The following is a 55,539-nucleotide window of genomic DNA, read 5'->3' as shown; positions in this document are numbered from 1 at the left end:
CCCGGGAGCCGGGTCCTGGACGTGGGCAGCGGCACCGGCCGGCCCACCGCGTCGACGCTGGTGGCCGCGGGTCACGAGGTGCTGGGGGTGGACGTCTCCCCCGTCATGGTCGGCCTCGCCGTGCGGCAGGTTCCGCAGGCCATGTTCCATCACGCAGACATCCGTGAACTGCCCCTGGAGCAGGCTTCGTTCGACGCGGTCTGCGTGTACTTCTCGCTGCTCCAGATGACCCGCGCCGAGCAGTCGGAGGTGCTGGGACGGCTGACCCGGGCCCTGCGGCCGGGCGGCTCCCTGGTCCTCGCCACCGTGCCGGCCGACGTGGAGGACCTGGCGGTCGAGTTCATGGGCCGGCCCGTCCGGGCGACCAGTTTCGCCGCCGAGGACGTGGTGGCCGTGGTGCGCGACGCGGGTCTGACGGTGGAGTCCGAATCCTTCGTGGAGTTCACCCCGGACCACCCCGACGCGGCCCCCGAACCCCACCTGTTCCTGTATGGCACTCTTCCCCAGTGACACGCGTGATTCATCCCAGGTCGGTCAGCCCACGGCCACCTGCACATGCGGCGGGGGTCGCCACCTCGACCTCGATGGTGTTCTCACCGCACCAAGCGGAACGTGTCGCTGACCTGTCCCAGCTCCAACTCGGCGCCGTGGGAAGGCGTCCAGCCGGCCCCCAATAGTCACCGTGCAGCGGTACCGGCCGATGCCCGCGGAGTCGGCCATTCAATCGCGGTGAACGCCCGAACGCTGAGCCTCCGGCTCGACCGAGGTCAAGATGCGTGCACGGTGAACGCGGAGGCCAGTGCGTCCAGATGGTCCGCGACCGGACCCGCGGTGAGCAGTCCGCTCGCGGCGTCCGCGAGTTCGCCCCGGGCGGGTTCGAGTGCGCTCCGGGCGCGCCGCATCAGCGCACGGTCGCCCACCTGGATCGCCGCGCGGGCGAGCAGGCACCACAGCGCCTCGCACACCAGGTCACCGGGCGGGGAGGGGACGTCGGCCAACAGGCGCACGGCGTCCCGGTCGCGTCCTTCGGCGAGCAGCAACAGGGGGCGCACCCACGATTCGTAGGGGCCCCAGTCGGTGTGCGGGTCGGCGGTGACGGGGAGGCCGTGGTGCAGCCTGAGGCACAGCAGGGCAAGGGGCAGCAGTCCGCGTTCCAGACCCGGCATGCCCGCGCCGTCGAGGGACTTGGCGGCCTCCCGGTACGCGGACTCGCCGACGTGCGGGGGCTCTGTCGCCGCGGTGCGCAGGGCGCGGTACCACGTGGTGAAGACGGCGACGAGAGGCAGTTCGTGGCGTTCCGCGAGCGCGTCGGCGGCCGCCGCGTGCCGGTCGGCGGCCGCGAAGTCGGCGGCGGCGCAGTGGGCTTGCAGCCGAATCAGCCGGCCGAGGACCTCGTAGGTGAACAGGCCGTGCCGTACGGCCACTTCGGTGATCTCCGCGCCGATCCCGTCCCGTCGGGCGGCGAGGCCGGTCCGCTCGAAGCTCTGCATGAACAGGCCGTTGAGGGTGAAGACGAGCAGGTCGGCGTCCTCGAGTCGGCGTGCGCTCTCCACTGCCTGGTGGGCCGCGTGGAGGGCGCGCCTCCCGTCGGGAAGCGTGCCGCGGGACTCCACCGCCACGGTGGCCAGGAGCCGTGCCCTGGCCGCCTCGTGCGCGCCCGGCGCCAGGAGGCGCAGGGTGCGTTCCGCGGTGCCCACCAGCCGGTCGGCCCGCGCCGGGTCGTCGCAGCGGGTCCAGACGGCGGGGACGTCGTAGACGCCGATGACGCGGGCCGTGAGCTCCGGGTCGCCCAGCTGCTCGGCCGCCGCCACGGCCGCCGCGCGGTGCCGTCGTGCCGCCTCCAGTCCGCCGCCCCCGGTGACGGCGAGGTCCCGCATGAGCACCGCGGTCGACTCCAGACGGGTGCGTGCGCGCGGGGGGACCATGCTCTCGTACGCCGCGGAGGCCTCGGCCCACACCTGTGCGGCCGGGTCCGAGGGGCCCGGGTCCAGGTGCTCGGCGTGCCGCAGGATGTCCTGCTCGGTGCGGTTCAGCCGCGGGCCCGGCTCCACGCCGAGGTGCTCGCGCAGCAGTCCTCGGGCGCGCCGCAGGACGGACAGGGCGTCGGCCTGGCGTCCGGAGCGGTACAGGGCGAGGGCGAGCAGTTGCCAGCCGTCCTCCCGCCAGGGGTGCTCGGCCACGTGGGCGTCGAGGTCCGCCGCCGCGTCGGCGGCGGCGCCGAGGGCGAGCCGGCCCTCGGCACGGCGTTCCACGGCGGTCAGGCGGAGCCCGGTGAGCCGGGAGCGTTCCGCACGGGCCCAGGGTTCCTCGGCGACGTCGGCGTAGGCGGGGCCGCGCCACAGCTCCAGAGCCTCGGTGAGCCGCGGCACCGCCTGCGCGGGAGGCAGGTCGGCCGCGGCGGCGACGGTGTGCTCGAACCGCCAGGCGTCGACGTGGGCGGGTTCGGCGCGCAGTGCGTAGCCGGGACCCTCGGTGACGAGGAGGCGGGAGGGCGTCCGGCGGGGCCGCTCGGGCTCCAGCGCGCGTCGCAGCCCGGCGACGAAGGTCCGGAGGGTGCCCACCGCGTCCGCCGGCGGGTTCCCGGCCCACAGGTCCTCCACCAGGCGGGGAACGGGCACGACCCTGCGGCGGGCGACGAGGAGGCGGGCCAGCACGGCGCGATGCCTCGGGCCCTTCAGGGCGATCGGCTCCCCGGTCTCGTCCCAGGCGGCAACGGCCCCCAGGACTCCGAACTCGACCACGCGCACACACCTCAACGTACACGCGTTCATCCGTTGCTCATTCGCTCCCCGGATCCTGAGGACATCGGCGACTCCGGGTCCGGACGCCTCCCCTGAACCGCCCGATCTGAGAGAGCCCTACCGTGAAACCCACCATTCCCGGTTTCGAGTACCAGCGCGTTCCCGTCGCCGAGGACGTGTCCCTCCAGGTGGCCGTAGGAGGGACCGGCACGCCCGTCGTCCTGCTGCACGGCTTCCCGCAGACCCATCTGATGTGGCGCCATGTCGCGGCGGACCTCGCGGCCGACCACACCGTGATCTGCCCCGACCTGCGCGGTTACGGCGACAGCGACAAGCCGCGCGAGGACGGCCCCCACACGTACTCCAAGCGCACCATGGCGGCCGACGTCGTCACCCTCGCCCACCGGCTCGGGCACCCCCGGTTCGCGCTGGCCGGGCACGACCGGGGCGCGCTGGTGGCCTTCCGCGCGGGCCTCGACCACCCGGACGCGGTCTCCCACCTGGCCTGTCTGGACGTCCTGCCGACGCTCGACATGTGGGGCGCCCTGCACGGCACGTCGGCGACGGTCGCCTTCCACCTCTACCTCATGGCCCAGCCACCCGGTCTCTCCGAGCGGATGATCTCCGCGAGCGCGGACGCGTTCTTCGGCCACTTCCTCGACGTCTGGGCGAAGCGGCCCGACGCGATCCCGCCCCGGATCCGTGCCGAGTATCTGCGGGCCTGCCGCGAGGCGGTGCCGTCGATCGTCGCCGACTACCGCGCCTCCGCCGGCATCGACGTCGAGCACGACGAGGCCGACCGGGCCGCGGAGAACCGTCTGGGCATGCCGGTGACCGTGCTCCAGCAGGACTGGGGGGCCGCGCTCGGCTACGAGGCCACCGCGCTGTGGGAGGCATGGACCGACGACCTTCGCCATGCGACCGTCTCCTGCGGCCACTTCATGGCGGAGGAGGCACCGGCGGATGTGGCGAAGGCCCTGCGGGAGCTCATGCTTCGGGGCGACTGACCCGCGGGCGTCTCGATCCGGCGTGACGACCGTGACGTCGTCCGGCTGAACGCCGGCCGGTCCGACGCCGGTCGCAGCCGGCCGAGGCCCGGCGACACCCTTGTCGGGGACGAGCTCACCTTGGTGGGCGAGGACCGAGCGGCAGCTCGGCCATCCGCAGATTCCAGCGGCCAGCGCGGCCGGTGAGTTCCACGGTGGACAGCGGCGGGACGTCGATTCTCCAGAACGCCTGGTGAGGCGCTCCGAGCGCGTGGACGACGGCGGCCCGCGCCGCCGCCTGTTCCACCACCGCCAGCACGCGCCCCGCGTCGGACGGCAGCGCGTCCAGCCATACGGCCACCCGGTCGCACATCCGCGCCACGCTCTCCCCGCCGTGCGGCGCCGCGGCCGGGTCGGTGAGCCAACTGGCCAGTCCCGACGGGTCGGTTGCCGCGACCTCGTCGAGGGTGCGGCCGTACCAGGACCCCATGTCGAGGTCCCGCAAAGCCGGTTGCGGTGTGACGGGCTCCCACCCGAGGGTGCGGGCCGTCTCCGTGCAGCGCCGGGAGGGCGCCGAGCAGCGGGTGGCGGCCCGCGGGAGGGTTCCGGTGACGGCCCGCACCCGGTGCAGTGCCCGCTCGTCGAGGGGCGCGTCGCCGAAGCGGACGTCGCGTTCCGTACGGGCGGCCGCGCACAGCAGGGTGAGCCGGACGGTCATGCGGGCCCTTTCGTCGAGTCGCCGGGGGTGGTTCATCGTAGGTGGCGTACGCCATGTTGGCCGACGCCCGCATTGCCCCTACCATCTGGGACGACAAGGACGACGGCGCCACGGAAGTCCGGTGCAAGCCCGGCACGGTCGCGCCACTGTGTGCCACACCTCGGCGACGAGGTGGTGGTGAGTCAGACCCCACGCCGTCGTCGAGTGCTCCACACGATGCGGGACGCGTTGTTCCCGAGGAGGTCTCGCCATGGCGCAGTCCACTGCCGCCCCCACGCCCACCACCCCTGTCCTCACACCGTTGCCGGTGCGCGCGCTCGTCCCCTGGGCCGTCTTCTTCGGCGTCCTGATGCTGGTCCTGCTGTACTTCGTCGGCGCCGAGCAGGGCGCCACCGCACTCGTCTCCGGCGAGGGCGTCCACGAGTGGGTGCACGACGCACGCCACCTGCTCGGTTTCCCCTGCCACTGAGGCGGGGCGGACCATCATGAACTCCACAGTCGTACGCGCCCTGTTGGCGCGCGGCATGCTCGCCGGGCTCGGCGCGGGTGTCCTGGCCTTCGTCTTCGCCTACCTGGTCGGCGAGGGTCCGGTGGACGCGGCCATCGCCTTCGAGGAGGCCGGCTCCCACGAGCACGGTGAGGAACTCGTCAGCCGTTCCGTGCAGTCGACGGCCGGACTGGCCACCGGTGTCCTCGTCTTCGGGGTCGCCATCGGCGGCATCATGGCGCTGGCGTGCTGCTTCGCGCTGGGCCGGATCGGCCGGTTCGGCGCACGGGCGACGGCGGGTCTGGCGGCGCTCGGCGGATTCCTCACCGTCTACCTCGTGCCGATCCTCAAGTACCCGGCGAACCCGCCCGCGGTGGGTGACCCGGACACCATCGACCAGCGCACCGCCCTGTTCGTCCTGATGATCGCGCTCAGCGTGCTCCTCGGGATCGGCGCGGTCCTGCTGGGCCGCGGGCTGGCCCCGGCCTGGGGCAACTGGAACGCCTCCACGGCGGCCGCCGTGGCCTTCACCGCCGCGGTGGCGGTGGCGATGGTCGTCCTGCCCGCCGGGGACAACGCCCCGAAGGGCTTCCCGGCCACCGACCTGTGGGAGTTCCGCCTGGCCTCCCTCGGCGTCCAGGCCGTCCTGTGGGCGGCGTTCGGGCTGCTGTTCGGCTACCTGGCCGAGCGGGTCCTCGAACCGGGGCCCGCCCGGCCCGAGGTCTCCGCGCTCGTCGGCTGACGCTGTGGGTTCCGCCGGGGGCGCGCCCGGCGGAACCTACGACACGCTCTTCAGCTGCCGTACGGTCCCGCCGGGCCTGTTCCTGGCCTGTTCCAGGTGTTCCGCCCTGGCGCTGACCACCCAACGCGGGCCGCCGAGGTACGTGCCCCCGCAGACGCCGGCCGCGTCGAGCCACGCCTCGTTGTACTTCTCCGCGGAGAAGGTGGTGATGCGGTAGTCCGCCTGCTCCGAGTGGCACAGCCCCTCGCGCAGCTCGTCCCCTCGATACGGATCTCGGCCTTGCAACCCGCCGGCCCGGCGATCACCTCGATCCCGGCGGGGGCCATGATGCCGACGGCGGGCGCTGCGGAGCCCTTCGACGGCCGCGGGGTCCCAGCGGTGTCTGACTACGCCCCGGGGTACGGAAGACCGGTTGCGGCTGTTCAGCCGCTGATCGCACCGAGGGCGGGGCGTCGCCGTCCGACCCGAACCACACCTGCGCCGGTCAACCGGGGCGGCGTCCGGCCGCGCAGACCGAGGCGGGCGTGCATGACGGAAGGGCCGGACACCCGTCTGTCCGGCCCTTCCGCACCTACCGGTCAGCCGCCGTTCAGGCGGGCGCGGAGGAGCTTCTTGCCGATCTCGGCGCCCTTGCGGCTGTCCGCCTGGGCCTTGCGGAACAGGTCGGCGACCTCGGTGTCCTTGCCGCGTTCCGCGTCCTGGATGTAGCTCTCCAGTCGCAGGGCGTTGCTCAGGCACGCCTCCACATACCAGAGCAGGTTGTAGTCCTTGTCCGGCGTGCCGGTCGCGCTGCCGGTCTCCGTGCTGCTGGTCATTCCGGCCTCCTCCAGCGGTAGTCGTTCCGGAGCCGGACGAGTACCCGCCGTCCGCAGGTCAGTCCCCACCCGGGCGGAAAATCAGCCAGGAGATCGACGTCCCGGGCCGTCCGGGGACGCTCATGCGGAGAGACGTCCCAGGGCGCGCGACCGGTCCCCGTCCCGGTCGTTCCCCCGCGGTGCGTCGAACCTACGTGACCTGCGCACCCCGTGCATCGCGTCGATGCCCGCTGATCGCGGCACAGGGCTCACCCGTGCACCGGTGCGTCCGGATGGCCCGGATCGTCCCGGAGCAGGACGGGGTGGTCGAGCCCGCCGGCCGCCAGAGTCCAGCGGCCCAGCAACTCCCGTGCCCGCGTCTCCAGCGCGGGTCCGGCCAGCAGGTCGCCCAGCCGGACGCGGGACTGCCGGGGCCGCCGTGCTCTCCCTGTACGTCCGCGAGACTGACCTGGGTGCTCAGGGCCAGGTGAACGGTCGCGCGGACGGTCAGATCGGTGAAGTCGGTGCGCGGCAGGGACTCGACGCCTTCCCTCCGGGCGCGGACGGTGTTGCGGCTGACGCCGAGGACCTTGGCGGCGCTCACGGCGGTGAAGTCCAGGCCGAGGGCGGGTGGTGGCGAGCAGTTCGGCGCGGGTGTGGTGCCGCAGGCCGTCCAGCGGACGCGGCAGCCGGGCGGTCCACTCACGCAGCGCCGCCGGGTCCATCAGGCGTTCGGGGCGGTTGCGTTCGGAGCACAGCGCCGCCTTGTCCGGCCGAACACGGGCCACGGCGAGGGCGCTGACCGCCCGCCCGTAGGCGCCGGCGGTCGGTCCGCGAGGCATCCCGCTCCGCCCGACCCCCACCCGCCTGACCTGCCACGTCACCCTTCGCTCGCCTCTCGCGTCCTTCCTGGCGCACCGCTCGGGACGCCACCTCACGTGCGGTCGGCGGGCGCTCGGTCGGACGCGGTCTGGTGTGGAGGGGGTGGGTGAGGAGGGTGCGAGTGGGGGGGTGCGCGTGGGGAGGGTTAGGTCGAGGGTGGGCTGCCGGGTGCCGCCGCACCCGGACCCGCGCACTACGCCGTCCGCACCCGCAGTGCGGTCGTGGACCAGACGAGGGCCGGGGTGAGGCGGGTCGGCGGGGGCCATCCGTTGATGAGGGCGAGGAGTTCCAAATAGCGGTCCCTGCGCGGATCGTGGGCGGACTCCAGACGGGTCAGCAGATGGTGGCGCAGGGCCATGTCGTCGAGGCGGTCCAGGGTGCGGGCGCAGTGGGCGGTAAGTGCCGTGACGACGGGGTCGGCCTCAGGCGAATCCGGCGCGATCCCCGCGTCGAGGGCGGGTTCCGCGTGGTCCCGGGCCAGGGCCACGACGTCGGGGCGCGGCGGCATGGCAGCGTCGGAGCGGTAGGCCTGAGCGGCGCGCCGCAGGCCCGCGCGGAAGTCCGGGTCGTGGGTGAGTTCGGCCAGCTCGATCCACGCCTCCAGCTGTTCTTCCGTAGGCCGGTCGGGGAGTTCCGGGGTCATGGAGCGGCGGGCGGCCGCACTGCCGGGGTCCGGGAACACGGCGTCGAGGAAGTCGTCGACCAGGCGTCGGCGTTCGGCTTCGGACAGTCGGGCCAGTTCGTGCATGCGGTGGGTCTCCTCGGGTGTGGGCCTGCGTCGCGCCACGGCGGTCAGTACGGCCCGCCTCAGCCGCAGGATGCCGATCTGGGCGTCCAGCGCCGCGGCGTGCTGAGCGGCGACCTCGTCGAGGGCCAGTTCACGGTCGAGGATCTGCCGGATCGCGGCGAGACCGAGGCCGAGTTCGCGCAGCGTCCGTACGAAGGCGAGCCGGGCGACGGCCTCGGGGCCGTAGCGGCGGTAGCCGGCGTGGGTGCGGTCTGCGGGGGTCACGATGCCCTCGTCGGAGTAGAAACGGATCGTCTTCACCGTCAGCCCGGTCTGCCGGGCCAGGTCACCGATCGAGTGGAAGGTGCCGCCGTCGTCCATGACCTCATCCTGCGGTCTCCCCTTGCGGGAGACTCAACTCGGCGCACGCGAAAGAAGGGGCAGGGGGTGCGAGTCACCCGTCACCGGTCGGCGCCACCCGGGCCTGCGCCGCCGCCGCGTGCCGACGGCATAAGCTCGACGGATGGCGAAGTACTTCGACGTGCACCCCGACAACCCGCAGCCCCGCACCATCTCCCAGATCGCCGAGAGCATCCGGTCGGACGCGCTGATCGCGTATCCGACGGACTCCTGTTACGCGCTCGGGTGCCGGCTGGGCAGCCGTGACGGCATCGACCGGATCCGGACCATCCGTCATCTGGACGACCGGCACCACTTCACTCTCGTCTGCCAGGACTTCGCGCAGCTCGGCCAGTTCGTACGGGTCGACAAGGACGTGTTCCGCGCGATCAAGGCGTCGACGCCCGGCAGTTACACCTTCATCCTCCCGGCGACGAAGGAGGTGCCGCGCATGCTCCAGCACCCGAAGAAGAAGACGGTCGGCGTGCGCATCCCCGACCATGTCGTCACCCAGGCGCTGCTCGCCGAGCTCGGGGAACCGCTGCTGTCGAGCACCCTGCTCCTGCCCGACGAGGAGGAGCCGATGACCCAGGGCTGGGAGATCAAGGACCGTCTCGACCACGTCCTGGACGGCGTCGTCGACTCCGGCGACTGCGGCACCGAACCGACGACGGTGATCGACTTCTCGGGCGGCGAGGCGGAGATCGTGCGACACGGTGCGGGTGACACCAGCAGGTTCGAGTAAAGCGGCTCTCAAGTAGGAGGGGGCCACGGAGGCCAGTTGGATGGTGCGTGCAACGATGTCGCCGGCCCGGTTCCGCCACCGGGTCGGCGACCTGCTCGCCGTCGCACGCGCAGAGAGGCACCCCCCCATGACCTCCGTACAGGGAACCGCCGTCGACATCCCCACCGAGGACGGTGTCGCCGACGCCTACCTGGCCCACCCGGGCGACGGTGTGCCCCGGCCGGCCGTTCTGCTCTTCCAGGACGCCTTCGGGCTGCGCCCCCAGCTGCGGACCATGGCCGACCGGCTCGCCGAGGCCGGCTACACGGTCCTCGTCCCCAACGTCTTCTACCGCCACGGGCGCGCGCCGGTCTTCGAGCTGCCGGAGTTCATCGACCCCGGCGCGCGGCCGGAGATCTTCGAGAAGATCGCACCGGTCATCCAGGCGCTGACGCCCGAGCTCGCCATGCGGGACGCCGGGGCGTATCTGCGCTGGCTGGCCGACCGCCCCGAGGCCACCGACGGTCCGGTCGCTGTCACCGGCTACTGCATGGGCGCACGGCTGTCCCTGCTCACCGCGGGCACGTACCCGGACCGGGTGGCCGCGGCGGCCGGTTTCCACGGTGGGCGCCTGGCGACCGACGCTCCGGACAGCCCGCACCTGGTGGCCGGGCGCATCACCGCCGAGCTGTACTTCGGTCACGCCGACGGCGACCCGTCGCTGCCTCCCGAGCAGATCGAGCGGCTCGCCAACGCGCTCACCGAGGCCGGGGTCCGCCACCGGTGCGAGGTCTACGACGGCGCCCCGCACGGTTTCACCCAGGCGGACACCGCCGCGTACCACCGCGAGGGCGACGAGCGGCACTGGGCCGCGCTGCTCGACCTGCTCAAGCGCACGTTCCAGTAACGCTTCGGTGCGGCCCCAGTCCGTCGGCTGTCGACCAGGGCCGCACCTTCGCCGCACCTGGACCCACCATCACTTTGTGTTACCGTCTAACGTTTGCGCGCTCATGACTTCCTGCCGGGCCTTCCTCGGTACGTCTCCTCTGCGGAAGGCTCTCCATGGACCACCCCGACCACCGTGACGCAGCGGCCCCTGCCATTTCCTTCGCCGACCTGGCACTTCCGGCCGAGGTGCTGCGCACCCTCACCGAACACGGGGTGCGCGAGCCCTTCCCGATCCAGGCGGCCACGCTGCCCGACGCCCTCGCGGGACGCGACGTCCTGGGGCGCGGGCGCACCGGATCGGGCAAGACGCTCGCGTTCGGCCTGCCACTGCTCGTGCGGACGGCCGGGCAGCGCGCGGAGGCGAAGCAGCCCCTCGCACTGATCCTGGTGCCCACCCGGGAGCTCGCCCAGCAGGTCGGCGAGGCACTGGCCCCGTACGCCGAAGCGCTCCGGCTGCGGATGGCGGCGGTCGTCGGCGGCATGTCCATCGGCCGGCAGATCGCCGCGCTGCGGGACGGGGCCGAGGTCGTCGTCGCCACCCCCGGCCGACTGCACGACCTCGTCGAGCGCAAGGCCTGCCGCCTGGGGCGGGTGCGGATCACCGTCCTCGACGAGGCCGACCAGATGTGCGACCTGGGCTTCCTGCCGCAGGTCACGGAGGTCCTCGACCAGGTGCGGCCCGAGGGCCAGCGGATGCTGTTCTCGGCGACCCTGGACCGCGATGTGGACCAGTTGGTCAGCCGCTACCTCCACGACCCCGTCGTCCACTCGGTCGACCCGTCCGCGGGCGCCGTCACGACGATGGATCACCATGTCCTGGTCGTCCACGGCCCCGACCGGTACGCCGTCACGACAGAGATCGCCGCCCGCGACGGCCGCGTACTGCTGTTCCTGGACACCAAGCACGGTGTCGACCAGCTCACCCGGCATCTGCGGGGCAGCGGAGTGCACGCCGCGGCCCTGCACAGCGGCAAGTCCCAGCCGCAGCGCACCCGCACTCTCGCCCAGTTCAAGACCGGGCAGGTCACCGTCCTGGTCGCCACCAACGTCGCCGCGCGTGGCCTGCACGTCGACGACCTGGACCTCGTGGTGAACGTCGATCCGCCCACCGACGCCAAGGACTACCTGCACCGCGCGGGCCGAACCGCCCGGGCGGGTGAGTCGGGACGGGTCGTCACCCTGGTGCTGTCGGGCCAGCGCCGCGAGACGAGCCGCGTGATGGCCGAGGCCGGCATCGAGCCGACCGTGACCAAGGTGCGCTCGGGCGAGGCGGAGCTGAGCCGGATCACCGGGGCCAAGGCTCCCTCCGGCACCGCGCTCGACGGCGGGCCCGCCGTGCCCCGGCCCAAGAACACCAACGCCCCCTTCCGCGGGCTGGGCACCAGCAAGGACGCCTCCCGCGGCACCGGCGGCAAGTCCCGCAAGTCCGGTGAGGCCCGCAAGCTCGCCGAGGCCCGGAGGGCGGCCCAGGTACGTCGCGGCGGCTGACACCCGTCGCCCCGCGTCGGTGCTTCCTGGCTGCGCCGGGCCATGTCCCGGCCCGCTGGAATGCCCCACAGGAATTCTCGAACGGGCAGGCGAGCGGCGGGAGTTCGGACATAAGTTGGGGCGTGCACGATCGACGCCCCGGCTGAAGGACGGACCCGACTCATGCCCGAACCGGTGACGACGCCCGAGCCGACAGACCATCCGGAGATCGACACCTCGGTGCCGCACTCCGCACGCATCTGGAACTACTGGCTCGGCGGGACGGACAACTACCCCGTCGACCAAGCGGCCGGCGACGCCTACACCGCCGTCTTCCCAGGCATCGTCACGATCGCCCGCGGCAGCCGCGCCTTCCTGCGTCGCACCATCACCTATCTGGTCTCCGAGGCGGGCATACGGCAGTTCCTCGACGTCGGCACCGGTCTGCCGACCGCTCAGAACACCCACGAGGTCGCGCAGGGGATCGCCCCCGACGCCCGAATCGTCCACGTCGACAACGACCCGATGGTCCTGGCCCACGCCCGCGCCCTGCTCACCTCCACCCCCGAGGGCGCCACCGCCTACATCGAGGCCGACGCGACGGACCCGGACCGTATCCTCGCGGCCTCCGCCGAGACCCTGGACCTGGGCCGACCGGTCGCGCTCATCCTGAGCAACATCCTGGGCCACGTCGCCGACCACGAGCAGGCCCGCTCGATCGTCACCCGGCTGATGGGCGCGCTGCCCCCGGGCAGTCACCTCTGCCTCAACGACGGCTCGCTCGGCGTCGACCCGGTCTTCGAGCAGGCCCAGGACGCCTACAACAACAGCGGCGCCGTCCCGTACGTCCTGCGCACCGTCGGCGACATCACCCGCTTCTTCGACGGCCTGGAACTCGTCGACCCCGGCGTCGTCCCGGTCACGCGGTGGCGTCCGGATCCCGGCTCACCCACCCCGGAAGTGGCCGAGCACGGCGGGCTGGCCCGCAAGCCGTGACGGGAGGACACGGCGACCGGAGCCCGTGACGAGGCCCGGCTCGGCGTGGCGAAAATCCCCGACGAGCACGGCCGGGCTGGGGCACCATGTGCCGGATGCGCTCTCGCTTCCTCGGCATACCGGAGGTGACGCGGACTCCCGCCGTCGCCGTCGTCATCGATGTCCTCCGCGCGTTCTCGGTGGCCGCATGGGCCTTCGCCGGGGGCGCCGAGAAGATCGTCCTGGCCTCCTCGGAGGACGAGGCCCTTGAGCTGACGGCACGTCACCCGGGCTGGCTGGCCCTCAAGGACGGTGCGCCCGCACCCGGCTTCGACGCGTTCAACTCCCCGGCCGCACTGGCGAGACACGACCTCCCCGGCCGCACGATCGTGCAGAAGACGACCTCGGGGACCGTGGGCGCCCTGGCGGTGGCCGACGCCCGGCTGCTGCTGTGCGCGAGTTTCCTCGTGGCCGGCGCGACCGCGCGGCTTCTGCGTGAGCACGGCGCGCAGGAGGTGACGTTCGTCGTCACCGGCGAGGAGGGACGGGCCGAGGAGGATCGCGCGTGCGCCGAGTACATCGGGCGGCGCGTGGACTCCGCCGAGGTGGACGCGGCACCGTATCTCCGTCGTGCGCGGGACTCCCGCTGGGCGGCCGAGCTGGCGCAGGGGGCGCGGCGCGGGCTGCCGGGGATCCACCCGGACGACGTCCGCCTCTGCCTGGAGGCCGACCGGTTTCCGTTCGCCATGGTCGCGCGTCGCGAAGGCGCCCTGATGGCGCTGCGGCCGGTGCCCGCCCCGCCCGGTTGACACCGGACCGATGACTTCGGCGCCCGTTCAGGGTCTTCCTCGCATACGACTTCCGCAGAACGGATGTGATGACCGTGCCGACCAGTTCCGCATGCGCCAAGGTCAACGGCCTGGAGATGTACTACGAGACCCACGGCGCCGCTTTCGGGCAAGGCCGCCCGCTGGTGCTGCTGCACGGCGGTGCCCTCACCGTTCCTCTGACCTTCTCCGCCGTACTGCCCACGCTGGCCGCCGACCGGGCCGTCGTGGCTCCCGAACTGCAGGGGCACGGCCACACCGCCGACACCGCCCGGGAGATGACGGTGCCGTATCTGGCCTCGGACGTCGTGGCCCTGCTCGACGAACTCGGCATTCGGCAGGCCGACTTCCTGGGGTTCAGCCTCGGCGGCCTGACCGCGCTGGAGATCGCGGTCCGGCACCCGGAGCGCGTGGGACGGCTCGCGCTCGCCGCCACCATGTACACCCAGGACGGGGTGCACGACGAGGTCCGCGTCCCGGACTACGGCTCGTCCCGGCTGCCCAGCCAGGACGACTTCCAGGAGATGGCCGACGCCTACGCGGTCACCGCACCCCACCCCGAGCACTTCCAGGACTTCCTCGCCAAGGTCTCGGCCGCCGCGCACGCCCCGCTGCCCTGGACCGCCGACGACCTGCGCGGGCTGCGGGTGCCCACACTGCTGATCGTCGGCGACAGCGACTTCGTACGCGTGGAGCACGCGGCGGAGATGCAACAGCTGATGCCGGAGGCGCAGTTGGCCGTCCTTCCGGCCACCACCCACATGACCCTCATGCAGCGGACGTCCCTGTTGCTGCCCCTGCTGGGCGAGTTCTTCGCGTGCCGCACCGGCAGATAGGTCGGCAGAACGGCCTTACGCCAAGACGCCGTTGCTCATCAGCAGCTGCCCGTTGACCCACTGCCCCTCCCGTGAGCAGTCGCTGGCGAGGCCGACGATCCGCCCGGTACCGCGCTGCGCGGTGACGGGGCCCAGCCGTCGCTCCACCTCGATGGAGGCGCCGGCCGCGCCCCGCTCGGACGGACTCGCCTCGATCGTCCCGGTCGCGCCGGACTCGGCGCCCCAAGGCATGCGGGCTTCGTACGGGTTCAGGTAGGTGAACGCGATGTCCCGCCCCGAGGCCCCCAGCCGCCGCGCGATCCCGGCGCCGATGTCGAGCGGGATCACCCGCACCGCGGTAATGCTGAAAGGCGCTCAACTCTGGCACACCCGCGAGCTCCTGGAGCGCACTTGGCCGGAACTCGCCCCCATATGACTAAAGTTCAACATCGCTCTACAGGAGTTCACCGCTTACCCTCGGTAATGCCTTGCTTTACCCGATTCCCAGCCGTCACTCTTCCTCCACAACCGGCCAGAACTCTGGGGGGAGTTGGCTTATGGAAGGCACGGTCGACGGGTTCCGCTACGGTGCGGTGACCCCGGTCGCCGCCTATCTCATGGCGTGCCTCGGAGGGGCCCTGGGACTGCGCTGCATCGTGCGCACCCTGCTCAGCGCCCAGTCGTGGAAGGCGGGCTGGCTGGCGCTCGGCGCCGCCTCCATCGGCTGCGGCATCTGGACGATGCACTTCATCGCCATGATCGGTTTCCAGGTCGTGGAGACCCGGATCCGCTACGACGCCGGGCTCACGGTCCTCAGCCTCGCCGTGGCCGTCGTCGTCGTGGGCATCGGCGTGTTCATCGTCGGCTATCGCGGCGCCAGCCCCCTGAACCTGTCCTTCGCGGGCGCGGTCACCGGCCTCGGCGTGGCGGCGATGCACTACCTGGGCATGGCGGCACTGCACCTCAACGGGACGATCCGGTACGACGCGGCCGTCGTCGCGCTCTCCGTGGTCATCGCGATCGTCGCGGCGACCGCGGCACTGTGGGCGGCCGTCACGATCCGCGGTTTCCTGACGAGCCTCGGGGCCAGCCTGATCATGGGCGTGGCCGTGACGGGGATGCACTACACGGGCATGGCCGCGGTCAGCGTCCATGTGCACGACGGGACCGGCGGCTCGTGGGCCGGTGGTTCACCCTCCTCGCTGCTGCTGCCCATGCTCCTGGGACCGGCGATCTTTCTGCTGCTGGCCGGAGTGGTGGTCATGTTCGACCCGCTTCTGGTGCTCGGTGACGGCGACTGGAACCGGACCTCCGCCTCGACCGCGCACACCGCACCGCCGTCAGACCCGCCCTTCGAGGATCAGGAGCCCAGGGTGATCCACGCCCGCGCACCGCAGGATCCGCACTGGGCCGCACCGCACGGCCGGCAGCGGTGAGGGGACTGCCGTAGGCCCTCCCCCTTCCTGGCCGGTTCTAGATCGTTGTTACGGTGCACCGGTGTCTGACTCCTCACGCGATACCGCCGAAGGCGCCGGCTGGGGCTCCACCCGACTCGGCGAGTACAAGCGGCTGATGCCGCCCAAGGTCGAGAAGATCTCGTGGCTGAACCCAAGGACCCTGTGGGCCGCCCGCAACGGCGTGCTCGCCTCCTGGTTCGGGGACCCCACGGGCCGTACCCGAAGCCGCTGGGTCGCCCAGCGCGCGGCGGCCGGCGCCCCCGCCGACAAGGTGATCCGGAGGGCGGATCCGGAGCGGTTCTCCTTCATGGTCATCGGCGACACCGGCGAGGGCGACGATCCCCAATACGCCGTCGTGCCGGGGTTTCTGAGAATGAGTCAGGAAACCCGGTTCGCGGTCGTCGCCAGTGACGTGATCTACCCGGTGGGCAGCGCGGACGACTACGGCACGAAGTTCTTCGGGCCCTACCAGGACTATCCGGCGCCGATCTACGCGATACCCGGCAACCACGACTGGTACGAAGATCTCGGCGCCTTCATGCGCGTCTTCTGCGACGACGCCCCGCCCCTGGACCCCGAGCCGGCGCCCAGCCCCCTGACCCGCGCCTGGTTGCGTTCCGTGCTGTGGCACCGACCGCACGCGAACGACGGCCAACACCTCGACGAGGCACGCCGGTTGCGCGCGGAAACCACCCAACAGGCCGTCCAGCCGGGCCCGTACTGGGCCGTCGACTCCGGACCGTTGCGGATCATCGGCATAGACACCGGGCTGCTCGGCTCCCTCGACGCGGAACAGGGCGCCTGGCTGCGCGAGGTCTCCCGGGGCCCGCGCCCGAAGATCCTCATCACGGGTTCGCCCCTGTACGTGGACGGCGAGCACCACCCGTGCGCCATCGAGGGCGGCGGCACGGTCGACGACATCGTGCGCGACCCGGAGCACCACTACGTCGCGGCGATAGGCGGCGACATCCACAACTACCAGCGCTATCCGGTCGACGTGGACGGCCGCACCATCCAGTACGTCGTCTCGGGCGGCGGTGGCGCGTTCATGCACGCCACGCACACCATCCCGCACGTCTCCGTCGCGAACGTCACCGAGAAGGACTTCCGCTGCTATCCGCTGCGCGGCGACTCCCTGGCCTTCTACAGCAGGCTCTACGGCCGCCGGCTGCACCTGCGCCGCTTCTTCACCCTCACCGAGGCCGAGGCCACCGCGGTGATCGCCGAGCGCCTCGGTATCCCGCCCACGCGTGTTCCGGGCGAGGCGGCGCGCATCACCTTCCGCACGCGTCTGGTCGCCAGTCTCCTGGGCGCAGGCGGCCGGCCCGACCGCACCTCGCGGTTCCGCCTCCCGGTGCGCAAGATCTACACACAGCTGTTCTCACCGAGCTCGGCGACGTACAGCCCGCCGTTCTTCAAGTGCTTCCTGCGGCTCGACGTCACCCCCGAGGCGGTACGTCTGCGCTGCTTCGCGGCCACCGGCAACCTGGCCCAGGAGATCGACCCGCCGGTCGAGGACGAGGTGACCATTCCCCTTACCCGATCTTGACCCGAGGGGCCCGGCGATCGGGAACATCACGTGAGAGGGCCGAGTTGGCACTTCCGTACTACTTGATACGTCAAACAACCCGGAGGAGCCCGTGCCGTCGACCCCCCGCCCCCTGCGCAAGCTGGGCTTCCTGACCATCGGCCTGTTCGACGAGGCGGATCCGCGGCGCGGCCACGAGTCCACACTGGAGATCATCGAGCTGGGCGAGCGGCTCGGCTTCGACAGCGCGTGGCTGCGCCACCGGCATCTCCAGTACGGCATCTCCTCCCCCGTCGCGGTCATGGCGGCGGCCTCCCAGCGCACCAGCCGGATCGAGCTCGGCACGGCGGTGATCCCGCTCGGCTGGGAGAACCCGCTGCGGCTGGCCGAGGACCTGGCGACCGTGGACATCCTGTCCGGAGGCCGGATCAACCCCGGCGTGAGCGTGGGGCCGCCGATGCACTTCGACGAGGTCAAGGGGGCGCTGTACCCGGACACGGCCGACGTCGAGGACTTCTCGTACGAGCGGGTGCGGCGACTGCTGGACCTCGTGCGGGGCGAGCCTGCCAGCGACTTCAGCGGGGTGCAGGGCTTCGAGGTCTTCTCGGACCGGGTGCAGCCGCACTCCCCCGGCCTCGGCCGACGTCTCTGGTACGGCGGCGGCAGTCTGAGCTCCGCGCGCTGGGCCGGCGAGCACGGCATGAACTTCCTGACCAGCAGCGTGGTCAAGGCGGAGGATCGGGAGGGACCGTACGACTTCGCGGAGATCCAGCTGTCGCACATCCGCGCCTTCCGTGCCGCCCACCCGGACGGTGAGGAGGCCCGCGTGTCCCAGGGGCTCGTCGTCATCCCCACCGACTCGGCCTCGCCGGAGCAGCGCGCCAAGTACGAGGAGTACGCGGCCCGGCGCACCCCCCGTACCGCGTCACCGCAGGGACCCGCACGGTTGATGTTCGCGCCGGACATCGTCGGCACGTCGGCGGAGATCGCCGAACAGCTGCACGCGCACGCCGCGTTCCGTGAGGTGGACGAGGTGGCGTTCGCCCTGCCGTTCACCTTCGACCACGAGGACTACGTCCAGATCCTCACCGACATGGCGGCCAAGCTGGGTCCGGCACTGGGATGGCGACCGGGGGCGTAACTCTGCGTGCCGCCGGAGACGGCAGCCGCTCCGTCCGGGGCTTGCGTGTCACACGCCTGCACTCCGGCCGCACGACACGCGGCCCTGCACGGCCCCGGCGTGGATGAGCTCGCCATGCCACGCGGTGCACGCCGTCACCGCCCACGGGGTCGGGCCGTGACGGCCCGGGTCTCCAGAACACCGACAGCGGTGGCGGGCCACGATGTGGTCACCAGGCCGAATCCACGTGCGCCGCACACACCGTCACCGCGCACACGGCCGGGGCGACAACCCGGATGTCCAGAACACCGACCGCAGCGGCGGGCCACGATGTGGTCACCAGGCCGAATCCACGTGCGCCGCACACGCCGTCACCGCGCACACGGCCGGGGCGACGACCCGGATGTCCAGAACGCCGGCCGCAGCGGCGGGCCACGGCGAGGCCACCAGGCCCGATCCACCGACCGGCCACCGCACCCGCCGGCACCGCAAACCGGCCCAGAGCGACGGCCCGCGCAGCCCAAACATCGACCGCAAAGGCCGGCGGCGGGGCTGGTGCCCCGGACGGGCCGGAGACCAGCAACCGACGCGGCCGCAACTCCAGCAGCTGAGGAAGCCGTACCTTCAGCCGTCCGAGCACACCAGGCCGTCGGCACCCCGCCCTGGACTGACCAGCACCCTTCCCGAGCCCCTTCTCCGTCCCGGTCCGCCGCCCCACCGACCCACCAGGGCCACATCCCCGACACCCCGCAGACCGCAGACTCGGGGCCCCACCCACGCCACCCCCTCAGCAGCTCGACCGCTCCAAGCCATCGCCTCCCCTCGCACGGCCCACCCCACCTCACCAGCGCCCCACCCCACTCCCAGTGATCCCCTCCGACCGCTCCCCGTCCACCCCCACCGGCACATCCCCCGCCAGCATCACCCGGTGCATGGTCCGAGGAAATCCGAGGTGGGCGTTGTCGGCGGGGGCCAAGTGAATGGTTGCGCGGTTGTCCCAGAAGGCCACGCTGCCCGGCTCCCAGCGGAAGCGGACCGTGTACTCGGGCCTGACCGCCTGTTCGAGGAGCATGTCCAGGATCGCCCGGCTCTCGGCGCGGGAGAGGCCCGCGATCTGCTCGACGTAGTAGCCGTTGACGTAGAGGATCCGCTCCCCGGTCTCGGGATGGACCCGCACCAGCGGGTGCAGGGAGGCCACCTGGTGCTCCAGGAGGTGGCGGACGTAGGCGTCGTCGCCCGGCCGGGACTGGTAGCCGACGCCGAGCCGGTGCTCCACGCGCAGGCCGTCGACGAACTCCCGCACCGGGGCGGACAGCCCGGCGTAGGCGGCCGCGAGGTTGGACCAGGTGGTGTCGCCGCCGTACGGAGGGACGGTCTCGGCGCGCAGAATCGTCGCCGCGGGCGGGTCGACGCGGGCGCCGTGGTCGCAGTGCCAGCCGCGCAGCAGGGTGTGCCGTCGGCGTTGCAGCCACTCCTCGTGCTCCATGCCGAACTTCTCGCCCAGTTCGAGCCGGTCCGCGGTCGTCTCGACCTCCGGGAACTCCGCGGGCGAGGCGCTGCCGCGCTTGCGCAGGACGACGGGCTCGCCGAACCTCCGGGCGAACGCGACGTGCCCGGCGTGGTCGAGCTTCTGTCCCCGGAAGAACACCACCTTCCAGCGCAGCACCGCGGCGCGGATCGCGGCGACCACCCGGTCGTCGAGGTCGCCGGCCAGGTCGACACCGGTGATCTCGGCTCCGATGTGCCCGGCCACCGGGTTCACCTCGATGCCCGCGCCCTGCTCCGCCGTGCTGTCGTCCGTCGTCATGCGTGCTCCGTTGATCGCCGAAACCCGTTCCGAAGTCCGTGCCCCTACGGGCACGTCACCCATGGTTGACTGCCCAGCCTGGCCGTTCCGTCAACTCCCGAGGAACCGGGTGGCCGGCTGAGAGACCTTCCCCTCGCGTGCGACGGCGACTGCGAGGGTGGGGGCGGGGACGACCTCCGGGTCAGGCCCCTGCTGCCACCGGTGCTCCCCGAGCCCGTCCGCTCCGGCGAGGACGTACCCGAGGGATGCCACACCTGCCCAAAGCGGTGACAGAGACTCTCTGGGCCGACGACCACCGGCGGCTCGACGCGGTCGGCACCGAGTCCTGACCGACGGCGGTCGCAAAGCTGCAGCCCCGCGGCCACTACGACCTCCGCGACCTGCACGCCGAGCAGTCGGCCGAGTTCGGCCCCCCCTGCAGCGGGTGGAGCGGGCGGCCCTCGGCCTCGACGGCGTCGCCCGCGTACACGTCAACCGCTGGGGCGACGGCGCCGCCCACCTCCGCTTCTGGTTCCTCGCCCGCCCCGCGGGGCTGCCGCAGCTCCGCCGTTCACCTTCCTCCCGGTGTGGGAGGAACTCCTGCCGCCCGTCCCCGACGAGGAGCGGCTAGAGCCCATCGGCGGTCGCCGCCGCCCTCGCCGCCGAGGGCGGTACGGCCCACACCCTCTGACCTAACTCGTTAAAGGTCAAGGCGTGCACCACTCTTGACACGGCTGCGACGGCCTCCCCATCATCTGGGCGTCAACCTTGAGCTAACACGAGTTAGGCACACTGGATGACCGACTCGCACCTCACCCGTCGCACCCTGCTGCGGTACGGCGCCTACGGCACGGGCGCCGCCGCGCTCGCCGGTACCGCCGCGAGCTGGGACCGGCTCACCGGAGCCGACGTCCCCGGCCGCGACGACGGCTCCCTCGTCGTCGCCACCCTCGGCCCCGCCTACGGCCCGGAGGCGATCCGCACGCTCACCGAGGGCTTCAAGAAGGTCCACCCCGACATCAAGCTGCGGATCAACGCGGTGCAGGCCACGGACTGGTCGGACTTCTTCGCGAAGATCCTCACCCAGATCGCGGCGGGCACCGCCCCCGACCTCGTCTATGTCGCGACCGAGGGCGTCCAGCTCTTCGCCCAGCGCCTCGGCGTCGCCCTCGACAAGTGGGTGCGGCGGGACGCGGCCGAGCTGCGCGAGTACTTCGCCGACGTCCACCCCTCGCTGGTGGAGTCGATGATGTACGAGGGCAGCCTCTACCAGCTGCCGGTCGAGTTCAACGCGGCCGACATGTACCTGAACAGCCAGGTGCTGAAGCGAGCGGGCGCGGGTTTCCCGGCGGCCGACTGGACCCGCGACGACTTCACCGAACTCCTGCGGGACATGAAGAAGTCCAGCGGCTCGCAGTTCACGCCGTACTTCTGGACCAACCGCCTGTGGGGCGGGGTCGTCCCGTGGCTGTTCGCCAACGGCACCAACCTGCTCGCCGAGTCCAAGGCGCCGGGCGGCGCGTGGCTGTGGGACGGCTTCTACCCCCGCGCCGAGCGCCAGGGGCGCGGGGGCGGCTTCCGGTGGACGACCCCGCAGGCCACGGACGCTCGGGTCGAGGAGTCGTACGACTATCTCGCCTCCCTGATCCAGGAGGACCTGTGCACCCGCCCCGAGGGCGGCAACGGCCAGAACCTCATCGGGGTGTTCTCCACCGGCCGGGTCGGCGTGACCCCCGCCGGCGGCTTCTGGGCGGGCGGTCTCCACCTCGCCGGGATGCAGCCGGGCAGCTTCGACGTGCGGTACTTCCCCCGCTGGCGCACCCAGCGCATGCAGTTCGGCGCCGCCGGCTATGCGCTCCTGCGCACCTCGAAGAGGCAGGACGAGGCGTGGGAGTTCATCAAGTTCGCGGCCCGCAGGGACACCCTGATGCGGCTGTTCGAGACCAACCAGACGACCCCGGCCCGCCGTTCGATGCTGACCGCGGACCGCTACCGGGAGACCGGCCCCCGCCACTGGCAGGTCTTCTACGACACCCTCGACAAGTTTCCCGACACCGGGCCGATCCCGGCGCCGCCGCAGGTGGCCGAAGTCGAGCAGGTGCTGCTGAAGCACACCGGGACCGCTCTGGCCTCCCGGCGTTCGGTGGGCCCCGCGCTGCGCCGGATGCAGAGCGATCTGGAGAAGGCCATGGAGCGTGTCGTATGACGAACACTCAGATCCCCGCGGTACGACCGTCCCGGCCCGCGGCCGCGTCCGCCGCCCGAGCCGCGCAGCCCTCGGCCCGTGACCGCGGCACCCGGTTGCTGGCCACCCTGTTCCTGGCGCCCACCGTCGTCGGCATCGTGATCTTCACGGTGGTCCCGATCGTCGGCTCGGTCGTGCTGAGCCTCTTCCACTGGAACGTGATCGACTCCCCGAACTGGGCCGGGGCCGCCAACTACCGTGAGGTCTTCACCGATTCGACCGTCCTCGTCTCCTTCCGCAACACGCTCGTCTTCATGGTGGTCGCGGTGGCGCTCCAACTGCTGATCGCGCTGACCCTGGCGCTCGCGGTGAACGGGCGGATGCCGCTGTGGCTGCGCTCGGTGTTCCGGTCGGCGTTCTTCTTCCCACTGGTGCTGTCGGCGGCGTCGATCTCGGTGGTGATGAAGTACCTGTTCAACCAGGACTTCGGGGTCGTGAACTGGGTGCTCGGGCAGGTCGGGATCGCCCCGGTGCCCTGGCTGACGTCGGAGAACTCCGCGATGGCGGCGGTGATCCTGGTCTACGTCTGGCAGCAGTTCGGATTCTCGTTCCTGCTGTTCGTGGGCGGGTTGAACAACATCCCGAAGGAGATCCACGAGGCCGCCTCCCTGGACGGGGCGACCGGGCTGCGCAAGCACCTGCACGTGACGCTGCCGCTGCTGTCGCCGACCCTGCTGGTGGCGACCGTGGTCGGGGTCATCAACGCGCTCCAGGTCTTCGAGCAGCCGTACGTCCTCACCGACGGCGGGCCAGGCGACTCCACCCGCACCGTCGTGATGGTCATCTACGAGTCGGCCTTCGAGCAGCTGCGCTTCGGTGAGGCGTCCGCGGTGGGCGTGCTGCTGTTCGTGCTGATCATGGCGGTCACCGCTCTCCAGTTCCGGCTCAGCCGGCGTTTCGTCCACTACCAGTGAGCCGGGTGAGTCCCTTGAGCCAAGCGACCCTGAAGACCAGCCCCGCGCCCCTGTCCCTGAGCCGTGCGCGGCACTCGCTCGCCCCCTGGGCCCGGATCGCCGGCCTCGCGGCCTGCGCGCTGCTGACCCTCGGCCCGGTCATCTGGACGGTCTCCACGTCCCTGCGCACTCCGGCCGAGTCCTTCGACCTGCCCCCGAAGATCATCCCGACGCACCCCACGGCCGAGTCGTACCGCGGGGTCTTCGACCAGATCGACGTATGGCTGCTCGCCCTCAACTCCACGCTGGTGACCGCCCTGATCGCGGTCGGCCAGATGGTCACCGCGGGTCTCGCCGGGTATGCGTTCGCCCGTCTCGACTTCCGTTTCAAGAAGCCGCTGTTCGCCCTGGTGCTCGCGACCATGATGGTCCCCCTGCAGGTCACGATCGTACCGGTGTTCCTCGTGCTCAAGTCGATGAGCCTGACCGACACCCTGCTAGGCCTGATCATTCCGGCGTTCCCGACCGCCTTCGGCACCTTCCTCATGCGCCAGTACTTCCTGGGCATGCCGAAGGACCTGGGCGAGGCGGCGATGCTGGACGGCGCGGGTCCCTGGCGGACCTTCCGGTCCGTGTACGCGCCGCTGGCCACGCCCGGGCTGGCGATCGTCGGCGTGCTGGCCTTCAACTACCACTGGAACGAGTTCTTCCGGCCGCTGATCCTGGAGACCTCCGGCCAGAACTACACCCTGCCGCTGGGCCTGGTCTCGCTCCAGGGCAACCTCGGCACCGGCTCCATCTCGGTGGTCCTCGCCGGTGTCGTGCTCTCCATGATCCCCGCCGTCGCCGTGTTCCTCGTCGGCCAGCGCCCTCTCCGCGAGGGCATCACCTCCGCAGGAGTCAACCGTTGAGCCCTGACCCCGACGCCCCGCGATTCCGGGTCCGTCCCCCCGCCCACTGGATCAACGACCCCAACGGGCCCTTCCGTTGGCGGGGCCGCTACCACCTCTTCTACCAGTACAACCCGCAGGCCCCGGTGCACGCGAACGTCCACTGGGGCCATGCCTCCAGCCCCGACCTCGCCCACTGGGAGCACCATCCCGTCGCCCTCACCCCGACACCCGGCGGTCCGGACGAGGCGGGCTGCTGGTCGGGGTGCGTGGTGGAGGACGACGGGGTGCCGACGGCCGTGTACACCGGTGTCGACCGCAGCCACGCGGGGCTGGGCTCGATCTGCCTCGCGGTGGCTGAGGACGACGATCTCGTGGCGTGGAAGCCGCTCCCGGTACCGGTGGTGTCCGGTCCGCCGGCGGGTCTGGAAGTGACGATGTTCCGTGACCCGTTCGTCTTCCGCTTCGGCGGACGGCGCTGGGCGCTGGTGGGCGCGGGGCACGCGGACGGCACACCGTCGGTGCTGGTGTACGACTGTGAGGACCTCCACGACTGGCGTTTCGCCGGGGTGCTGCTGGACGGCCGGGATCCGCTGACGGCCGAGGCGTTCGGGCCGGGGGCGACCGGGTGGGAGTGCCCGCAGTTGGCGCGTACGCCCGGGGGCGAGTGGGTGCTGGCGGTGGCACTGTGGGACGGCGACCCGCGGGGGACGGCGTATGCGACGGGCCGACTGACCCGACTGCCGGGCGGTGGGCCCAGGTTCGTCCCCCGGCACGGCGGCCGTCTCGACCTGGGACGGGACTTCTACGCCCCCTCCGTCCTCCAGGACACCGAGCGGGACCGGGCGTTGCTGTGGGGCTGGTCCTGGGAGGCACGTCCGCAGCGGGACGTCGACCGGGCGGGCTGGGCCGGGGTCCTCACGGCACCCCGAGTCGTGGACGTGCACGAGGACGGCTCACTGCGGGTGACACCGACGACGGAGCTCGAACTGCTGCGCTCCGCCGAACCGTTGGGTCCTGGACCGCTCCCGGATGCCTACGACCTGACGGTGACCGCACGATCGCCCGCCACCGTGAGCCTGCTGCGGGCGGCCTCGGGGGCCGAGCTCACGGTGCGGCTCGACCCCGCGGCGGGCACCGTGACGCTCGACCGCTCGGGGTGGCCCCGGTCGAGGCCCGACGGATCCGCTCCGCTGGTCGTGCGAGTCCCCTCAGGACCTCTGACCGTGCGCGTCCTGGTCGACGGCTCCCTCCTCGAACTCTTCGCCGGGCAACGGGCGATGGTCACCGAGCGGGTGTACCGGCGCCCCGGCGACACCGCCTTGCTGACCGTGTCGGGGGATGCCATCGAGCTGGAGTGCCGGGCTCTCATCCCCGAGGAGTGAGGACCCGGCCGGGAGGGCGTGCGGGATGAGCGCGCCCGAGCGGCTCGTGGAGGTGGTCGCGCCACGGATCCCCTGGCCAGGACACCTGCCCGGCCCACCGATGAGCTGCACCGGCCGGCCCGGGCCGCCGCCTGGCAGAGGGCCCGCACGACATGAGCGCGCCCGGACCGGTCTCGGGCGTGAGCGCGCCACGGATCCCCCGGCCGACGGGGACACGTGCCCGGCCGACGTGACACCGCGAGGAGCTGGCCCCGGCGACCGCCCGGCGGGCAGTCCGCAGGACATGAGCGCGCCCGGACCGGCCGAAGGCGTGAGCGCGCCACGGATCCCCCGGCGGTCGGGACACCTGCTTGGCCGAACTGACACACCGAGGAGCTGCACCCCGGCCCGCCGCCCGGCAGAGGGCCCACACGACATAAGCGCGCCCGGACCGGTCTCGGGCATGAGCGCGCCACGGATCCCCCGGCCGACGGGGACACGTGCCCGGCCGACGTGACACCGCGAGGAGCTGGCCCCGGCGACCGCCGGCGGGCAGTCCGCAGGACCTGAGCGGCACCGCGCCGGACCACGTTCCCCGTGTTCACGGACCGCGTTCCAAGTCGCGGCTCTCGCGGCAGCGTGCCCCTCCCGCCCTCACACCGTCGGCGCCGGACCCACCGAGCCGCGGCCGACCACCGGGCAGGCGAGGCGTCGCACGGTGGGGGGCGGTGTGCGGCCGTTGTCGATGGCGTCGAGGAGGAGACGGGTGGCTGTCTCTCCCATCTCCCGGTGCGGAAGCGCGACGGTGGTGAGGGGCGGGAACAGGTGGGCGGCCATGTGCTCCTGGTCGTCGTAGCCCACCACCGACAGTTCGCCGGGCACCGTGATGCCGAGACGTGCCGCGCAGTGCAGGGCGCCCGCCGCGACCCGGTCGTTGTAGCAGAAGATCCCGGTCGGGCGCTGCTCGGCGGGGACACCGTCGAGCAGGCGGGTCGCGCCCTGGTAGCCGCTGGAGATCTCGCCGCCGGTGCGCACGACCCACTCCTTGGGCAGGTTGACGCCCTCCGCGCGCAGGGCGTCCCTGAAGCCGCGGAGCCGTTCGACGGAGGCGATGTCCTGCTCCCCCCCGACCAGCGCGATCCTGCGGTGCCCCTGGTCCAGGAGCAACCGGGCCGCCGTACGGCCGCCGGCCCGCTCGGCGGGGACCACGCACGGCAGGGAGTCGTCGTCGGGCAGGCAGTTGGCGAGGACCGAGTGGGTGCGGTGCAGTCCTTCGGGGACGCGGACGCGGCGCAGGGACATGGCAGCGTAGATGATCCCGTCCACGCGCCGGTCGAGGAGTTCGGCGACGGCCGCGTCCTCCTTGGCGCGGTCGCCGCCGGAGTCGACGGTGAGGACCAGGTGGTCGCTGTCCCAGGCCGTCTCCATGGCGCCGCGCAGCAGCCGGCCGGCGAAGGGCGAGGAGGCGATCTCGTCGGTGACCAGGCCGATCACGGCCGTACGGCGGCTGCGCAGGCCGCGGGCGACGGGGTCGGGACGGTAGCCGAGCTGGGTGGCGGCCTGCCGGATGCGTTCCTGGGTGGCGGGCGAGAGGTTGCCTTCGGCGCGGCCGTTGAACACGAAGGAGACGGCGGTGTGCGACACGCCCGCGAGCCGGGCGACGTCCCGTGACGTGGGGCGCCCTGATCCCGCCGACCGCTTCTCCTCGGTGCCGTCCATGCCGTCCGCCGACCTCGTCCCCGCCCGTCCGGTTGATCATTGCTCACCCTATCCGTGAGGCTGGGGGGACGACACAGTCAAGGGAAGGTCCGCACGTGATCAGCATCCCGACGCACACGCTCAACGACGGTACGAGGATCCCCGCCCTCGGTCTGGGCACCTGGCCGATGGACGACGCCGAGGCGGAGCGGGCCGTCGCCGCCGCCCTCAAGAGCGGCTACCGGCTCGTGGACACGGCGACGAACTACCGGAACGAGACCGGTGTCGGCCGCGGTGTGGCCGCCGCCGGCGTCCCGCGCGAGGAGATCCTCGTGACGACGAAGCTGCCCGGCCGGCATCACGGCTACGAGGAGACCCTGGCCTCCTTCGAGGAGTCCCGCGCCCGTCTCGGCCTGGAGTACGTGGACCTGTATCTGATCCACTGGCCGCTCCCCCGCGTCGACAAGTACGTCGACTCGTGGAAGGCAATGATCAAACTCCGCGAGGACGGCCTCGTACGGTCGATCGGGGTCTCCAACTTCAACCCCCCGCACATCGAGCGGCTGGAGAAGGAGACCGGGGTCCTGCCGTCCGTCAACCAGATCGAGCTGCACCCCTTGCTCCCGCAGGACGAGCTGCGAGCCTTCCACGCCGGCAAGGGCATCGTCACCGAGAGCTGGAGTCCGCTGGGCCGGGGCTCGGACCTCCTGGACGACCCGGCCGTGGCGAGTGCCGCTGCCGCGCACGGGGTGACGCCCGGCCAGGTGATCCTGCGGTGGCACGTCCAGCTCGGCGCCGTGCCCATCCCGAAGTCCGGCGACCCCGAGCGGCAGCGCGCCAACCTCGACGTGTTCGGCTTCGAGCTGAGCGAGGCCGAGATGGCCGCGATCGGCGATCGTGAGCACCGGCGCCTCGGCGGGGACCCGGAGGTGCACGAGGAGTTCTGAACACCCGGAGGGGTACCCGGGAGGCTCCGAAAGGAGCCCAGGTGAGTGAGCGACTGAGGGACTACCACGGCAAGCGGGACTTCGGACGGACCCGTGAGCCGGAAGGGCGGCAGGCCCCCACGGGTGCCGCGCCCCGGTTCGTCGTGCAGATCCACGACGCGAGCACGATGCACTTCGACTTCCGGCTCCAGGTCGGCGACGTGCTGAAGTCCTGGTCGATCCCGAAGGGCCCCTCCGACGTGCCCAAGGACAAACGCCTCGCGGTGCCGACGGAGGACCATCCGCTGGAGTACGAGGACTTCGAGGGCGTGATCCCCGAGGGCGAGTACGGCGGCGGCACGGTGATCGTCTGGGACCGCGGCACCTACGAACCCCTGAGCCACGACCGCCAGGGGCGTCCCGTCGACTTCGCCGAGTCGCTGGAGGGCGGGCATGCCACGTTCCGGCTGCACGGGACGAAGCTGCGCGGCCAGTACGCGCTCACCCGCTTCCGTGAGGACAACTGGCTGCTGGTGAAGACAGCCGAGGGCCGGGCGCGCGGACACGGCACACCGAATCCGCGCCGCGCGCGGTCGGTCCGGACCGGCCGGACCCTGGCACAGGTCGCCGCCGAGGAGAACTGAGCGGGAAGATCCGCCGAACACCGCCCCGGCCACCCGTGCGGGCCTCTATGTTCACAGCGACGTCCACCGCGACACGTCGTCGCTCACGCTCATGAGCCAGGAGGCCTTCCGTATGCGCATCGCGCTCCGTACCGCCATATCCGGCGCGCTCGTCACCGCCACCGTCTTCGCCGGCGGCACCGCACAGGCGACCCCGCCGGGCCCCGGTGTGGTCGGCACGCTGATCGCCCAGAAGACCGTGGGCGACACCGACTACGTCCTCAGGGAGATCACCGTCCCGCCGGGCCAGGCGACCGGTTGGCACTACCACGACGGACCCGTCTACGGGTACGTCAAGCAGGGCACCCTCAGCCACTACCACTCCGACTGCGCCAGTGACGGCGTCTACCGGCAGGGCACCGTGGTGCGCGAGCCGGGCGGCCCCGGCGACGTCCATCTCGGCCGCAACGAAGGGGACACCCCGCTCGTCCTGGAGGTGCTGTACGCGCTCCCGCACGGCTCGCCGTACTCGGAGGACGTGCCGAACCCCGGCTGCTCCTTCCAGTGAGCGCGGCGATCAGAGGTCGGGCGGTTCCAGGGACTGCTCGGCCCAGATCGTCTTGCCGCTGCCGGTCTGCCTGCTCCCCCAGCGCTGGGTGAGCTGGGCGACCAGCAACAGCCCGCGGCCGCCCTCGTCGAAGGCGTGGGCGCGCCGCAGGTGCGGTGAGGTGGAACTGCCGTCGGAGACCTCGCAGATGAGGGTGCGGTCCCGGATCAGGCGCAGCTGGATGGGCGGTTCGCCGTAGCGGATGGCGTTGGTGACCAGTTCGCTGACGACGAGTTCGGTGACGAAGGAGGCTTCCTCCAGTCCCCAGGCGGTCAGTTGCTCGATGGCGGCCTGCCGGGTCGCGGCCACGTGCGCGGGGTCGGGTTCGACGTCCCAGGTGGCGACCCGGTCCGCGCCGAGAGCCCGGGTCCGGGCCAGCAGCAGGGCCACGTCGTCGCCGGGTTCTTCGGGCAGTACGGCCTTCAGGACGGTGTCGCACAGGTCGTCGAGGGTGTCGGTCCGGGCGGTGAGCGCGCGGCACAGTTCCTCGGTGGCGTGGTCGACGTCGCGGTCCCGGTCCTCGATGAGCCCGTCGGTGTAGAGGGCGACGACGGCTCCCTCGGGCAGTTCGATCTCCGTGGCCTCGAAGGGCAGTCCGCCGACGCCGAGCGGGGGCCCCGCGCTCAGCGGGACGAGGCTCGCGGTGCCGTCGGGCAGGACGACGGCGGGCGGCGGGTGGCCGGCGGCGGCCGTGGTGAGGCGGCGCGAGACGGGGTCGTAGACGGCGTAGAGGCAGGTGGCGCCCAGTTCGGCGGCCTCGGCGTCGCGGTCGTCCGAGGCGAGGTGGGTGACCAGGTCGTCGAGGTGGGTGAGGAGCTCGTCGGGCGGCAGGTCGACGTCGGCGAGGGTGCGGACAGCCGTGCACAGGCGGCCCATGGTCGCCGAGGAGGGGATGCCGTGTCCGACGACGTCGCCGACGACGAGGGCGACGCGGCTGCCGGAGAGCGGGATGACATCGAACCAGTCGCCGCCGACGCCGGCCATCGAGCCGCAGGGCAGATAGCGGTGGGCCACCTCGACGACGGCCTGTCCGGGCAGGCCGCGCGGCAGCAGGCTGTTCTGCAGGGCCAGGGCGGTGGTGCGCTCACGGGCGAAGCGGCGGGCGTTGTCGATGCAGACGGCGGCCCGGCTGGCGAGTTCCTCGCCGAGGACGGCGTCGTCGTCGCCGAAGTCGTCGGGGTGGGCGATACGGACGGCGACCGCGACCCCGAGGGTGGTGCCGCGGGCCCTGAGCGGCACGGCGAGCAGGGAGTGGACGCCCTTGCGGTAGGAGCGGCCGGCCGGGGCGCGGGAGTTGCGCTCGGCGACCCAGCGCATGAAGTCGGGCTCACCGGCCTGGCTGACGGCGGCCCGGCCCTCCCGCACCGCCCGCGCGGGTGGGGAGGAAGCGTGGTAGACGTCTGCCGCACCCAGGTGGACGGCGGCCTCGGGGGTACCTTCGTGGGCGGAGCCGTGGGCGACGCGGCGCAGGGCGATGTCGCCCTCCAGAAGGGTATGCGGTTCGTCCGCGCCGAGGACCCATTCGAGCAGGTCGACGCTGGCGAAGTCGGCGTAGCGGGGCACGAGGAGTTCGATGAGCTCCTCGGCGGTGCGTACCACGTCGAGGGTGGTGCCGATGGTGGCCGCGGCCTCGTTGAGCAGGAGGAGTCGCTGCCGGGCCCAGTACTGCTCGGTGCTGTCGAACGACGCGATGGCCACCGCGTGGACCTCGCCGTCGCCGTCCCGCAGGGGCCACATGTCGGTGGTCCAGGCGTGCTCCCGGTTCAGCGCGGGAGCCCCGGTGAAACTCTCGTAGCGAACCGGACGGCCTGTGTCGACGACCTGTCGCAGATGCGCGAGCCAGCCGCGATGCGCCGGGGCGTCCTCCACGCTCTCCGGGAAGTGCTGCCCCAGCAGCGCCTCCTGCGGTACGCCCATGATCCGGCAGGCCGTGTCGTTCAGCCGCAGGTAGTGCTGACGCGCGTCGAAGACCGACATGGCCAGGGACGCCTGCTGGAAGGCCTGACCCGCCAGGGTCGGTTCGGAGCCCCCTGGGGCCTCGGCGGTGATCATGTAGCTGGAGGGTTCGCCGTCCTCACCGAGCACGGCACAGGCGCTGAGCAGCAGCGCGACGGACGAGCCGTCGCGGCGGCGCAGCACGACGGTGCCGACCAGATCCGCGACGGCATCGGCGGTCGGGGCCTCGGTGAGCAGGTCGCGGGCCGGGCGGCCCACCACCTCGTCGGCCGGGTATCCCGTCAGTTCGCGGGCGCCCTCGCTCCAGCCCCGCACCACACCCCGGGTATCGACGATCGCCGCAGCAGAGCCGTGCACCATTTGTTCAGGATCGTTCTTTTGCCCGGCCGGTTCAACCGAAACGGGGGACTGCGGGTCTTCTGCGTCCTCAGGCCGTCACTTTCCGCGTTCGCGGAGAGCGGCGAGGGCGCGGTCGGCGTGGGTGTTCATGCGCAGTTCGCTGCGGACGACCTCCAGCACGGTGCGGTCCTCGGCGATGACGAAGGTGACCCGCTTGGTGGGTGCCAGGGAGAAGCCCCGCTTGACGCCGAACAGCTCGCGTACCTTGCCGTCGGCGTCGGACAGGAGGGGCATGCCGAGGGTGTGTTGTCCGGCGAACTCCTGCTGGCGTTCGACGGTGTCGCCGCTGACGCCGACCGGCTGCGCGCCGGCGGCGGCGAACTCGGCGGCCAGGTCGCGGAAGTGGCAGGCCTCCGCGGTGCAGCCGGCGGTCAGGGCGGCGGGGTAGAAGAAGAGGACGACGGGGCCGTCGGCGAGCAGTTCGGACAGCTTGCGGCTGGTGCCGGTCTCGTCGGGGAGCTCGAAGTCCTCGACGGTGTCGCCGGTCTCCGGTGCCTTGCTCATGCCCGGCCCTCCCCGTTCTTCGCGATACCGCGTGCCCACAGCACGAGCGGCAGTTGCAGCGGCAGCCGTCCGAGGGCGGCCGCCTTCTGGGGGGTCGGGCGGTGGCGCCAGTCGACGGCCATCTTGACGTTGGCGGGGAACACCCCGACGAAGAAGGCGGCGGTGGCGAGCGCGGCGGTGCGCCGGGTCCTGGGCAGCGCCAGACCGGCGGCGAGCGCGAGCTCCACGGCACCGCTCGCGTAGGTCCAGGTCCGGGGCTTGCCGGGCAGGGCCTTCGGGATGGTCGCGTCGAACGAGCGTGGCGCGGCGAAGTGGGCGACACCCCCGGTGGCCAGCAGACCGGCGAGCAGCAGGGGCGAGCGTGGGGACCGTGGCACGGTTCCTCCTTCGGGGGGGCTGCCGCGCACATTACTGGACGGTACGGGTACCTCCTTCGGCGGGCTCCGTCGTTACGGGGAGCAGCGGTTGTGGGTGCCCGGGGTGCAGCCGAAGGAGCGGCGGAAGACGTCGATGAAGGCGCTCGCGGAGGACCAGCCGCAGCGGTGGGCCACGGTCGTCACGGGGACGTCGTCGGCGAGCATGCGCAGGGCGTGGTAGAGGCGTGACTGGGTGCGCCACTGCGGGAAGGTCATGCCGAACTCGGTGCGGAAGAGTCGGCTGAGCGCGGCGAGCGGCGTGACGCTGGGTCTGACGGTGAGCGTCGGCGGGCTGGCCGCCCCGGCGCTGGGAGCTCTGGCCGACACCGCGTCCCTGCGGACCGCCCTGGTGCCGCTGATCGTCCTGCCCGCGCTGGGCGGCCTGCTGCTGCGCGGGCTGCGTGAACCCACTCCGGCCGAGCGGCTCGTCCCCGCGGGATGAGGCTCGGCGGGTGCCGGCCGGTACGACCTCCGCGGTCTCGTCGTCGATGGCGCAGGAGAGGGATCGCGGTAGTTCAGCGTGCCGCCACGGCACCCTCCGATCCAGCCGACGGCGGCCAACGCCGGCCCGGCAGCGCCCAGTTCAGCCACGTCCTGCAGCCAGGAGGCGCGAACCGGCACCACGGGCGACGGCGGGCCTGTCGCTGGACGTGCCGTGCATGGAGAGGGTCCGTTCGCGGGGAGGGCACTCCCCTCACCCCAGCGGCCTCATTGCCCCACTCGAGTAACGCCGTCACGCTCCGGTCGGAGTGACCGGAGCCGTCCACATGGCGACCACGACGTCACCGAGTCCGGTGGCGGCGTCGTGCCAGCTGGCACGGGGCGTCGGGGTGTTGTCGGCGAGGGCCCGTTCGCGGTCGGCGGCCATGTGCACGATCAGATGGCGGGCCATCTCGCCGCGCTCGGCGCGGACGTCGGCGGGCAGTTCGGGCAGACAGCGGTTCAGGCCCTCGACGATCTGCTGGAGCGAGGGCGAGGTCATGGACTCCTCGACCATGATCTGCTGGAGCACCGGGTCGGTCATGACCTGTGCGCAGAACCGGGCGAACCACGTGGGGCTGCCCAGCTCCGCGAGATGTTCGAGCACGGGCCGGACCAGGCAGTCCACCCAGTCGCGTACGTCCGTGGAGCCGCGGGCCCCGGCCAGCAGCCGGGCGCGGATCGACTCGACACGGACCTGGTGCTTGCGGGCGATCGCCCGGACCAGGTCGGCCTTGGTGCCGAAGTGGTAACCGACCGCGGCGTTGTTGCCCTGCCCCGCGGCCTCGCTGACCTGCCGGTTGGACACCGCGAGGACACCGCGCTCGGCGAAGAGGCGCTCGGCCGCGGTCAGGATCAGCTCCCGGGTCGCGCTGACCTGTTCCTCGCGTACCGTCCTGCCCGCCATGCTCACCACCGCACCGGGACTTCGCAGAACCCTCCGACGGCCAGTCCCTCGAGCCGCCTGAGGTCCGCCGGCGGTGCGGCGAGTTCCAGTGCCGGAAGCCTACGCAACAGCAGGTCGGGAACGGCGCGCGGGACAACGCACGCGAGCGCCGCCCTTCTCGCAGCGGCTCGGCACGGGCGCCTCGCGCTCCAGGACCGACCCCCTCCTCGCCACCCCCGGCGGCCACCGCACGACCACGACAGCCGCACCCAGTACTCTAAGTCAATCACCTGACTTAATTTATCCCGGAACCCGCCCCGCTCCCCTTGGAGGCCCTTCCATGTCCGACGCTCCCGCCGGCTCCACCGACCCGGGTGCCGTGGCCCCGCCGCGTCCGAACGCCGTGGTGGCGGTGCTGGCCTTCGCCGGAATCGTCGTCTCGTTGATGCAGACCCTGGTGATCCCGATCGTGCCGGAGCTGCCCAGGCTGCTCGACGCCCCGGCCTCGGACACCGCATGGGCGGTCACCGCCACCCTGCTCGCGGCAGCGGTCGCCACCCCGGTCGTCGGGCGGCTCGGCGACATGTTCGGCAAGCGCCGGATGCTGTTGGTCAGCGTCGTGATGCTGGTGGTCGGATCGGTGGTCTGCGGACTCAGCGACGCCCTGGTCCCGATGATCGTCGGCCGCGCCCTGCAGGGCCTGTCCTCAGGTGTCATCCCGCTCGGCATCAGCATCATGCGCGACGAACTGCCCGCCGAGCGCCTGGCGGGTGCGACCGCGCTGATGAGCGCCTCCCTCGGCGTCGGCGGCGCCCTGGGCCTGCCGACCGCCGCGCTGATCGCGGACAACTTCGACTGGCACGTCCTGTTCTGGGCCTCGGCCGCGATGGGCGCGATCGCCCTGGTCCTGGTTCTCGCGTTCGTGCCGGAGTCGCAGGTGCGCACCGGCGGCCGCTTCGACGCGGTCGGCGCGGTCGGGATGGCCGCAGGACTGGTCTCCCTGCTGCTCGCCGTCTCCAAGGGCGCCGACTGGGGATGGACCAGCGGCACCACGCTCGGCCTGTTCGTCGCCGCCGTGATCATTTTGCTGGCCTGGGGCTTCTTCGAACTGCGCACCGCCCAGCCACTGGTCGACCTGCGCACCACCGCCCGCCGCCAGGTGCTCTTCACCAACCTCGCGTCGATCGCGATCGGCTTCTCGATGTTCGCGATGTCGCTGGTACTGCCGCAGCTGCTCCAGCTGCCCACCCAGACGGGCTACGGCCTGGGCAGGTCCCTGCTGACCGCCGGCCTGGTCATGGCCCCGTCCGGCCTGGTGATGATGGCCCTGGCGCCGGTCTCCGCGGCCGTCTCCAAGGCCAAGGGTCCGAAGGTCACGCTCATGATCGGCGCGCTGATCGTGGCCGCCGGCTACGGGCTGAACATCGTGCTGATGTCCGCGGTCTGGCACCTGGTGCTGGTGTCCTGCGTGATCGGCGCCGGCATCGGGTTCACGTACGGCTCCATGCCCGCCCTCATCATGGGCGCCGTGCCCGCCTCCGAGACGGCGGCCGCCAACAGCCTCAACACGCTGATGCGGTCCATCGGCACGTCGACGGCGAGCGCCCTCGCCGGTGTCGTACTGGCCCAGATGACCATCGATCTGGGTGGCTACGCGCTGCCCTCCGAGAACGGCTTCAAGACCGTCATGGCGCTCGGCGCGGGTGCCGCGCTCCTCGCCTTCGCCCTCGCCTCCTTCATCCCGCGCCCGCGCGCCGCGGTCCCGGCTGCGGCCTCGGCACCGGCCGCGGAGACGTCGGCCGGTACCGCGTCCGGACGCTGACGCTCCCGACCTGACGGCCGCCGCCCGGCGGCCGTCAGGTCCTGCCCAGGGAGGATCCGGCCCCCGGCATGTACTGCGTTCTCAGTAGACGCGAATGTCGGCGGTGGTACGACGACGAACGGACTCCGTTCGGGAAGACTGGCGACCCGGACCGTGAAGGTGGGGACGCGTGACCCACTCGGCCGGGACGGGTCGCGGCGGCCGCACCCGGCGCACCTCGGCCACCATGGTTCCAGGACGACCGGAGAGCCCATGAGCATCCCCTTGCGGCGCTACGCCGACGATCATGTCCGTACGGTCGTCGCCCTGACGACCGGGCTCCGGTTGCCCGGGCTGCCGTACAGCGGGGAGGACCACCCCGGCGCCGACCGGCCGGACCCGGCGGGGCGCCCCCGGCTCCCCCTCGCCCCCGCTGTCCCGGAACGCCAGGAACGGACCCCATGACCATCCGCGTACTGCTCGCCGACGACCAGGCTCTGCTGCGGGCCACCTTCCGGATCCTCATCGACTCGTGTGACGACATGGAGGTGGTCGCGGAGGCCACCGACGGTGCCGCGGCGGTCGACCTGGCGCGCGTCCACCGTCCCGACGTGATCCTGATGGACATCCGCATGCCGGGCACCGACGGCCTGGCCGCCACCTCCGTGATCTGCGCGGATCCGGAGCTGTCGGACACGCGGGTGCTGATCCTGACCACGTTCGAGATCGACGAGTACGTCGCGCAGGCGCTGCGGTCCGGGGCCAGCGGTTTCCTCGGCAAGGACGTCACCGCGGAGGCCCTGCTCTCCGGCATCCGCACCGTGGCTGCCGGTGACTCCCTGCTCTCCCCCGGCGCCACCCGCACCCTGATCACCCGCTTCCTCGCGGCCCCGGGACTCGGCACCCGCCTCGCCGCCGCCGACGACCTGACCGGTCTCACCGGCCGGGAACGCGAGGTCATGGCGTGGGTCGCCGAGGGGCACTCCAACGAGAAGATCGCCGAGAAGCTCTTCGTCAGCCCCCTGACGGTGCGCACCCACGTCCACCGCGCGATGACCAAGCTCGGCGCCCGGGACCGCGCCCAGCTCGTCGTGATGGCCTATCAGTCGGGTCTGGTGCAGGCGCTGCCGCCCGAGGAACGCTGATCCCTCATCTCTCGGAGAGTTCCCGCAGCCACTGCTGGAGCAGGGCCGACTCGGCCGTCGTGAGCGTCGCCGGCAGGTCGGCACGCAGCCGGGCCGCGAGGGTGGCGGCCGCGACGGGCACCGAGTCGTCCTTGCGCGGTGCGTCGGTGTCGGCGCGCCGGGTCACCGAGTCCAGCACCGCGTCGCGCAGCCGCTGCGAGAACGTCGGGTCCGCGTACTGCTCGGGCCTGGTCAGCATCGACAGGGCCGCCCCGACGTTGGCGGACATGATCATCTGCGTGGCCAGCGCGGGCGGCACCGTCAGCCGCCCTGCGGCCGCGCAGCGTTCGAGGATCCCGTGCAGCAGGTCGTGCGCCTCGCGGGCCGCTGCGGGTGGCACGGTCAGCTCGGGCGAGTACATCAGGCGGTAGTGGCTGGGGTGCTCCAGCGCGAAGCGCATGTGGTTGTCCCAGCCGCTCTTCAGGTCCTCGACGGGATCCTCGCTCGGCCGCGCCGCCCGCTTGGACGCGAGGTACCGCTCGAATCCCCGGTCGACCACGGCGGCCAGCAGGCCGGCCTTGTCGCCGAAGAGCCGGTAGAGCATCGGCGCGCCCACCCCGGCCTTCTCGCACACCGCGCGCGTGGAGACATCGGCGGCCGACGCACCGGCCAGCAGCTCGGTGGCCGCTTCCAGGATCTTTTCCCTCGCGTCCATGCCCCCACCGTACGCCATTCGTAGCATCGATACGAGTCGGGGGTTACCGTCGCTACGATCCCGTGTTATCTTCGATACGAAACAATCGTAGCAACGCTAACAGCAGCAGTGCTGACAAAGGATGCAGTCATGACCACTCAGCCCCGGACGGACCAGCGTGTCGCGATCGTGACCGGCGGATCGCGCGGCATCGGACGGCAGATCGCCCAGCGACTCGCCGCGGACGGGTTCGCGGTCGTCGTCGGGTACGCGGGCAACAAGGACGCCGCCGACGAGGCCGTGCACGCCATCGAGAAGGCGGGCGGCACCGCCCGCGCCGCCCGCGCGGACGTCGCCGACGAGACCGAGGTCGCCGCCGTGTTCGACGTGGCGGAGGCCACGTACGGCGGTGTCGACGTGGTGGTCCACTCCGCGGGCCGGATGCCGCTGGCCCCGATCGCGGAGCTCGACCTCGCCGAGCTCGACGCCCTGTACCGCACCAACATCCGCGGCACCTTCGCCGTCGACCAGCAGGCCGCCCGCCGACTGCGCCCGGGCGGTGCGCTCGTCAACCTCTCCAGCTCGGTCGTCGGGCTCGCCTCCCCCGGGTACGGCGCCTACGCGGCCAGCAAGGGCGCGGTCGAGGCCGTGACCCTGATCCTCGCCCGCGAGCTCCGCGGCCGTGACGTCACCGTCAACGCCGTGGCCCCCGGGCCGACAGCGACCGACCTCTTCCTCGACGGCAAGGACGAGGAGACCGTCGCCAGCCTGGCGGCCCAGCCCCCGCTGGAGCGGCTCGGGACGCCGAAGGACATCGCCAACGTCGTGTCGTTCCTGGTGAGCCCGGCCGGTCACTGGGTCAACGGCCAAGTGCTGCGGGCCAACGGCGGCATCATCTGACCCATCTCCTCACAGCCCTCGCGATCGGGAACCTCACCCTGGAGTTCCGCGCGGAAGGCACCCGGGCGGCGCCCGTTCAGGGGAAACCGGTGTGCGGGGCGCGTGGCGGCCGGTGCCCGTGTCGACAACTGACCCGTGACCCTCCCGCTGATCCCGCCCATGCTCGCCACCCCCGGCACCCTGCCGCCCGCCTCCCAGGACGCGCGCTGGGCCTACGAGACCAAGCAGGACGGCCAGCGGGTGGTGGCCTACCTCGCCGGGAACGGCGACGTGGTGCTGCGCGCCCGGTCCGGCGAGGAGATCACCGGCGCCTATCCCGAACTGCGGTCACTGGGCGCTGCGCTCGGCACCACACCCGCGGTGCTCGACGGGGAGATCCTGGCGCTGGACGAACAGGGCCGCGCGGACTTCCAGTTGCTGCAACCGCGCATGCAGTTGGCGCACGCCCCGGCCAGAGCCGCACGCCGGGCGGCCGAAGCGCCCGTCCACCTCGTGCTGTTCGACCTGATGCACCTGGGCCGGCGCTCGCTCCTCACCCTTCCCTACACGCAGCGGCGGGCGCGACTGGAGGAGCTTGAGCTCTCCGGGCCGCACTGGTCCACGCCCGGCGCCCTCGTCGGTCACGGCGAGCAGGCCCTGCGCGCCACCCGTGAACACGGTCTGGAGGGCCTGGTCTGCAAGCGGCTCGACTCGGTGTACGAACCCGGAGTGCGCTCCCGCGCCTGGATCAAGATCCGCAACATGCGCAGCGAGGACGTCCTCGTGGGCGGCTGGCTGCCCGGCAAGGGCCGGCTCACCGGCCTGCCGGGCGCGGTGCTGGTCGGACAGCGGGACGGAGGGCGGCTGCGCTACGTCGGCAATGTGGGCACCGGCTGGAGCGAGACGGAACGGACGGAGCTCGCCTCGCTGTTGGCGTCCGCGGCGACGGACGTGTGCCCCTTCGATCCCGTGCCGCGCGTCCCGGGTGCGCACTGGGTGCTGCCCCGGCTGGTGGGCGAGGTCCGCTACAGCACCCGTACCCGGGCGGGGTTGCTGCGTCAGCCGTCCTGGCTGCGGCTGCGGCCCGATCTCGCGCCGGAGGACTCCTCGGCCGATCTCCCCGACGCGCCTCCATGATCCCGGTGTTGGGCAAGCCGTAACCGGAGCGATGCCTTCACCAACTTGGCGCGGACATGGAAAGCCGGGAAGCTGAACTACCCAGTAACCCCACAGCCGTTGGGCTGCGCCCGGACCCCGAGGAGGACGCAGTGGCGTCACCGTCGTTCAAGAGGCACCGCACGAGGTGGTTCACCGGTCTGGCAGGCGCCGCCGCGCTCGTCGTCGCCTTTCCTTCCGTCGCGTTCGCCGCCCCGCCCAAGGCGCTGCCCGCCAACGCCGAGAGCACCGAGTACACCTACCAGCCGGCCTTCGACTACGACACCGACGGCTGCTACTCGACGCCCGCCATCGGCCCCGACGGCACCATCAACGGCGGCCTGAACCCGACGGGTTCGCTCAGCGGGGGCTGTCATGACGCCTCGGACCTCGACAACACCAACACGTACTCGCGCTACAAGTGCGACAACGGCTGGTGCGCCTACCTGTACGGCCTGTACTTCGAGAAGGACCAGGCAATAGCCAACAGCGGCATCGGCGGGCACCGCAACGACTGGGAGCACGTCGTCATCTGGGTGCAGAACGGCGCGGTCCAGTACGTGTCGACGTCCAACCACGGCTCGTTCACGGTCAGCGCGGCCTCCGGCGTCCGCTTCGACGGCACGCACGCGAAGATCGTCTACCACAAGGACGGCATCAGCACGCACTGCTTCCGGCTGGCCAACTCGGGTGACGAGCCCCCGGAGAACGCCAAGGGCACCTGGCAGTACCCGCCGCTGGTCGGCTGGAACGGCTACCCGTCGACGGCTCTGCGCGACAAGTTGAGCGCGTACGACTTCGGCAGCGCCAACTTCGGTCTCAAGGACGCCAACTTCGCCGCGCACCTGTCGTCGGCGAAGCCGTCGGGGATCTCCTTCGACCCCAACGCCTGACCCGGCCACGCTCCCGGGCGCCGTAGGGCGCGGGACCTAGGACTCCGGGCACCGCCGGATTCCGTCCCGCGCCCGATCCCCGCCGAACCGCCCCGGCATAGCGTCCTGTTCATGGACACGACCGATACGAGCTGCACGAGCGGGTACCTCGAAGAGGCCCTGGACCGCGTCCACGCGTCCGGCCCGGAGCGCGAGGGCTGGCTGAGCAACCACGCCCCCATGGTGGTCGAGGCGCTCGCCGCGCACGGACAGGCCGGCTCGGTGCACCGGTGGCTGGACCTGTACCGGGACAAGCTGGAGGACTTCCCCGACCGCACCGCCCCCGTGACGGACGACAACTGGCCCTCGGCACTGGGTGATCCGCGCCGGATGGCGGACTGGACCGACTATTTCTCGCGTACGCTCGCCGAGCGCCCCTGGAAGGGCGTCCTCGCCGAGTGGTGGCCGCGCCTGCTGCCGGGCGTGTACGGCGGTGCCACGCACACGGTCATCCGGGTCGGCCACGCCGTCCGCGCCCTGGAGGCCCAGGAGAACGCGCCCCGGCTCACCGAACTCGCGCACGCGCTGGGCTACTGGGCGGCACGGCACCAGCCCGTGACCGGGTTCGTGGAGCTGCCGGGTGCGCCGACCGCCGTGGACGCCCTGGCAGCGGTGCCGGCCATCGAGCCGGGGCACCTGGGGTTCCGGAACCGCCTGGCCGCCGTACGCCGCCTGCCCGTGTGGGCGCACGGCGTCACCGACCCGGACACCGCGAAGGAGCGGCTCACCGAGCTCGTGCGCGCCACGACCCACCGCTACGCCACCCACGGCCACGGCGAGCCGACCATGCTCGTGCACGCGGCCACGGCCCCCAACGCCGTGCTGCGGACCCTGGACTCCCTGCCCCGCGACCAGTGGGTGCCGAGCCTGCACGCGGCGTGGACGGCGTCGGCGGCGGTCACGGCGATGTACGCGCCGCCGGCACCGGTCGCCTACGTCCCTCCCGCGCGCCTCACCGCGGAAGAGGTCGTGGAACGAGCCCTCGCCCACGGCGACGAACACGTCATCAAGCTCACCGACACGGCCCTGGACATCGGCGACGAGCAGGCCCTGGCGGCAGCCCTGCGCTCGGTCGAACTCAGCGAGCCGCTCGCCTGAGCCTGTGGCCGGACCCGCCGCGCTCGGCAGCCGGCCCGGACCGCCGGACGGTCAGGCGCCCGCCACCACCGCGTCACCGAGCGCTGTCCGCCCGTACAGCACCCGGTGGCCCTGCCTGCGCGAGCCGAGCAGGCCCGCCTCGCGCAGGACCGCCAGGTGGGCGGAGACGGTCGAGGGGGCGAGGCCGTGCCGGCGGGCCAGGTCGGTCGTCGAGGCCGGGTCCCCGAGCCCCGCCAGAACCGCGGCACGCTGCCGCCCCAGCAGCCGCGCGAGCGCCTGCGACGGGCGCGGCACCCCGTCGCCGTGCAGTGCGCCCATGCCGCGCGCCGGATAGATGACCGTCGGCTGCCAGGGCCGCGCGAAGCCGCTCACCACGTCCGGCCACACGAACACACTCGGCATGAGCAGCACGCCTCGCCCGTCGGCGTGTTGGGCGTCCTCGAGGTCGCCCCGCACGGGAAGGGTGAGGCTTCCGCCGGCCCAGTCGACGTCCGGGTGCAGACCGGTGAACAACGCGTCGAGCCCGGCGTCCGCCACCTGCCGGGAGCGGTGCGCGATGTCGGCCTCCAGCACGGCCCGATGACGTGCCCAGTCCGGGGCTACCAGTGTCCGCCAGGCCTGCTCGGTGAGGTCGGCGAGGCGCCGCACGGTGGCGGCCGGGTAGTCGAGCGCGGCCCGGCCCCGCGCCGACTCGGCGAGCCCCGGCGTGCAGGCGAGCGAACGGGCCATCTCGGTGCGGGCGAGGGCGGGGTCGGTGGCGCGTACGCGGGCCAGCTCGTCCTCGAAGCGGGGGTACGGCTCCTCGGGCGGCGGCCCCAGGAAGTCGGGGGTGTAGCCGCCGACCGGCGGGATGAACAGCCACAGCGGGGACAGGTCGAGCCCGGTCACGGCGGGCGCGGCGCGGCGCAGCCAGGCCCGGTGGTAGCCGTGCCTGGCGGAGCGGCGCAGCATGCGCAGCGCCTCGTGGGTCTGGCACAGCGGGGAGACCGCGAACCGGCACCGACTGAGGTCGTCGGTCCCCAAACGCAGGGTCAGCGCCAAGGCGGCCTCCCGTGGGCGGTCGGTGATTCGTCCTGGACCGAAAGAGTAGAGCCGGTGCGCGTCGGCCCAGCACGCTTGCCGTCCCTCTTCCCCACCCCGGAAAGGCAGTTGGATGGGCAGCGTACGTCCGGCCCCCTGGCGCAGTGCCGCCGTCGTCACGGCGCTGATGCTGGCGGCGTTCACCTTCAACACCACCGAGAACCTCCCGGTGGGTCTGCTGTCCCTGATGGCGGACGATCTGCGGGTCTCGCTCACCTCGGTGGGCGCGCTGGTCACCGGCTACGGCCTGGCGGTGGCCATCGCCTCGCTTCCGCTGGCGCACGTCAGCCGGTCCGTGCCGCGCCGGTATCTGATGACCGGTCTGCTCGCGGTGCTCGCGGTGGCCGGCTGGGTCTCGGCGCTCGCCACCGTGTCGTACGGTCTGCTGCTGGCCGCCCGGGTGGCGACCGCGCTGGCCCAGGCGCTGTTCTGGGCGGTGATGGGCCCGGTCGCGGTCGGCCTGTTCCCGCCCGAACGGCGCGGCCGGATCATCGGGCTGCTGTCGGTGGGCGGTTCGCTGGCCACGGTGGCCGGGGTGCCGGCGGGGACGTGGCTGGGCGGTCACAGCGGCTGGCGGGCGCCGTTCGGGGTGCTGGGCGCCCTCGCCGTCGTATCGCTGGTCGCGGTGGCCGTGCTGCTGCCGACCTCGCGTCCGCAAGAGGGGCATGCGGCGTACGGGACCGCGCCGGACCGGCGCCGGTTCGCGGTCGTGCTCGCCACCACCGCGCTCTCGGTGACGGGGGCGTTCACCGGGTTCACCTACGTCGTGGCCTTCCTGGACGAGGTGAGCGGGTTCGGCCGGGACGCGGTGAGCGCCGTGCTCATGGCGTTCGGGGCGGCGGCGCTGGGCGGGGTCACCGTGGCCGGACGGCTGCTGGACCGGTACCCGCGGGCCACGCTGACCGTGCCGGTCGCCGGCCAGGCCGTGGCACTGGTCGGACTGTACGCGGCCGGCAGCAGCCAGGTGGCGACCGTCGTGCTGCTCATGCTGCTGGGGGCCTCGGTGGCACCGACGTTCATGGCGACGCAGAGCCAGGTGCTGCGGGTCGCCCCGGGCCGCACCGAGACGGCCCTGGCGGCCAACTCGGCGGCGTTCAACGGGGGCGTGGCCGCCGGCGCCCTGCTCGGTGGGGTGCTGCTGCCGCTGACCGGGACACGCGGCACGTTCCTGGCCGGCGGGGTGCTCACGGCGGTGGCACTGGTGGTGCTGTCCCGGCCGGACACCGTCGTCGCGCGGGAGACGGTGGACGGGCCGGAGTCCGGCGTCCGATGATGGCCGGATGGATCTTCACGAGGAACTGCCCGCGGCGGTCGGTACCGAGGCCCTGCTCGCCCTCGCCGGCAGCCACCACGCCCGTCCCGCCCGGCCGTTGGGCCTCAGGGAGGCCGCAGGGCACCTGGTGAAGGTCTACGCGCTGGAGGCGCCCGGCCGTACCGTGTCGGCCAAGGACGCCGAGGCCGGGCTGCGGATCGCCGCGCGGCAGCTCGAACTCGGCCCGCTGCGGGGCTCCCTGGGCCTGGCCGTCCTGATCGTGCACGCGGGCGGCGACGGCGACTACGTCCTGGTGCACAGCTGGATCGAGGGCGACATGGCGGACCTGGCGATCTTCACCGGGCCGGTGGGCGAGCCCGACGCGCTGCGGCCCGGCCGGGCGGGGCTCTCGCCCTGTGTGTGGGAGGCCGCCGTACTCGCGCACGAGCGGGACGCGTACTCGCGGCACGTCCTGGACGGCACCGGGTCGCTCGCCGACCGTCTCACGGCCTGGGGTGCGGACACCGTGACGGGTGACGTCCGATGAGCGACGCTCCCCTCGTCCGGCGCGCCGAGCGCGCCGATCTCCCCGCGGTCGCCGAACTCGCCGCCCGGCACGCGGAGTACGAACAGGCGGCGCCGCCCTCGGACGACCTGCCCGCCAGACTGGCCGCGCTCCTCTTCGACACCCCCGCGCCCCGCCTGCGCTGCCTGGTGGCCGAACTCCCGGACGGCGAACTCGTGGGCTACGCCACCTGCGCACCCGAACTCTCCACCTGGGAGGGCCGCGAGTACCTGCACATGGACTGCCTGTTCCTGCTTCCCGGGCACCGCGGTCTCGGACTCGGCGTGCTGCTCATGGACGCCGTGATCGCCGAGGCCCGTGCGCTGGGCCTCGGCGAGGTGCAATGGCAGACGCCCACCTGGAACGACGGTGCGATCCGGTTCTACGACCGGATCGGCGCCCGTGCCAGGCAAAAGGTGCGCTACTCCCTACCCGTTCCTCCCCGAGCGTCAAACACCGACCCTTGACAGGGACTATCATGTCCCGCATGTCCCTCCCGGAACTGATCCGTGTCGTCTCCCGTGACTCGCCGATGGCACTGGCCCAAGTGGAGCGCGTGCGCAGCGAGTTGACAGCCCTGTACCCCGGCGTGCGCACCGAGGTCGTCCCGGTGAGAACGACCGGTGACAAGTGGATGGGCGACCTGTCCAAGGTCGAGGGCAAGGGCGCGTTCACCAAGGAGGTCGACGCCGCACTGCTGGCCGGCCAGGCCGATCTCGCGGTGCACTGCGTCAAGGACGTGCCCGCCGACCGGCCGCTCCCAGCGGGCACCGCGTTCGCCGCGTTCCTGAAGCGGGACGACATCCGCGACGCCCTGATCCACCCGGGCGGCCTCACCCTGGACGAGCTTCCGGAGGGGACCCGGGTCGGCACCTCCTCGGTGCGCCGGGTGGCCCAGCTGGCCGCCACCCACCCGCACCTGGAGTGCGTGCCCTTCCGCGGCAACGCCAACCGGCGGCTGGCGAAGCTGGAGGCGGGTGAGGCGGACGCGCTGCTGCTCGCCGTGGCCGGTCTGGAACGCATCGGCCGCCAGGACGTGATCAGCGAGGTCCTCTCCCCCGAGACGATGATGCCGCCGATCGGCGCGGGCATCCTCGCGCTGCAGTGCCGGGAGGGCGACACCGAGCTGATCGACGCTGTCAGCGCGCTGGGCGACCCGGACACCTACCGGGAGGCGACCGCCGAGCGGATGTTCCTGCACGTCCTCCAGGGCCACTGCAACAGCCCGATCGCGGGGTACGCGCGCGTGGACCACGGTGACGAACTGTCCCTGCGGGCCTGTGTGTTCACCCCGGACGGCAAGACCCGGCTGAACGCCCACGAGTGGGCGGGCCGGCTCGATCCGGCCACGCTGGGCACCTCGGTAGCGGTAGCGCTGCTGCGTCAGGGTGCCCGCGAGATCATCGACGGCATCCCGCACTGACCCAGGGGCGGGATCAGGCGGTGCCCTCTTCGGCCTGGTCCCGCAGAAAGTTGCTGACCTGGCAGGCCAGGCCCTCGCGGCCCACGCCCGGGTGCGCGGTCCGCTCGTCGAGTCCGATGCCGCCCGCCCACAGCCGGCGGTCGGCCCAGTCGTCGTCGACCCGCAACTGGATCTGCACGTCGATCTGGCCGAGGCTCGCCTCCGGTCCCGCCGCGAACACCACGGCGGTGACGCGGCGCAGCGGGTAGACGTCGAAGCCCTCGATGAACTGCGAGTTGCGCCAGTCGATGAAGGCGCTCTCGCCGTCGGGGCCGATCCGCACGTCGATCTGACCGTCCTCCAGATGGACCGTCGGATGCAGGGCGCCGCGGTTCTCGACGGTCACACGGACGCTGAAATAGGTGAGCCCTTCGGCGGCGTCGTCGCGTCCCCGCGGCGGCTCGGCCGCCTCCAGACGGTGGACGCGGACACGCAGACCGGCATGCTCGTCGTACTCCTGCCAGTCCCCGACCACGTTCGGCTCGTACACAGTGCACCTCTTCGACCTCAGAGAGCTGCTTCCTATCTGTGTGCACAATGCACTGTCAAATGAGCAGAATGCGCTGTGGCCAGGGAATTCATCCCCTTTGATCGCTGATCAAGCCGTGCGCAGGAAGAATCCGCCAAGCGGCCGGAAAATCCCTTCCGCGGGCGTGCCGCACATCACGTTCCCCGCGCATGATCAACGGGCCAGCCGGCCGAGGAGCGAGGAGGCTGCGGTGATGCCGAGCGCGGCGGCCACGGCGAGCACCGCGAAGTCCAGCGAGAGATGGGCGGGAGTGCCGAGGAGGAGGCCGCGCAGGGCGTCGACTTCGTAGCTGAGCGGGTTCACCTTGCTGACGGCCTGGAGCCAGCCCGGCATGACGGACAGCGGGTACAGGGCGTTGGAGCCGAAGAAGAGCGGCATGGTGATGGCCTGCCCGATGCCCATCAGGCGGTCCCTGCTGAGCACGATGCCGGCGATGGTCATCGACAGGCAGGAGAAGAACGCCGAGCCGAGGATCACGATCGCGCCGACGCCGAGGAGCTTGAGCGGGTTCCAGGTCAGGGACACCCCGAGCAGGGCGGCGATGACGATGACGACGACGGCCTGGATCAGCGATTTCACGCCGGCCGCGAAGGCCTTCCCGGTGGTCAGTGCCGAGCGCGGGGTGGGCGTGACCAGGAGCTTGTTGAGGATGCCCGCGTCCCGCTCCCAGATGATCTGGATGCCGTAGAAGATCGCGATGAACATCGCCGACTGGGCGATGATGCCGGGCGCCAGGTAGTCGATGTAGGGGAGGCCGTGGGTGGGGATCGCCTTGATGCGGGTGAAGGTCTGGCCGAAGATCAGCAGCCACAGGGCGGGCTGGACCGCGCGGGTGTAGAGCTCGGTGCGGTCGTGGCGGAGCTTCTGGAGCTCGACGGCGCACATCGCCACGACCCGGGCGGGCAGCAGCCGCCAGCCCGCGCGGGGCTGCGGCGGCTTCAGCAGCAGACCGATGTCAGCCGACACGGTTCGCGGTGCGGCGGGTGCTTCGGACATCGCGGAAATCCCCTCCCTCGTCTTCGAGTCCGCTGCCGGCGACGTCACGGAAGACGTCCTCCAGGGTCGCCACGGTGTCGGTGCCCCGCTTTTCGGCCAGTCCCCGCCTGAGTTCGCCGGGGGTGCCGAGGGCGCGGACGCGGCCGCGGTGCATGAGGCCGACCCGGTCGCAGTACTGGTCGGCCTCGTCCATGTAGTGGGTGGTCACGAGGACGGTCATGCCGGTCGCCTCGCGCACGGCGTTGATGTGCTCCCACACTCCGGTGCGGGCGATCGGGTCGAGGCCGATGGTCGGCTCGTCGAGGATCAGCAGCCGGGGAGCGCTGACCAGCGCCTGGGCCAGCTCCAGTCGGCGGATCATGCCGCCGGAGTAGGTGCCGGCGAGCCGGTCGGCCGCGTCGGTCAGGTCGACGGCGGCCAGGGCCTGGCCGACGCGTTCGGCGCGTTCCCTGCGGGCGACGTCGAAGACGCGGGCGAACAGGGTGACGTTCTCCCTGCCGGTCAGGTTCGCGTCGGCGGACAGTTGCTGCGGGACGTAGCCGAGCAGCCGGCGTACGGCCATCGGGTCGCCCGCGGTGTCGCGGCCGAAGACGTGGATCATGCCGGCCGGGACGGGGAGCAGGGTGGTGATGCAGCGGATGGCGGTGGTCTTGCCGGCACCGTTGGGGCCGAGCAGCCCGAAGACCTCGCCCTCCTCGACGGTCAGGTCGAACCCGTCCACGGCCTTCGTGCCGGCGAAGGCGTAGGTCAGCCCCGTGCAGGAAACTGCTGCGGATGTCATGTCTCCTCGGCCTCCTCGTGCAGGGTGACGGCGAGCGCGCGCAGGGCGGGGAGCGCGGCGCGCAGGGCTTCCTGATCGGCCGCGTCCAGCCGGGTGACGTGCCGGCCCACGAGCGCGACCCGCCGCTGCTTCCAGTCCCTGAGCCGTGCCTCGGCCTTGTCGGTGAGCAGCAGCCGGGCGGCGCGCCGGTCGGCGGGGTCGGTCCCGCGGACCAGGTGGCCCTCCTTGACCAGCTGGTTGACCAGGGTCGAGACGGAGTTCCCGGCCAGGTGCAGTTCCTTGGCGGCCTCGGAGACGCCGATGCCGGGCCGTGCCTCGACCAGGCGCAGCAGTTCGACCTCGGCGCCGCGCAGCCGTGGCACGGTCAGTCCGGCGCGCAGTCTGCGCCTGAGCAGCCGCTGGACGCCGACGAGGGCGTCGGCCAGCTCTTCGGGGAAGGTCTCTTCGTCCACACCCCCGACATTACCTCTGCCTCAGAGGTATCTCGCTCAAGGACTGGTCAAGCACATTCGCGATGATTGGCGCTTTTGTTTCATTTCACCCAAAGGCGGGAATCAGTACAGAGTGCTTCGGACAGGAGGCACGTCCGTGGGAGCCCCGCCAGGGCTCCGGATTTCTCCTGGGCCCGAGTTCGCGTCTCCCACGGTGTCTGTCCATCCAGCACCCGCCCAGGGAGGTGCGCGACATGCCCGTCGCCACCAGAACGAAGCCGCATCCGCACGACGACGCCCCCGACACCAACGCGGCGTTCGAGCGCCTGGCGCAGCTGCCCGACGGTACGGAGCGCAAGGCCCTGCGGGACGAGCTCGTGGAATTGTGGCTGCCCATGGCCGAGCGGATCGCCGTCCGCTTCCGGGGCCGCGGGGAGTCCCTCGAAGACCTCTACCAGGTGGCCGCTCTCGGGCTCGTCAAGGCCGTCGACCACTACGACCCGGCCCGCGGCAGCGCCTTCGAGGCGTACGCGGTGCCGACCGTGACCGGGGAGATCAAGCGGCACTTCCGTGACCACATGTGGACGCTGCACGTGCCGCGCCGGGTGCAGGACCTGCGCAACCGGGTCCGGCAGGCCTCGAAGGAGCTCTCGCAGACCCCCGGCCGGGCGCCCACCGTCGCCGAGATCGCCGAGCGGGCGCACCTGACCGAGGACGAGGTGCGCGCCGGTGCGGAGGCGCTGGAGTGCTTCTCGGCGCTGTCGCTGGAGGCGGAGATGCCCGGCACCGACGGCTACGCCCTGGGCGACGCGCTCGGCGTTCCCGACCCCGGCTACGACGTGGTCGTCGACCGTGTGGCCGTCGGCCCCTGCCTCAAAGCCCTGCCCGAGCGCGAGCGGACCATCCTGTACCTGCGCTTCTTCCGGGGCATGACCCAGAGCGGCATAGCCGAGGAACTCGGCATCTCGCAGATGCATGTCTCCCGGCTGCTCAGCATCTGCTTCGCGCAGCTGCGCGAGGAGGTCCTGGCCGACGCCGCCGAGTGAGCCCCCCGAGGGAAGTCACTCGGGCGGCGCTCCCGGGATCTGCGTCGGGCCGTACCGGTCGAGAGCCTCCTCCAGCTCCACGCGGATCTCCGGGGGGATCTCCCCGGACCGTCCCCAGAGGAGGATCAGCTCCGCGACGTAGCGCAGCTTGATGTTCGTGTGCTGGGAGACCTCTTTCAGTACTTCCCAGCCCTCGTCCGGGGTGACCCTGCCGAGCGCGACGACCATGCCGATGGCCTGGTCCACGACCGCGTGGGAGGCGACCGCTTCCTTGAGCTGGCCGATCTCCTCCTGAAGGGCGAAGATCCGGTCCGACTCGCCGGCGGGTTCGTTCGGTAGGACTGGCACGTCTCCATCGTGTCACCCGGAGGGGTCCGCGCCACTGGGCGGAGGCGAACGGACCACCGTTTCGGCGTCGGCCCCGGGGTACTCGGCAGGCGCCCGAAGCGGTTCCGGACGGACACTGGTGGAAGACCGCCCGGCGGCCGCCGGCCGACGAGAGCAGGACGCGACTGCCATGAACCACGATCCCGGACATCCCACCGCGACCGCGGACGTCGTCTCCACCCACCATGTGTTCGGCGCCCCCTGCTGGGTGAGCCTGACCAGCCGCGACCAGGAGACCACGGAGGACTTCTACGGGGCCGTCCTCGGCTGGGAGTGGAAGCCCGCCAAACTCGGCGAGCGCTTCCGGGTCGCGCTGGTGGACGGCACGCCGGTCGCCGGGATCGCCGCCGTGGCGTCGATGTGGCAGATGGCGGTGGCCTGGACGCCGTACTTCGCGGTGCCGAGCGCGGACGAGGCGGCGGCCCGCGTACAGGAACGCGGCGGCACCCTGGCGGTCGGCCCGCTGTCCTTCCCGCCCGGCCGGGCGGCCCTGCTCTCCGACCGCGACGGAGCGACCTTCGGCGTCTGGGAAGGCGAGCTCGTCGCCAACTGGGAGGTGTGGCGACGGGCCCAGCCGGCCTTCGTGCGACTGCACACCCGCGACGCCTTCGACGCCGCGATCTTCTACGGCGAGGTCCTCGACTGGGCCACAGAGCGCGCCGACTGCTGCGAGGTCCGCTACGAGGGCGGTGAGGTGGTGCTGCGCAGCGGCGGCACCGTGGTGGCGCGCATCGAGTCGGGGGCGCTGGGTTCGGCTCCCGATCCCGCGATCCGGCCGCACTGGCAGGTCCACTTCGCGGTCACGGACGTGGCGGCCTGCGCCAAGGCGGCGGAGGTCCACGGCGGCAGCGTGCTCTCGCAAGGTGCCGCCGAGGCCGTGCTGCGCGACCCCGACGGCGCCCAGTTCACGGTGACCTCGCGCCGCGCGCGCTGAGGGCGGGGCGCAGGGCCTCGCCCTTCATCGGTTCTCCCGCTCCGCGCGGCACGGACCCCGGGCCGAAGCGGATGCCGGGCGCCCCTGCCGGGTTCGGCGGCGAGCCCTGGCCGCCGCAGCCCGCCGAACGGGCGTCGTAGCCGGTCGGCCGGCAGGCCGGTGACGGCCGGACGCTCTTCACGCCCCCGCTCGCGACGGCCTCGACAGCAGGACCAGGCTGCGCGCCTCGACCGTCATCTCCGTGCCCGCCTTGTGTTCGGCCTCGTCGGCGCCCTGGGGCTCGGCCGTGTCGAGCACGGTCGTCCAGCGCTCGCCGTAGGCCGGGTCCGGCAGCCGGAAGTCGACGGGCTCCCAGTGACCGTTCAGCAGCAGCAGGAACGAGTCGTCGACCACCCGGTTTCCCCGCGGATCGGGTTCGGCGATGGCGTCGCCGTTGAGGAAGACACCGACCGCGTGCGCGTCGGAGCGCTGCCAGTCCGTCTCGGCCATCTCGCGGGCATCCGGCAGCAGCCAGACCAGGTCGGGCAGCGGCTGCCCCGCGTGGGTCACGGTCTCGCCCCGGAAGAACCGGCGCCTGCGCAGCACCGGATGGGCCGCGCGCAGACCGATCACGTACCGCGTGAAGTCGGCCAGTTCACGCTGCTCCTCGCTCAGCTCCCAGTCGATCCACGAGACTTCGCTGTCCTGGCAGTAGGCGTTGTTGTTGCCGCGCTGCGTGCGGCCGAGTTCGTCGCCGTGGCAGAGCATCGGAATGCCCTGCGAGAGCAGCAGGGTGGCAAGGAAATTGCGCTGCTGGCGGGCCCGCAGCTCCAGCACGGCGGGGTCGTCGGTCTCGCCCTCGGCCCCGCAGTTCCAGGACCGGTTGGTGCTCTCACCGTCCTGACCGTCCTCGCCGTTGGCCTCGTTGTGCTTGTCGTTGTACGAGACGAGGTCGCGCAGGGTGAAACCGTCGTGCGCGGTCACGAAGTTGACGCTGGCCCGCGGGCGCCGCCGGCTGTGCTGGTACAGGTCGGAGGAGCCGGTCAGCCGGGAGGCGAACTCCCCGAGCGTGTGCGGCTCGCCCCGCCAGAAGTCCCGTACGGCGTCCCGGTACTTGCCGTTCCACTCCGACCACAGCGGCGGGAAGTTGCCCACCTGGTAGCCGCCCTCCCCCACGTCCCAGGGCTCGGCGATCAGCTTGACGCGGCTGATCACCGGGTCCTGCTGGATGAGGTCGAAGAACGCCGACAGCCGGTCCACCTCGTGGAACTGCCGGGCCAGGGTGGCCGCGAGGTCGAAGCGGAAGCCGTCGACGTGCATCTCGGTCACCCAGTACCTGAGCGAGTCCATGATCAGCTGGAGCACGTAGGGGTGCCGCATCAGGAGGCTGTTCCCGGTGCCGGTGGTGTCGTAGTAGTGCTCCCAGTCGCCGTCCACCAGCCGGTAGTACGAGGCGTTGTCGATGCCCCGGAAGGAGAGCGTGGGCCCCTTCTCGTTGCCCTCGGCGGTGTGGTTGTAGACGACGTCGAGGATGACTTCGAGGCCGGCCGCGTGCAGCGCCTTCACCATCGCCTTGAACTCGGTGACCTGCTGGCCGCGGGTGCCGTGGGCGGCGTAGGCGTTGTGCGGGGCGAAGAAGCCGATCGTGTTGTAGCCCCAGTAGTTGGCGAGGCCGCGGTCCTGGAGCACCCCGTCCTGGACGAACTGGTGCACCGGCATCAGCTCGACGGCGGTGACGCCGAGCGAGGTCAGGTGGTCGATCACCGCGGGGTGCGCGAGACCGGCGTAGGTGCCGCGCAGTTCCGGCGGTACGTCCGGGTGGGTGCGGGAGAGCCCGCGGACGTGGGCCTCGTAGATCACACTGTCGGCGTAGGGCCGCCGGGGCGGCCGGTCGTCGCCCCAGTCGAAGGCCGGGTCGGTGACCACGCCGAGCATGGTGTGCCCGGCGCTGTCGGCTTCCGGGGTGTGCAGCGAGGGGTGGCTGTCCACCTGCCCGTCCACCGCCTTGGCGTACGGGTCGAGGAGCAGCTTCGCCGGATCGCACCGGTGGCCGAACGAGGGGTGCCAGGGACCGTGCACCCGATAGCCGTACCGCTGCCCCGGCCCGACGCCCGGCACGAAACCGTGCCACACAAAACCGTCGACCTCGGTCAGCGGGACGCCGGTGTGGGCGCCCCGCTCGTCGACCAGCACGAGTTCGACACGCTCGGCGACCTCGCTGAACAGCGCGAAGTTGGTGCCCTCGCCGTCGAACGAGGCGCCCAGCGGGTAGGGGTGCCCGCTCCAGGCCGGCACCCGCTTCCCGCTCCGGTACGGCTTCTTCCTGGACGACGCCACGCTCAGCACCCGCCGTCGGCGGTGGCGGCGGCCAGGGCCGCGACCGGCATCTCGCGCGGCACCTGGAGCACCTCCCGCAGGCTGGGGGCGGGAGCCGTCGGCACCAGTGGGACGCGCTCGCCGGCGCGGGCCCGCTGCGAGAACCAGATGACCTTGCTGCCGGTGTCGGTGGCGCAGCAGCCCCAGCCGTCGCTCATCGCGGCGATGCGTTCGAGGCAGGCGCGCAGGTCCAGGTCCGGGCGCAGGTCGCAGTCGTTCTCGGCGACGGCGGTGATGAGGTGCTGGCGGTTCCACCACAGTTCGATGGAGGTGTTCTTGTCCGTCGCGTGCTCGTCGATGGCCTTGAGCAGCAGTTCGGTACCACGGCACACGGGCTCGACCAGGGTCTCCAGGTCCCAGAGCCGCAGATGGGCGGCCAGGATGCGCCTGACCTGCCCGATCCGTTCCGGGCTGACCTCCACGTCGAGGTGGTAGTAGCAGGGCACTGCGGTCTTCATCGTCGCTCGCTCCTCACCGGCGAAGCTCCCGCTCCTCCCGGCCCCCGCGGGGCCAGGCCCCGAAACACGGAGCGTGAGTGCTGATCGCTTCAGAGTCACTCCAGGGTGGGAGTGATACGCCATTCGTGCAACACGAGCGACGACCGAGGCGGTGAGCAGCTGAAGTGGTTGAAGAACCAACAAGACGTTGAGTCGTCACGCGTGCACCATGAGTGAAGATCTCTTGAATCCCGGATCTTCCTGAGCCCTGGATCGTCCCGAGCCCGGACCCCTCCGCGCCCTGGATCCTCCCGAGTCCCGAAAGGTGAACGGCGCCATGCTGCTACCGGCCAAAGCCGAAGTCGCCCGGCACCTGCGGCGCTATCGCGCCTGGGAGCGCGTCATGCTGGCCTCCCCCGCCGACCGCGAGGTTCGGGCCACCTTCGAGGACTCGGGCTACACGCTGTGCGTGCTGATGGGCAAGCGCTGCGCGCGGGAGGCCGCCGAGGCCGCCGAGCGCTATCTGCGCAGCAGCGTGGTGGCCTACCTCCAGGAGCAGAGCGACCTCCCCCGCGCGGGTGCCGTCGCCAGACGTGGTCCGCCGAGATCCGCGGAACGTTCCCCCGCAGGGAGGTAGCCCCCTTCCGGCGCAGCTTCGATCCCCGGCCGGGCGCAGTCAGCGCCCGGCCTCGAGCACGGCGGAGGCGAGAGCATGAGTTCCACCCCGGTCATCGGCCGCATCCCGGTTCGGGACGTCCGCCCTGCCGTCGAGTCCGGCAGGCACCCGGCGAAGGCGGTCGTGGGAGAGACCTTCGAGGTCACCGCGACGGTGTTCCGCGAGGGCCATGACGCGGTCGCCGCGAACGTCGTCCTGACCGACCCCGAAGGGCGGCACGGCCCGTGGACGCCGATGCGGGAGCTGGCCCCCGGCGGCGACCGCTGGGGCGCGGAGGTCACCCCGGACGTCGAGGGCCGCTGGACGTACCGCGTCGAGGCCTGGAGCGATCCGATCGGCACCTGGCGCCATATCGCCCGCATAAAGGTTCCTGCAGGTCTCGACACCGGTCTGGTCCTGGAGGAGGGCGCCGAGTTGTACACCCGTGCGGCGGCGGGCGTCCCGGAGGGACCGCAGCACGCGGTGCTGCTGGCCGCGGCGCAGACCCTCGCGGACGACTCCCTGCCGGTCGCCACCCGTCTGGCGGGTGCGCTGACGCCGGATGTGGACGCGGTGCTCGCCCGCCATCCGCTGCGGGAGTTGATCACGGCGTCGGAGTCGTTGCCGCTGCTGGTGGAGCGGGAGCGGGCGTTGTTCGGGTCGTGGTACGAGTTCTTCCCGCGGTCGGAGGGCACCGCGGAGCAGCCGCACGGCACGTTCCGTACGGCGGCCCGCCGGCTGCCGGCGATCGCCGCGATGGGCTTCGACGTGCTCTACCTGCCGCCGATCCATCCGATCGGCTCGACCTTCCGCAAGGGCCGCAACAACACCCTGTCCGCCGGGCCGGACGATGTGGGCGTGCCGTGGGCGATCGGCTCGCCGGAGGGCGGGCACGACGCGGTCCACCCGGACCTGGGCACGATCGAGGACTTCGAC

General features: G+C 72.1%; 57 protein-coding genes and 2 pseudogenes (1 of these 59 only partly in view). 36 read left to right on the top strand and 23 right to left on the bottom strand.

What is annotated here, in order from left to right; all coding sequences use genetic code 11:
- Positions 1-510: the 3' portion of a class I SAM-dependent methyltransferase gene (locus H293_RS0122710; RefSeq protein ID WP_033415589.1), read on the top strand. 123 nt of this gene lie to the left of the window's left edge; the window shows 510 of its 633 coding nt (coding positions 124-633); its start codon lies beyond the left edge, outside the window; the stop codon is at positions 508-510.
- Between the two features lie 257 nt (positions 511-767).
- On the opposite strand, the gene H293_RS0122705 is transcribed toward H293_RS0122710, so the two are convergent.
- Positions 768-2,747 (bottom strand): AfsR/SARP family transcriptional regulator, encoded by a 1,980-nt coding sequence (locus H293_RS0122705; RefSeq protein ID WP_020120138.1) that lies wholly within the window; start codon positions 2,745-2,747, stop codon positions 768-770.
- 116 nt (positions 2,748-2,863) lie between these two features.
- On the opposite strand from H293_RS0122705, the gene H293_RS0122700 reads away from it, so the two are divergent.
- Positions 2,864-3,748, top strand: coding sequence for an alpha/beta fold hydrolase (locus tag H293_RS0122700; protein ID WP_020120137.1), 885 nt, complete (start codon positions 2,864-2,866; stop codon positions 3,746-3,748).
- A gap of 115 nt (positions 3,749-3,863) precedes the next feature.
- On the opposite strand, the gene H293_RS0122695 is transcribed toward H293_RS0122700, so the two are convergent.
- Positions 3,864-4,481: a histidine phosphatase family protein gene (locus tag H293_RS0122695; RefSeq protein WP_028808098.1), complete on the bottom strand. Its 618-nt coding sequence runs from the start codon at positions 4,479-4,481 to the stop codon at positions 3,864-3,866.
- Between the two features lie 214 nt (positions 4,482-4,695).
- Between H293_RS0122695 and H293_RS0122690 the strand changes: the two genes are divergently transcribed.
- Both H293_RS0122690 and H293_RS0122685 read left to right on the top strand, forming a co-directional pair.
- Entirely contained in the window at positions 4,696-4,914 is a 219-nt protein-coding gene (locus H293_RS0122690) for a CbtB domain-containing protein (RefSeq protein ID WP_020120135.1), read from the top strand.
- Between the two features lie 16 nt (positions 4,915-4,930).
- Positions 4,931-5,674, top strand: coding sequence for a CbtA family protein (locus H293_RS0122685; RefSeq protein WP_020120134.1), 744 nt, complete (start codon positions 4,931-4,933; stop codon positions 5,672-5,674).
- Positions 5,675-5,710: 36 nt separating this feature from the next.
- Here the strand turns inward: H293_RS0122685 and H293_RS52805 are convergent, their stop codons facing one another.
- The 4 genes and pseudogenes from H293_RS52805 to H293_RS0122665 form a co-directional block, all read right to left on the bottom strand.
- Positions 5,711-5,959 (bottom strand): hypothetical protein, encoded by a 249-nt coding sequence (locus H293_RS52805; RefSeq protein ID WP_051138142.1) that lies wholly within the window; start codon positions 5,957-5,959, stop codon positions 5,711-5,713.
- A 293-nt stretch (positions 5,960-6,252) separates the two neighbouring features.
- Positions 6,253-6,489 carry a hypothetical protein gene (locus H293_RS0122675; RefSeq protein WP_020120133.1) on the bottom strand — a complete coding sequence of 79 codons (237 nt, stop codon included), beginning with the start codon at positions 6,487-6,489 and terminating at the stop codon, positions 6,253-6,255.
- A gap of 248 nt (positions 6,490-6,737) precedes the next feature.
- Positions 6,738-7,295: pseudogene (locus H293_RS59725) on the bottom strand (CdaR family protein); the annotation flags it as partial.
- Between the two features lie 248 nt (positions 7,296-7,543).
- Positions 7,544-8,458: a MerR family transcriptional regulator gene (locus H293_RS0122665; protein WP_020120132.1), complete on the bottom strand. Its 915-nt coding sequence runs from the start codon at positions 8,456-8,458 to the stop codon at positions 7,544-7,546.
- Positions 8,459-8,600: 142 nt separating this feature from the next.
- Between H293_RS0122665 and H293_RS0122660 the strand changes: the two genes are divergently transcribed.
- The 6 genes from H293_RS0122660 (at position 8,601) to H293_RS0122635 (ending at position 14,253) form a co-directional block, all read left to right on the top strand.
- Positions 8,601-9,221: an L-threonylcarbamoyladenylate synthase gene (locus H293_RS0122660; RefSeq protein WP_020120131.1), complete on the top strand. Its 621-nt coding sequence runs from the start codon at positions 8,601-8,603 to the stop codon at positions 9,219-9,221.
- Between the two features lie 127 nt (positions 9,222-9,348).
- Positions 9,349-10,107 (top strand): dienelactone hydrolase family protein, encoded by a 759-nt coding sequence (locus H293_RS0122655; RefSeq protein ID WP_028808096.1) that lies wholly within the window; start codon positions 9,349-9,351, stop codon positions 10,105-10,107.
- 155 nt (positions 10,108-10,262) lie between these two features.
- A complete protein-coding gene (locus H293_RS0122650; protein ID WP_020120129.1) occupies positions 10,263-11,636 on the top strand; it encodes a DEAD/DEAH box helicase in 1,374 nt (457 codons plus the stop codon).
- Between the two features lie 162 nt (positions 11,637-11,798).
- Positions 11,799-12,611, top strand: coding sequence for an SAM-dependent methyltransferase (locus H293_RS0122645; RefSeq protein WP_020120128.1), 813 nt, complete (start codon positions 11,799-11,801; stop codon positions 12,609-12,611).
- Positions 12,612-12,706: 95 nt separating this feature from the next.
- The gene (locus H293_RS0122640; protein ID WP_020120127.1) at positions 12,707-13,399 is read left to right on the top strand and encodes a 2-phosphosulfolactate phosphatase; all 693 of its coding nucleotides are present in this window, start codon (positions 12,707-12,709) and stop codon (positions 13,397-13,399) included.
- 68 nt (positions 13,400-13,467) lie between these two features.
- Entirely contained in the window at positions 13,468-14,253 is a 786-nt protein-coding gene (locus H293_RS0122635; protein WP_020120126.1) for an alpha/beta fold hydrolase, read from the top strand.
- A 15-nt stretch (positions 14,254-14,268) separates the two neighbouring features.
- Here the strand turns inward: H293_RS0122635 and H293_RS0122630 are convergent, their stop codons facing one another.
- The gene (locus H293_RS0122630; protein ID WP_020120125.1) at positions 14,269-14,586 is read right to left on the bottom strand and encodes a hypothetical protein; all 318 of its coding nucleotides are present in this window, start codon (positions 14,584-14,586) and stop codon (positions 14,269-14,271) included.
- A 203-nt stretch (positions 14,587-14,789) separates the two neighbouring features.
- On the opposite strand from H293_RS0122630, the gene H293_RS0122625 reads away from it, so the two are divergent.
- The 3 genes from H293_RS0122625 to H293_RS0122615 all read left to right on the top strand — a co-directional run bounded on the left by H293_RS0122625 (position 14,790) and on the right by H293_RS0122615 (position 18,358).
- Positions 14,790-15,668 (top strand): MHYT domain-containing protein, encoded by an 879-nt coding sequence (locus tag H293_RS0122625; RefSeq protein ID WP_020120124.1) that lies wholly within the window; start codon positions 14,790-14,792, stop codon positions 15,666-15,668.
- A 61-nt stretch (positions 15,669-15,729) separates the two neighbouring features.
- Positions 15,730-17,238, top strand: a complete 1,509-nt coding sequence (locus H293_RS0122620) for a metallophosphoesterase family protein (RefSeq protein ID WP_020120123.1) — start codon at positions 15,730-15,732, stop codon at positions 17,236-17,238.
- 91 nt (positions 17,239-17,329) lie between these two features.
- On the top strand, positions 17,330-18,358 hold the full coding sequence (locus tag H293_RS0122615) for an LLM class flavin-dependent oxidoreductase (RefSeq protein ID WP_020120122.1): 1,029 nt from the start codon (positions 17,330-17,332) through the stop codon (positions 18,356-18,358).
- An 820-nt stretch (positions 18,359-19,178) separates the two neighbouring features.
- On the opposite strand, the gene H293_RS0122610 is transcribed toward H293_RS0122615, so the two are convergent.
- Positions 19,179-20,144, bottom strand: a complete 966-nt coding sequence (locus H293_RS0122610) for a TauD/TfdA dioxygenase family protein (RefSeq protein ID WP_020120121.1) — start codon at positions 20,142-20,144, stop codon at positions 19,179-19,181.
- 775 nt (positions 20,145-20,919) lie between these two features.
- Here H293_RS0122610 and H293_RS0122595 point away from each other — a divergent pair.
- From H293_RS0122595 to H293_RS0122580, 4 genes are read left to right on the top strand one after another with little or no spacing between them, the layout of a single operon-like run.
- Positions 20,920-22,329, top strand: coding sequence for an extracellular solute-binding protein (locus H293_RS0122595; RefSeq protein WP_020120118.1), 1,410 nt, complete (start codon positions 20,920-20,922; stop codon positions 22,327-22,329).
- Positions 22,326-23,282 carry a carbohydrate ABC transporter permease gene (locus H293_RS0122590; RefSeq protein WP_020120117.1) on the top strand — a complete coding sequence of 319 codons (957 nt, stop codon included), beginning with the start codon at positions 22,326-22,328 and terminating at the stop codon, positions 23,280-23,282. The genes H293_RS0122595 and H293_RS0122590 overlap by 4 nt, the downstream gene beginning before the upstream one ends.
- Before the next feature lie 14 nt (positions 23,283-23,296).
- Positions 23,297-24,172 carry a carbohydrate ABC transporter permease gene (locus H293_RS0122585; RefSeq protein ID WP_020120116.1) on the top strand — a complete coding sequence of 292 codons (876 nt, stop codon included), beginning with the start codon at positions 23,297-23,299 and terminating at the stop codon, positions 24,170-24,172.
- On the top strand, positions 24,169-25,536 hold the full coding sequence (locus H293_RS0122580) for a glycoside hydrolase family 32 protein (RefSeq protein WP_020120115.1): 1,368 nt from the start codon (positions 24,169-24,171) through the stop codon (positions 25,534-25,536). Before H293_RS0122585 ends, H293_RS0122580 begins: the two co-directional genes overlap by 4 nt.
- Before the next feature lie 633 nt (positions 25,537-26,169).
- Here the strand turns inward: H293_RS0122580 and H293_RS0122575 are convergent.
- Complete coding sequence (locus tag H293_RS0122575) at positions 26,170-27,234, bottom strand: LacI family DNA-binding transcriptional regulator (protein ID WP_020120114.1); 1,065 nt, start codon at positions 27,232-27,234, stop codon at positions 26,170-26,172.
- 95 nt (positions 27,235-27,329) lie between these two features.
- On the opposite strand from H293_RS0122575, the gene H293_RS0122570 reads away from it, so the two are divergent.
- The 3 genes from H293_RS0122570 (at position 27,330) to H293_RS0122560 (ending at position 29,330) form a co-directional block, all read left to right on the top strand.
- Positions 27,330-28,160, top strand: a complete 831-nt coding sequence (locus tag H293_RS0122570) for an aldo/keto reductase (RefSeq protein WP_020120113.1) — start codon at positions 27,330-27,332, stop codon at positions 28,158-28,160.
- A 41-nt stretch (positions 28,161-28,201) separates the two neighbouring features.
- Positions 28,202-28,783: a DNA polymerase ligase N-terminal domain-containing protein gene (locus tag H293_RS0122565; RefSeq protein ID WP_020120112.1), complete on the top strand. Its 582-nt coding sequence runs from the start codon at positions 28,202-28,204 to the stop codon at positions 28,781-28,783.
- Between the two features lie 112 nt (positions 28,784-28,895).
- The gene (locus H293_RS0122560; protein WP_020120111.1) at positions 28,896-29,330 is read left to right on the top strand and encodes a cupin domain-containing protein; all 435 of its coding nucleotides are present in this window, start codon (positions 28,896-28,898) and stop codon (positions 29,328-29,330) included.
- A gap of 9 nt (positions 29,331-29,339) precedes the next feature.
- Here H293_RS0122560 and H293_RS0122555 read toward each other — a convergent pair whose 3' ends face one another.
- The 4 genes and pseudogenes from H293_RS0122555 to H293_RS0122540 all read right to left on the bottom strand — a co-directional run.
- Positions 29,340-31,685, bottom strand: a complete 2,346-nt coding sequence (locus H293_RS0122555; RefSeq protein ID WP_020120110.1) for a SpoIIE family protein phosphatase — start codon at positions 31,683-31,685, stop codon at positions 29,340-29,342.
- A gap of 75 nt (positions 31,686-31,760) precedes the next feature.
- Complete coding sequence (locus H293_RS0122550) at positions 31,761-32,228, bottom strand: peroxiredoxin (protein ID WP_020120109.1); 468 nt, start codon at positions 32,226-32,228, stop codon at positions 31,761-31,763.
- Positions 32,225-32,605: a DoxX family protein gene (locus H293_RS0122545; protein ID WP_020120108.1), complete on the bottom strand. Its 381-nt coding sequence runs from the start codon at positions 32,603-32,605 to the stop codon at positions 32,225-32,227. Before H293_RS0122545 ends, H293_RS0122550 begins: the two co-directional genes overlap by 4 nt.
- Positions 32,606-32,677: 72 nt before the next feature.
- Positions 32,678-32,893 (bottom strand): annotated as a pseudogene (locus H293_RS0122540) (helix-turn-helix transcriptional regulator); the annotation flags it as partial.
- Here H293_RS0122540 and H293_RS0122535 point away from each other — a divergent pair.
- A complete protein-coding gene (locus H293_RS0122535) occupies positions 32,871-33,086 on the top strand; it encodes a hypothetical protein (protein ID WP_310591903.1) in 216 nt (71 codons plus the stop codon). The pseudogene H293_RS0122540 and the gene H293_RS0122535 sit on opposite strands and share 23 nt — an antisense overlap.
- 291 nt (positions 33,087-33,377) lie before the next feature.
- On the opposite strand, the gene H293_RS0122530 is transcribed toward H293_RS0122535, so the two are convergent.
- Positions 33,378-34,031, bottom strand: coding sequence for a TetR/AcrR family transcriptional regulator (locus H293_RS0122530; protein ID WP_033415586.1), 654 nt, complete (start codon positions 34,029-34,031; stop codon positions 33,378-33,380).
- Between the two features lie 319 nt (positions 34,032-34,350).
- Between H293_RS0122530 and H293_RS0122525 the strand changes: the two genes are divergently transcribed.
- From H293_RS0122525 to H293_RS0122515, 3 genes are all read left to right on the top strand, one after another.
- Entirely contained in the window at positions 34,351-35,832 is a 1,482-nt protein-coding gene (locus tag H293_RS0122525; protein WP_020120104.1) for an MFS transporter, read from the top strand.
- A 252-nt stretch (positions 35,833-36,084) separates the two neighbouring features.
- A complete protein-coding gene (locus H293_RS0122520; RefSeq protein ID WP_020120103.1) occupies positions 36,085-36,276 on the top strand; it encodes a hypothetical protein in 192 nt (63 codons plus the stop codon).
- Positions 36,273-36,956, top strand: a complete 684-nt coding sequence (locus tag H293_RS0122515; protein WP_020120102.1) for a response regulator — start codon at positions 36,273-36,275, stop codon at positions 36,954-36,956. The genes H293_RS0122520 and H293_RS0122515 overlap by 4 nt, the downstream gene beginning before the upstream one ends.
- Before the next feature lie 4 nt (positions 36,957-36,960).
- Here H293_RS0122515 and H293_RS0122510 read toward each other — a convergent pair whose 3' ends face one another.
- The gene (locus H293_RS0122510; protein ID WP_020120101.1) at positions 36,961-37,650 is read right to left on the bottom strand and encodes a TetR/AcrR family transcriptional regulator; all 690 of its coding nucleotides are present in this window, start codon (positions 37,648-37,650) and stop codon (positions 36,961-36,963) included.
- A 129-nt stretch (positions 37,651-37,779) separates the two neighbouring features.
- Here H293_RS0122510 and H293_RS0122505 point away from each other — a divergent pair, with 129 nt between their 5' ends.
- From H293_RS0122505 to H293_RS0122490, 4 genes are all read left to right on the top strand, one after another.
- Entirely contained in the window at positions 37,780-38,529 is a 750-nt protein-coding gene (locus H293_RS0122505) for an SDR family oxidoreductase (protein WP_020120100.1), read from the top strand.
- Between the two features lie 135 nt (positions 38,530-38,664).
- A complete protein-coding gene (gene ligD, locus H293_RS0122500) occupies positions 38,665-39,645 on the top strand; it encodes a non-homologous end-joining DNA ligase (protein WP_020120099.1) in 981 nt (326 codons plus the stop codon).
- A gap of 131 nt (positions 39,646-39,776) precedes the next feature.
- Complete coding sequence (locus tag H293_RS0122495) at positions 39,777-40,556, top strand: NPP1 family protein (RefSeq protein WP_020120098.1); 780 nt, start codon at positions 39,777-39,779, stop codon at positions 40,554-40,556.
- Positions 40,557-40,667: 111 nt separating this feature from the next.
- Complete coding sequence (locus H293_RS0122490) at positions 40,668-41,693, top strand: questin oxidase family protein (RefSeq protein WP_020120097.1); 1,026 nt, start codon at positions 40,668-40,670, stop codon at positions 41,691-41,693.
- 51 nt (positions 41,694-41,744) lie between these two features.
- Here H293_RS0122490 and H293_RS0122485 read toward each other — a convergent pair whose 3' ends face one another.
- Entirely contained in the window at positions 41,745-42,734 is a 990-nt protein-coding gene (locus H293_RS0122485) for an ArsR/SmtB family transcription factor (protein WP_020120096.1), read from the bottom strand.
- Between the two features lie 112 nt (positions 42,735-42,846).
- On the opposite strand from H293_RS0122485, the gene H293_RS0122480 reads away from it, so the two are divergent.
- Genes H293_RS0122480 through hemC form a run of 4 tightly spaced genes read left to right on the top strand, consistent with a single transcriptional unit; the run spans position 42,847 to position 46,013 of the window.
- Entirely contained in the window at positions 42,847-44,046 is a 1,200-nt protein-coding gene (locus tag H293_RS0122480; RefSeq protein ID WP_020120095.1) for an MFS transporter, read from the top strand.
- Positions 44,047-44,053: 7 nt separating this feature from the next.
- A complete protein-coding gene (locus H293_RS0122475) occupies positions 44,054-44,572 on the top strand; it encodes a hypothetical protein (RefSeq protein ID WP_020120094.1) in 519 nt (172 codons plus the stop codon).
- Entirely contained in the window at positions 44,569-45,057 is a 489-nt protein-coding gene (locus tag H293_RS0122470) for a GNAT family N-acetyltransferase (RefSeq protein WP_020120093.1), read from the top strand. Before H293_RS0122475 ends, H293_RS0122470 begins: the two co-directional genes overlap by 4 nt.
- Positions 45,058-45,077: 20 nt before the next feature.
- A complete protein-coding gene (hemC, locus tag H293_RS0122465; RefSeq protein WP_028808095.1) occupies positions 45,078-46,013 on the top strand; it encodes a hydroxymethylbilane synthase in 936 nt (311 codons plus the stop codon).
- Positions 46,014-46,026: 13 nt separating this feature from the next.
- Here the strand turns inward: hemC and H293_RS0122460 are convergent, their stop codons facing one another.
- The 4 genes from H293_RS0122460 to H293_RS0122445 form a co-directional block, all read right to left on the bottom strand.
- The gene (locus H293_RS0122460; RefSeq protein ID WP_020120091.1) at positions 46,027-46,542 is read right to left on the bottom strand and encodes a hypothetical protein; all 516 of its coding nucleotides are present in this window, start codon (positions 46,540-46,542) and stop codon (positions 46,027-46,029) included.
- 192 nt (positions 46,543-46,734) lie between these two features.
- Positions 46,735-47,577, bottom strand: coding sequence for an ABC transporter permease (locus tag H293_RS0122455; RefSeq protein ID WP_020120090.1), 843 nt, complete (start codon positions 47,575-47,577; stop codon positions 46,735-46,737).
- On the bottom strand, positions 47,537-48,358 hold the full coding sequence (locus H293_RS0122450) for an ABC transporter ATP-binding protein (protein ID WP_020120089.1): 822 nt from the start codon (positions 48,356-48,358) through the stop codon (positions 47,537-47,539). The genes H293_RS0122455 and H293_RS0122450 overlap by 41 nt, the downstream gene beginning before the upstream one ends.
- Positions 48,355-48,810, bottom strand: a complete 456-nt coding sequence (locus H293_RS0122445) for a MarR family winged helix-turn-helix transcriptional regulator (protein WP_020120088.1) — start codon at positions 48,808-48,810, stop codon at positions 48,355-48,357. Before H293_RS0122445 ends, H293_RS0122450 begins: the two co-directional genes overlap by 4 nt.
- Before the next feature lie 233 nt (positions 48,811-49,043).
- On the opposite strand from H293_RS0122445, the gene H293_RS0122440 reads away from it, so the two are divergent.
- Entirely contained in the window at positions 49,044-49,835 is a 792-nt protein-coding gene (locus tag H293_RS0122440) for an RNA polymerase sigma factor SigF (protein ID WP_020120087.1), read from the top strand.
- Between the two features lie 15 nt (positions 49,836-49,850).
- Here H293_RS0122440 and H293_RS0122435 read toward each other — a convergent pair whose 3' ends face one another.
- Complete coding sequence (locus H293_RS0122435) at positions 49,851-50,183, bottom strand: ANTAR domain-containing protein (RefSeq protein WP_020120086.1); 333 nt, start codon at positions 50,181-50,183, stop codon at positions 49,851-49,853.
- A gap of 169 nt (positions 50,184-50,352) precedes the next feature.
- Between H293_RS0122435 and H293_RS0122430 the strand changes: the two genes are divergently transcribed.
- Positions 50,353-51,156 (top strand): VOC family protein, encoded by an 804-nt coding sequence (locus H293_RS0122430; RefSeq protein WP_020120085.1) that lies wholly within the window; start codon positions 50,353-50,355, stop codon positions 51,154-51,156.
- Positions 51,157-51,333: 177 nt separating this feature from the next.
- On the opposite strand, the gene glgX is transcribed toward H293_RS0122430, so the two are convergent.
- Together glgX and H293_RS0122420 are read right to left on the bottom strand one after the other, a co-directional pair.
- Positions 51,334-53,430: a glycogen debranching protein GlgX gene (glgX, locus tag H293_RS0122425; RefSeq protein WP_020120084.1), complete on the bottom strand. Its 2,097-nt coding sequence runs from the start codon at positions 53,428-53,430 to the stop codon at positions 51,334-51,336.
- Positions 53,431-53,474: 44 nt separating this feature from the next.
- A complete protein-coding gene (locus tag H293_RS0122420) occupies positions 53,475-53,969 on the bottom strand; it encodes a hypothetical protein (protein WP_020120083.1) in 495 nt (164 codons plus the stop codon).
- A gap of 316 nt (positions 53,970-54,285) precedes the next feature.
- Here H293_RS0122420 and H293_RS0122415 point away from each other — a divergent pair, with 316 nt between their 5' ends.
- Positions 54,286-54,585, top strand: a complete 300-nt coding sequence (locus H293_RS0122415; protein WP_020120082.1) for a DUF5133 domain-containing protein — start codon at positions 54,286-54,288, stop codon at positions 54,583-54,585.
- 75 nt (positions 54,586-54,660) lie between these two features.
- The coding region (locus H293_RS0122410; protein ID WP_020120081.1) for a maltotransferase domain-containing protein at positions 54,661-55,539 on the top strand (879 nt) is incomplete at its 3' end.

The sequence above is a fragment of the Streptomyces canus 299MFChir4.1 genome, assembly GCF_000383615.1.
Lineage (GTDB): Bacteria > Actinomycetota > Actinomycetes > Streptomycetales > Streptomycetaceae > Streptomyces > Streptomyces canus_C.
The sequence above is the reverse complement of the archived record's forward strand: the minus strand, read 5'-3'. Positions and strand labels throughout refer to the sequence as shown.

Coding starts and splice junctions, on each gene's coding strand:
- H293_RS0122695 (WP_028808098.1), bottom strand. CDS start 4,481: ATGAACCACCCCCGGCGACTCGACGAAAGGGCCCGCATGACCGTCCGG.
- H293_RS0122690 (WP_020120135.1), top strand. CDS start 4,696: ATGGCGCAGTCCACTGCCGCCCCCACGCCCACCACCCCTGTCCTCACA.
- H293_RS0122685 (WP_020120134.1), top strand. CDS start 4,931: ATGAACTCCACAGTCGTACGCGCCCTGTTGGCGCGCGGCATGCTCGCC.
- H293_RS0122675 (WP_020120133.1), bottom strand. CDS start 6,489: ATGACCAGCAGCACGGAGACCGGCAGCGCGACCGGCACGCCGGACAAG.
- H293_RS0122665 (WP_020120132.1), bottom strand. CDS start 8,458: ATGGACGACGGCGGCACCTTCCACTCGATCGGTGACCTGGCCCGGCAG.
- H293_RS0122660 (WP_020120131.1), top strand. CDS start 8,601: ATGGCGAAGTACTTCGACGTGCACCCCGACAACCCGCAGCCCCGCACC.
- H293_RS0122655 (WP_028808096.1), top strand. CDS start 9,349: ATGACCTCCGTACAGGGAACCGCCGTCGACATCCCCACCGAGGACGGT.
- H293_RS0122650 (WP_020120129.1), top strand. CDS start 10,263: ATGGACCACCCCGACCACCGTGACGCAGCGGCCCCTGCCATTTCCTTC.
- H293_RS0122645 (WP_020120128.1), top strand. CDS start 11,799: ATGCCCGAACCGGTGACGACGCCCGAGCCGACAGACCATCCGGAGATC.
- H293_RS0122640 (WP_020120127.1), top strand. CDS start 12,707: ATGCGCTCTCGCTTCCTCGGCATACCGGAGGTGACGCGGACTCCCGCC.
- H293_RS0122635 (WP_020120126.1), top strand. CDS start 13,468: ATGACCGTGCCGACCAGTTCCGCATGCGCCAAGGTCAACGGCCTGGAG.
- H293_RS0122625 (WP_020120124.1), top strand. CDS start 14,790: ATGGAAGGCACGGTCGACGGGTTCCGCTACGGTGCGGTGACCCCGGTC.
- H293_RS0122610 (WP_020120121.1), bottom strand. CDS start 20,144: ATGACGACGGACGACAGCACGGCGGAGCAGGGCGCGGGCATCGAGGTG.
- H293_RS0122595 (WP_020120118.1), top strand. CDS start 20,920: ATGACCGACTCGCACCTCACCCGTCGCACCCTGCTGCGGTACGGCGCC.
- H293_RS0122590 (WP_020120117.1), top strand. CDS start 22,326: ATGACGAACACTCAGATCCCCGCGGTACGACCGTCCCGGCCCGCGGCC.
- H293_RS0122575 (WP_020120114.1), bottom strand. CDS start 27,234: ATGGACGGCACCGAGGAGAAGCGGTCGGCGGGATCAGGGCGCCCCACG.
- H293_RS0122560 (WP_020120111.1), top strand. CDS start 28,896: ATGCGCATCGCGCTCCGTACCGCCATATCCGGCGCGCTCGTCACCGCC.
- H293_RS0122555 (WP_020120110.1), bottom strand. CDS start 31,685: ATGGTGCACGGCTCTGCTGCGGCGATCGTCGATACCCGGGGTGTGGTG.
- H293_RS0122550 (WP_020120109.1), bottom strand. CDS start 32,228: ATGAGCAAGGCACCGGAGACCGGCGACACCGTCGAGGACTTCGAGCTC.
- H293_RS0122530 (WP_033415586.1), bottom strand. CDS start 34,031: ATGGCGGGCAGGACGGTACGCGAGGAACAGGTCAGCGCGACCCGGGAG.
- H293_RS0122525 (WP_020120104.1), top strand. CDS start 34,351: ATGTCCGACGCTCCCGCCGGCTCCACCGACCCGGGTGCCGTGGCCCCG.
- H293_RS0122520 (WP_020120103.1), top strand. CDS start 36,085: ATGAGCATCCCCTTGCGGCGCTACGCCGACGATCATGTCCGTACGGTC.
- H293_RS0122515 (WP_020120102.1), top strand. CDS start 36,273: ATGACCATCCGCGTACTGCTCGCCGACGACCAGGCTCTGCTGCGGGCC.
- H293_RS0122510 (WP_020120101.1), bottom strand. CDS start 37,650: ATGGACGCGAGGGAAAAGATCCTGGAAGCGGCCACCGAGCTGCTGGCC.
- H293_RS0122505 (WP_020120100.1), top strand. CDS start 37,780: ATGACCACTCAGCCCCGGACGGACCAGCGTGTCGCGATCGTGACCGGC.
- H293_RS0122490 (WP_020120097.1), top strand. CDS start 40,668: ATGGACACGACCGATACGAGCTGCACGAGCGGGTACCTCGAAGAGGCC.
- H293_RS0122480 (WP_020120095.1), top strand. CDS start 42,847: ATGGGCAGCGTACGTCCGGCCCCCTGGCGCAGTGCCGCCGTCGTCACG.
- H293_RS0122475 (WP_020120094.1), top strand. CDS start 44,054: ATGGATCTTCACGAGGAACTGCCCGCGGCGGTCGGTACCGAGGCCCTG.
- H293_RS0122470 (WP_020120093.1), top strand. CDS start 44,569: ATGAGCGACGCTCCCCTCGTCCGGCGCGCCGAGCGCGCCGATCTCCCC.
- hemC (WP_028808095.1), top strand. CDS start 45,078: ATGTCCCTCCCGGAACTGATCCGTGTCGTCTCCCGTGACTCGCCGATG.
- H293_RS0122455 (WP_020120090.1), bottom strand. CDS start 47,577: ATGTCCGAAGCACCCGCCGCACCGCGAACCGTGTCGGCTGACATCGGT.
- H293_RS0122450 (WP_020120089.1), bottom strand. CDS start 48,358: ATGACATCCGCAGCAGTTTCCTGCACGGGGCTGACCTACGCCTTCGCC.
- H293_RS0122440 (WP_020120087.1), top strand. CDS start 49,044: ATGCCCGTCGCCACCAGAACGAAGCCGCATCCGCACGACGACGCCCCC.
- H293_RS0122430 (WP_020120085.1), top strand. CDS start 50,353: ATGAACCACGATCCCGGACATCCCACCGCGACCGCGGACGTCGTCTCC.
- H293_RS0122420 (WP_020120083.1), bottom strand. CDS start 53,969: ATGAAGACCGCAGTGCCCTGCTACTACCACCTCGACGTGGAGGTCAGC.
- H293_RS0122415 (WP_020120082.1), top strand. CDS start 54,286: ATGCTGCTACCGGCCAAAGCCGAAGTCGCCCGGCACCTGCGGCGCTAT.